The following is a 55,508-nucleotide window of genomic DNA, read 5'->3' as shown; positions in this document are numbered from 1 at the left end:
GGGCGAGACACCCAGCCCAAGCCTCAGATCCCCGGCGACCTCGCCGAGACGACCGGCGACACGCAGAGAGCTCCCGGGCACCAGCGCACCGACGAGCTCGAGATCACGCGTCGCCGAGGCGCGCTTGCCCAGGGGAGCCGGCAGGTCGACCGCAAGTCCGTTCAGACGCGAAGCCAGGCGATAGTCAAGCGGTAGCGCCGCCGCACGGACGTCGCGATTGCGGATGGTCACGTCGAGATCCCAATCGATCTCGCCGCTCAGGAGCCCCCAGGCCGGGCTCGGAAAGCGCCGACCGAGCTCAGTGACCGGGGTGCTTGCCTGCGCCTTGATCAGCGTGGCCGAGGCGTCCGCGACACCTGGGTTCAGGGTGGCGATCGAAAGGCTCAGCGGACGGTCCCAGAGCGTCGCCTCGACCGCCTGCGCCGCAATGCTCTTCTCGGTGAAGGTCACCTCGCCGCCGAGGCGTGAAAGCGTGACCGGGGTACCGCGAATCGCCAAGGTTGCCGGCTTCGGCCAGGACAAACGACCCGCGACGCCCAGCTGCCTGCGTTTGGTGAAGGGCAGATCGATCTCGAGCCGCAGCCGCGTGTCCCCGGTCACCTCCAGGCTCCCGGCAAGCCGTCCCAGGTCCTTCGCCAAGGGGGTCTCGGTCAGGGTGCGCAGACCGTCGGAGAAGGGCCCCTCGGTTTCGCCGACGATCGTCATGCCCTGCGCTCCCCAGAGCTCCGGGATCTCCCCGAACGCCCGCACGAGTCGACTGTCGAGGATACGGCCGCGGTCGAGCTCGATGCTCAGCGACTGATCGAGGAAGCGAAGCCGACCGTCCGCCTCCCGGATCTCGGGCCATTCTGGGAGATAATCGAGGACCGTATCCTCGAGCTCGAGCAGCAGCTCGAACCGCCCCTCATGCCCGCGGAAAGGATAGGCTGCGAGCGGACCTCGGAAGATCAGATCGGCCTGCGGGACCCGGCCGGAGACGATGGCGCGCTCCAGCCAGCGCACCAGATCCCGGTGCATGATGCCGACCGGGAGATAGGGTCGAACGCGCGAGCCGTCGCCGTCGTGGAAGCTGGCGCGCAGATCCATCAGGGGGCTCGAACCGTCCGCCGGAAGATCCAGCGCGAGCCTAGCCCGGCCGGCCAGATCCGCATTCTCGAACGTCAGGTTACGCGCCGAGATCCGAACCGCGCCGGTCGCGTCGATCCGCCAGTCGAGCCGCGTCGACAGCCGGTCGAGCGCGAGCAGCTCGCTGAAGAGCGGACGCAGATCCAGCACGAGCCCGACCGAGCCCACGCGGGCCTCACCCCCCTCGCGGTCGGCACGCAGCCGCACGGCGAGTCCGTCGACGCCCGGAAGGGCTCCCGTGCGATCCCAGCCGAGCCCGTCCCCGTCGACGCCGACCGCCCAACGCGTCGGCTGTCCCGCAACCCAATCGACCTGCACGATCGGATCCTCGACACGTCCGCGCGGCTTGGCCGCGATCAGTCCGGCGAGCAACTCGGGCAAGGGCCAAGGGGAGGCGGAGAGCACCGAGGTCACGGCGGCTAGGTCGAGTGGATCGCTCGTCACCCGCAGGCGCTCCGGCCGCCCCTCGGAGGTCAAGCGCAGATCCAGGTCGAGACCGGGAAGATCGGCTTCGGCGATGCGCCAGGCGAGGTCCCCAATCTGCAGATGCCAGCCCTCCGCGCGCGGCCTGACCCGGGCGATCGCGCCAAAGTGCGCGACCTTCAGAGGCTCGGCCGACCCTAGGTTCGACGGGCTGCTCGCTCCTTGGGCAGGTCCCAACCGTAGGCCGTTCAGATCGACCCGGACCACGGAATCCTCCAGACGCCCGGCGCCGATCCGCGACCAACTCTCGAGCAAGACGCGACCGCTGCGCACGGAGACCGCCGAAAACCCGTTGCCGCGGAGGATCTCGTCGAGATCGCCGGCATCCAGACCGGCGTAAACGCGGCCGCTCCAAGAGGCCGGATCGGTCGCCGGGCCGTCCAGATCGGCGATCAGGCTCAGACGGTTCGGTCCGGGAACCCGGCGCGTCGATGCCGTTGCATGACCGATCGGGTGAAGGGCCGCGGTTGCGGCCAAGGTGTGGTGGTCACCATCGTTGAGAAGGCGCAGGTGCAGGTCCGTCAGACGCAACCCGGCGCGTGAGGGGGCCGGTCGATCGTCGCGCATCAGGATCTCGCCCACCACCAGCTCGACACGGGCCTGCGTGAGCAGAAACTCGAGCGCCCTCGGGTCGCGCCCGCTCAGCGCCTCCAAGCCATCGAGCTGGAGACGACCCTGCGCGTCGATACGCACCGCAAGTCGCGATCCGACCAAGGTCAGCGCCGTGATCTTCGGCACACCCGCCCGCACAGACGCCAGCGGATCGATCGCGATCTCGAACGCATCGAGCGCAAGGACGTCCTTGGTGCGTTCGGGATTCGGGCCGGGGTTCGGGCCGAGATCGGGATCGGGATCGGGATCGGGATCGGACATTCGCAGGTCACGCACGACGAGACGCGGGCCGCGCCAGTCGAGATGCAGCGAGGCCGAGCCCAGGCGAACCCGGTAACCAAGCCGCTCGCCGAGCATGTCGGCGACCCAGCGGTTGTCGGCATCGGTCAGCGGGAGCGCAAAGCGAGCAGCCGTAACAGCGAGTGCGACCAACACCAACCCCGTCGTTGCGAGCACGACGGCGACCGAGACGAGACGTCGCATGAAGCGGATTGTGCGGGTGTGCGGGACAGACATGCCGTACGGTCGAGGGCGGACCTCAGATCAGAACCACGTCGTATTGTTCTTGAGTGTAGAGCGCCTCGGCTTGGAGGCGGATCGGACGGCCGATGAAGGCCTCGAGCTCGGCGAGATGGGCCGATTCTTCATCGAGCAGGCGGTCGATGACCTCCTGCGAGGCCAGCACCAGCAGGGTTTCGACCTCGAACTGGCGCGCCTCGCGCAGGATCTCGCGAAAGATCTCGTAGCAGGTCGTCTGAGCGGTCTTCACCGAGCCGCGCCCGCCGCAATAGGGACAAGGCTCGGAGAGCACATGCTCAAGCGACTCGCGCGTGCGCTTGCGCGTCATCTCCACCAGGCCCAGCGAGGAAACCTCGGTGATGTGGGTCTTGGCGTGATCGCGGGCGAGACACTTCTCCAAGGCACGCAGCACCTGGCGCTTATGCTCGTCCTCGGACATATCGATGAAGTCGATGATGATGATGCCGCCGAGGTTACGCAGCCTCAGTTGCCGACAGATCGCCTGGGCCGCCTCCAGGTTGGTCTTGAAGATGGTCTCTTCGAGATTGCGGTGGCCGACGAAGGCGCCGGTATTGATGTCGATTGTGGTCATGGCCTCGGTCTGGTCGATCACCAGATGACCGCCCGACTTGAGCTGAACCTTGCGCTGGAGCGCCTTGCGGATCTCCTCCTCTACCCCGTAGAGATCGAACAGCGGGCGCTCGCCCTGGTAGTAGTCGATGCGCTCCTTGATCTCGGGGATGTATTTGGTCGCGAAGGCCATGGCCTTGTCGACCATCGCCCGCGAGTCGATACGCACCCGCTCCACCTCGGGCGTCACCAGATCGCGCAGTGCGCGCATGGCCAGCGGCAGATCGTCGTGCACCAGGCCGATCTCGGTCGCCGCGGCGCAGCGCTCGCGGATCCCGCGCCAAAGCTTGGCCAGAAAGGCCATGTCGCGAAACAGCGACTCCTCGGACACGGCGTCCGCCGCGGTACGCGCGATGAATCCACCCTCGCCCTCGTGCGCATCGACGTAGCGCTGCAGGATGTCGCGCAGACGGCGCCGCTCGTCCTCGTCCTCGATCTTCTGCGAGACCCCGGTGCTCGCCAGCGTAGGCATACAGACCAGGTAACGGGAGGCCACCGAGATGTTGGTCGTCAACCGCGCGCCTTTGGAGCCGAGCGGATCCTTCACGACCTGCACCACGAGCCGATCACCCTCGTGCACCAGCTCGTGGATCTGATCGCTGCGCGGCTCGCCTTGCGGCCCCATGATGTCGGAGGCGTGGAGGAAGGCAGCCCGATCCAAGCCAATGTCCACAAAAGCCGCCTGCATCCCGGGCAGGACCCGACAGACGCGACCCTTGTAGATATTGCCGACCAGACCGCAACGCTCCGCGCGCTCGATGATGATCTCCTGCACCACACCGTTCTCGACCACGGCGACCCGGGTTTCCGGCGGCGTGACATTGATCAGGATCTCTTCACTCACGGGAACATCGCTCGTTGGCCTGTGTTGATATCGTTCTGAGCCTACCTGCGTTCGTCCCGGAAAGACAGGCGGCGATTGCTTTACAGACGCGTCGCGAGGCGGCGCTCAACATCCGCCCGACGCCGGCCCGATCACCTCGATCCCCGCCGAAGCGAGCAGTCGCCCCGTCTCGAACAGCGGCAGTCCCATCACGCCCGAATAACTGCCTTGCAGATTCGTGATAAAGAGCGCGCCGATGCCCTGAATGGCATAAGCACCGGCCTTATCGCACGGCTCCCCGGTTTCCCAATAGCTCAGGATCTCGGACTCCTGCAAAGCGCGAAAGGTCACCAAGCTGTCGCTTAGATCGGTCAGCTCGCGCTGGTTGGCGATCAGGGCCACCGCGGTCAGGACCCGATGCGAGCGCCCGGACAGGGCGTTAAGCATACGCGCGGCGGACGCCCGGTCCGCGGGCTTCCCGAGTGTCACGTCTCCGAGGACGACGGCCGTATCCGCCGCCAGCACCGGCCGCCGTTCGTCCTCGGGTACTGCGGCTCGACCGGCCCAAGCCTTCTCCAAAGCGACACGCCGAACATAGGTCTCGGGCGACTCGCCCGACCGCCGCGTCTCGTCCGTCTCGGCCGCGACGAGGGCCACACGCACACCGATCTGCTCCAAGAGCGCGAGCCGCCGCGGCGAGCGCGAGGCAAGATAGAGGTGGTGATCGGTTCCAATGGCGGCCCGGGGTTGGGGCATGGTTCTTGAGTCCAAAGTTTGCGGTGGGCATCCTGCTGTCAGCTATCAGCTATCAGCTATCAGCGGTCAGCTGTCAGCTGTCAGCTGTCAGCTATCAGCTATCAGCTATCAGCTATCAGCTATCAACTATCAGCTATCAGCTATCAGCTATCAGCTATCAGCTTTTAGGCGGTTTCCGGGGATGGTGATCCCCGTAGGTTGGGCAAAGCGCAGCGTGCCCAACACACCGCCGGCATCTCGGACCTGTGTGCGGCTTGGTATCTGTCTTCGGAATTCACCTTAGCACTTCGGCGATTTCTGCAAACTTCCATACCCGTAGGTTGTGCTGACGATAGGAAGCACAACTTGCGCCTACGGTTGGTTGTGCCTCGCACGGCTCGGCACAACCTACGCCCTTGGCAGGAAGGTTTCCGAAATTCGCCTAAGATGATGTGTGCTCACCGCTCATGGCTGGGGGCTGGAGGAGGTGACAGCTGACACCTCACAGCGTCACTCTCCGCCGCCGCGATGGTACGGATGCCCCTGCACCAGCGTCCAGGCGCGATACAGCTGCTCGGCGACGATGACCCGCACCAGCGGGTGCGGAAAGGTCAGCCGGGACAGGGACCATCGCTGATCGGCCCGCGCCAAGCAGGGCTCGGCCAAGCCGTCCGGGCCGCCGACCAGCAAGGCCAGATCGCGACCGCCGCCCAGCCAGGTCCGCAACTGCTCGGCCAGGGCCTCGGTGCTCCAGGACTCGCCCGCCCCGTCGAGCGCCACGACCCGCGCGCCTTTCGGAATCGCCTTCAACATGCGGGTGCCTTCCTCCGCGCGGGCTCGCTCCGCTCCGCGGCCCTTGCCGCGCTGGCCCGGCTCGATCTCGACCACGGAGAGCCCACACTCGGAGGGCAAACGCTTGGCATATTCGGCATAACCGGACTCCACCCAGGCGGGCATTCGCCGTCCGACCGCGATCAGACGGACGCGCATCGGCTCGCGAGCGTTCGGAATGACCCGCTATACTCGAACGCCATCTTCATCGATTCTCGAATCATTGCCATCATGCCAGACTCACGCACCCGACTCACCGACCTCGCGAACCGACGCATCCTCATCCTGGACGGCGCCATGGGGACCATGATCCAACGCTGTCGACTCGAAGAGGCCGACTATCGCGGCGAGCAGTTCAAGGATTGGCCCTCGGACCTCAAGGGCAACAACGATCTGCTGTCGCTGACCAAGCCCGAGGTGATTCGCGCGATCCACGAGGAGTATCTGGAGGCCGGCGCCGACATCTTGGAGACCAACACCTTCAACGGCAATCGTCTCTCCCAGGCCGACTATGGTCTGCAGGACTATACCGCAGAGATCGTCACCGCCGCGGCGCGACTGGCGCGCGAGGTGGCCGACGCCTGGACCCTCAAGACCCCGGACAAGCCGCGGTTCGTTGCCGGTGTCTTAGGCCCGACCAGCAAGACCGCCAGCATCTCGCCGGACGTCAACGACCCAGGCGCCCGCAACACCCACTTCGACGAGCTCGTCGAGGTCTATGCCGAGACGACCCGAGCGCTCATCGCCGCGGATGTCGACATCATCCTGATCGAGACCATCTTCGACACGCTCAACGCCAAGGCCGCCGCGTTCGCGGTCGATCAGGTCTTCGAGGAAGATGGCGTTATCCTGCCGGTGATGATCTCTGGCACGATTACGGACGCCTCCGGGCGGACCCTCTCCGGCCAGACCGTCGAGGCCTTTTACAACAGCCTTCGCCACGTCAAGCCCTTCGCCATCGGGCTCAACTGCGCCTTGGGCCCGGACCTCCTCAGACCGCACGTCGAGGATATGGCACGCGTCGCCGAGTCCTTCACCACCTTTCATCCGAACGCCGGGTTGCCCAACGAGATGGGCGGTTACGACATGACGCCCGATCAGATGGCCGAGCAGATCCAAGAGTGGGCGCAGTCGGGGTTCCTCAACATCATCGGCGGCTGCTGCGGGAGCACGCCCGATCATATCCGCGCCATCGCGCATGCCGTGTACGGGAAGACACCGCGCCGCCCGGTCGAAGGAAATCACCGGATGCGTTTGTCCGGGCTCGAGGCATTCAACGCTTGAACGGCGCCCAGAAAAACCACGTCCGCAATAACCTCGTCGACGCGCAGAGCTTGCTCGCCGGGCTCGAAGACCCGGACCTGCGTCTGTTTGACTGTCGCTTCTCGCTGGCCGACCCGGAAGCGGGACGTCGAGCCTATGCGGAGGGCCATCTTCCGGGGGCCGCTTACGCCGATCTCGACGCGCACCTGTCCTCCCCGATCGGTCCGAAGACCGGACGCCATCCCTTGCCCGATCCAGCGCGCCTCGCCGCCTGGCTCGGCGACTGCGGCGTCTCGACGTGGACTCGCGTGGTCGTCTACGACGATGCGGGCGGCGGATTCGCGGTCAGGCTGTGGTGGCTGCTGCGTTGGATCGGGCACGACAGCGTCGCCCTGCTCGACGGAGGGCTCCAAGCCTGGATCGCCGCGGGCGGCGCGCTGACGCACGAGGTCCCTCGTCATGAGGAAGTTGAGCTGACCGCAAGACCCGACGACACCCGATGGATCACCACCGACGCGCTCGCCGCCGATCTGACCGCGGACCGGCTGGTCCTCATCGACGCACGCGCCCCCGAGCGCTTTCGTGGTGACCACGAGCCCATCGATCCGATAGCGGGCCACATCCCCAGCGCGCTCAATCTGCCGCTGACGGACAACCTGGGGGCGGACGGCCGGTTCCTCACCGCGGAGCGTCTGCGCGAACGCTTCACCCGAGCGATCGGCCAGGCTCCCGCGTCATCCGTCGTCCACAGCTGCGGCTCGGGTGTGAATGCCTGCCACAACCTCTTGGCGATGGAGCTCGCCGGACTCCATGGCTCGCGACTCTATGCAGGATCTTGGAGTGAATGGATCCGGTCACCCGAGCGACCGGTGGCGACAGGGCTGGACTGAGACGGTGCGAGCCGAAACCCTGGCGCCGGCATCGCCGGTACCGGGGTTGCGCGGGTCTCAGTGCCCGCCGTTTTGCTCGGCCGCGATGCAGACAGGGCAACCGGCATCAAGAGAATGGGGTCGGAGCTCGCCCGGGTCGGCATCGAGGTCTCCGACGTCCGCCTCACGGCGGCGTGCACCTGGGCTGACGCCCGGCGGCACGGGCTTGGCGGTAGATCTCGACGGCCTCCTCCATGCCCTCGGCCAGCTCCTCCATACGATTGTCGTGGGATGGATGGGTGGAGAGGAAGGCCGGCGGCTGGCCCCCGCCGGCGGCGGCCATGTTCCGCCAGAGCGTGACGCTGGCTCGGGGATCGAAGCCGGCCCCGGCCATCAGATCGCGGCCGATGCGATCGGCCTCGCGCTCGTGGGTTCGGCTGTAGGGCAACAGCAGGCCATACTCGGCGCCGATGCCCAGCGCCTGGCGCAGCACCTCGTGCTGGAGACTCCCCGGCTCCTCGGCGAACAGATCCACCAGCATCAGCCCGCCCTGGACCGCGAGCTCCTGGGTCAAGCGCTCGTTGGAGTGGGCCGCCAGCACATGCGCGATCTCATGGGCGATGACGGCGGCGAGCTGGTCGGGCGTGCGGGCGACACTCAGCATGCCGATATGCACGCCGATCTTCCCTCCGGGCAGCGCGAAGGCATTGGGCGTGGGGTCGTCGAAGACGGCGATCGACCAACGCCCGTGTGGCTGCGGCAGGGCGTCCACCAACGCCTCGGCGACGCAGCCGACGTAGGCACGCACACGAGGGTCGTCGTTCAGCGGCAGGGTCCGCAGTAGATCCTCGAAGCTGCGTTCACCGAGCGCGGTCATCTGCGCCTCAGGCACCAACGTGACCTGCTTGCGTCCCGTGGGGGACTCCTCGCACCCGCCACCGAGCAAGGCGGCCGAGAGCAGGACCGGGAAGAGGAGCGAGCGCAACGGATGGGGGCGAGGTGTGTGCATGGCGTGACGTCGGTGATGCGGGGCTTCGGGGGTATGATCGCAGATCGCGCGCATCGGATCATTCCCGTCGGATGTCGGCACGGCAGGTCGGCAAAGCTCGTTGGCGCCCCGTCGACCATGCTCTTACACAACGGCGTGGGCGGACTCGATCCGTTGGCTTGCATACGATGGCGATGGTGTAAGAGGATGACCGCCGCATGGTTGACCCATCGGCGGTCGTCCGAGACACCGGGAAGCACGGGCACCTCACCCCAGCGGCGCGCGACGCCAGCGCGAAGCGCGACCCTCAGCAGACGGACGGGTTCAAACTGTAGGTGCCGCTCAGGGTGGCCGTGGCCAAAATATGCCCCTGCAGCGCCCGGCGCACGCTGTTGCCGTCGAGGTCGCCGGTGACCTCCAAGGCCGGCACATCAAGGGCGTACAGGGTGATCACGTAGTGGTGAAGCCGCTCGTCGTTCCATGGCGGACAGGGACCATCGTAACCGAAGTAGGCGCCGACCATCTCCGCATCGGCAGCGAACCACCCCGTGTAGTCGTTCAGGCCATGGCGCAGCCCGTCTGGCGCGGCCGGTCCGGACTTACCCCGCGGGGTCACGCCCCGGGCGTGACGGCCCTCCGCGATCTCGGTGGTGCCGGCCGGGATATCCAGCAGGGTCCAATGGAAGAAATCGACCCGAGGCAATGACATCGGAACCGAACGGTCCTCTTGATTGACGTCGTCGCCCCGACTCGGGACGTCGGGATCATGACAGATCAGCACAAAGGAACCCGTCTGCGCCGGGGCATCGGTCCAGGCCAGATGGGGATTGAGGTTGTCGGACAGGGCGATGTGCGTCTCCGGCGCGATCCGGGCAAACGCATAGCGGGCGGGAATCGCCTCGCCCTCGTTGAAGCTGGTACTGAACAAGTTCATCGTGGTCCTCTCGGTCGTAGTGATGGCAGCAGCAGATGACTCCAATGGTCAGCCCGAGGGCCGCGTGTCGCAAGGCCACCTTGGGCCCACGCCTCAGCGGCTTGTGCGCGATGGTAGTCGCGGCTACCGGAAGTGGTTGACCGAAGGGGTTGTCTGCGGACCTGACAGCGGCGGTTCGGCACCCTGAATCGCCAAGCAAGCGCGCGGCGGCGTGCTGCACAGCCTGCAGGCAACAGGATGCCGGTCCCCGCAAGACTGCCAACGCCCGCAGCAGGTAGATGAGCGCTCCGTTGACGCAACGGGTCGTCTTGACGGCCAGGAACAGCGCAAACAGTGGCGCGAAAGGAACGTCCGACCACGCTCGAAGGCAGGCTGAACTTCCGTGCCAGGCAAAGCAACCGCGTCACCGTCGTCGCGATCCCGATGCCCTTTTGATCCATGGTGGTCTTCACGGCGATGTTCGGAGGCATAAAGCGATCGGCCGTCATCTCCATCATGAAACGATGGAAGACCATCGCGATCTCGGACGCCTCCTGCTCCATCCGCGCCGAGGCCTCGGCGCGGAGGCGATAGACCCCGACGTCGCAGTCCGTCGTGACCGTGGCGGCGCGCGGTACGCGCAGTTGGATGATCTTCACCAACCCGTAGACGGCGGACGGCAACCACTGCCGCGAACAAGGCGATGCCGATGCCGCGGGCCACGAACGGCGCCAGCTCCCCGCCGAAGATCAGGGCAGCAAACGAGGTCGAGGCGACCAAGGTCGCGAGACCGGTCAGGATGCCGCCGAAGATGACCGGCAATGCCCCCGGAGCCAGCGCTCGCCGGACAGGTCTTTCGGATCGCGCTTCTCGGCCATTCGGAATCTCGGCGAGCGTTGGACATCAACGCCTCGGGGAAATTAGAGTCCGACGCCTTGACGGTCAAGTCCCGATCCCGGCCGTGAATGCTCGGATCCCTCAACATCCTGCTCGAAGGCACACGCCTTCTCGTCGGGCGTGTCGAGCCTTGGATCGAGCCTGTCTCGCCCGCGCGGCTGGTCGAGGAGGTGGTCGTGTGCTCGGGACCCGCAGCGGAGCGCCGTGGCGGTATGCTGCGCTCGCGCAAGACGCGTGCGACGGAGCGGTGGTTTGCGCTGGACCGCAGGCGCTTGCACCTGCTGTGGAGCGGAATCTGTTTAAGCGCATCGGGATCCTGATTCGAGGCCAGGTCCGGCGCCGAGGTGGTGCTCGCGGCGACGGTCGAGGAGTGTGTCTCCGGCGGTGCCGAGGCCATCGCACGGTGCGCCCAGAGAAACATCGATGTCCTACTGATGGACGACTCGCTACCGGACATGGATGTCTTTAGGGTCACCCGACACATCCGTGCGCAACGGCTTGGCGACGCCAGCCATCTGCCGATCGTCGGACTCGTCGGCGGATCCTCCGCCGAGGGACGTAAGCCCTGCGCAGGGCAAGATGCGGTGCTGCAGAAGCCGATGGAGCACAGGGCGTTGTTCGCCGCGCTGCAGCCGTGGCTCGGGATGGTGACCGACGTCGCGGAGCCTCCGCCCGCCGTGGGTTGAACCGAAGCCATGACGGGTTCCTGCAGCCCGACGCGGTCGCGGTAGCGACGACCTCGCAGAACGTCTCGTCGCGGGACTTAGTGGGAACCGGGGCGGCGAGGTCCAGAGCAGGTGACCCCCACCGACAGCCGACGCGAAGACGGAGGTCTTGCGGTGCTCAACCGCGGTTACGATAAGGACGTCTGGAAGACGGCCGAGGGCCGCGCCTACTTCCAGTCCACGCCGAACATCGCCAGCCTCGAGGTCAGTTTCTTCGACCCCTTCTCCGGTGGCTATCACGTCTTCGAGTTGGACCCCGAGAACCGCTGGGCGATGACCTCGGGGCCAACGCGGGAGTATTTGTAGATCCTCGCCCGGCAACCGCAATTACCGGCCGTGATCCTGGAGGATCTGATCGCCACGGCACGGGCGGTCGGTTTCGAGACTGGCGCGCTCATCGTTCCCCCCGCCCAGCGTCGCACCGGCCACCACTGCCAGGGATGATGATCGGTAAATGCCTCCCTGCGCGGGGAGGGGCGAATCGGAATCCCCGGCTCGCGTTGTCCCGGTCTCCGGCGTCGTGTGCCGGGGAACGGGACAACGCGCTCAGCACTTCGCCGAGGTCACGTCGATTTTCAGTCGTCCGAGGACGTGTCACGAAGGCTTCACGCCCAAGTGAGAGGATGAGGCGGAACCGACGTCTTGACGACCGTCGGTCAACACCGCGTCCAGGTTCCGGCACGTTCCCAACCTAGGCGAGGCTATCAACCCTGTCGAGGAGCCCGAGCTATGCGTCCCTATCATGTCGCAGCCTTTGCGCTTGCAGTGATTGCAAATCTGACCTGGACGACGCCCACCGTGGCGCAGGAGGTTCGAATCAACGGAGCCGGGGCCAGTTTCCCCTTTCCGCTCTATTCCGCTTGGTTTCGGCACTACAACCGAATCACCTCCGGGGTCCGAATTAACTATCAGTCGGTCGGCAGCGGGGCCGGGGTGCGGAACCTCATCAATCGCACGGTCGATTTCTCTGCCAGCGATGCCGCGATGACCGACGCCGAGATCGCGGAGGTACGGGGCGGCGTTGTCATACTGCCGATGACCGCCGGGGAGATCGTTCTCGCCTACAACCTTCCCGGCGTGAGCACGCTTCGGTTGCCGCGGGATGTCTACCCGCTCCTCTTCTCCGGCGAGGTGACGCGCTGGAATGACCCGCGGATCGTCGCCGCGAATCCCGACGTGACGCTCCCCGATCGACAGATTACGGTCGTCCGCCGCTCGGACAGCTCGGGCACGACCTTTGTCTTCACCCAGCACCTGAGCGCCATCAGCGAGTCGTTCCGCACCAAGGTCGGTACCGGGACCTCGGTACCTTGGCCGACGCAGCCGAATATCGTGGGAGCACCGCGCAACGACGGCGTCACCGCCCAGGTCAATCAAACGCCCGGCGCGATCGGCTATATCGAGTACTTCTTCGCGACCCAGACCAACTCGCCCATGGCGATGCTCGAGAACGCTTCCGGCAAGTTCGTAGGACCGGGCGCTGGGGCCGGGCAGGCCGCCCTCGCGAGTGCCGACCTCTCCAGCGATGACCTGCGGATTTGGGTGACCGATCCATCCGACCCGGCGGCCTATCCCATCGCCACCTTCACCTGGATGCTGTTCTTCCGGAGCCACGGCAACGACCGGGTCGCTGAAGCCCTGCGCAACTTCGTCACCTGGGCCATGGCGGACGGACAAGGCATGGCCGAGGAGCTAGGCTATATCCCGCTGCCCGAGGTTTTGATCAAGCGCGTCCTTGCGCAGGTCCCCGACATCCAGTAGTCGCAGCCGGCGACGCCACCTCGCGGGGGTATCGTCGTCGGCGATACCCCCGAGGGTCGCAGTCATCACCTCGGCCCTAGAGGGGAAATTACACGCAGCCTCCGGCGCCCGTACCTGAACTGATCAGGAGCCGACGACGCGAGGCGCCGCTGGCCATCGCGAGCGTACATAGTCATCGAGCAGCCTCGAGAGGTCATAGCTCGCGCGCACACCGAGGCCGGCGCCGTGTTCGGTAAGGAAGGTCTGGGCGGCCTGCGGGGTACCCGGGCGCTCGACCGGGCTGATCTGCACCAGAATGCAGTCGTGCACGGTGCACTCGCGCACCAGCGGCAAGATAGTCGGGTTGCCCGCAGAGCCGCCATCCCGATAGGCTTCGGTATCGATCTCGATAGCCTGGAACATCTGCGGCAGGCAGGCCGACGCGAGCAGCACCTCGCAGGTGACCACGGCGTTTTATTGGATCAGTCGACACGTGGCGGGGCCGCCATGCGCAGCCTCCGCTGCTGTCCATCCCGCTCGATCACCGCGGTGACAACCTCGCCCTCCTCGACCGAAGAAAGACGATCCGAAACCTGACCGGCGTATTCCACCTCGATCTCATCCCACTGCAGGAGGCGGTCTCCGACGCGAAAGCCCATCTTTTCGGCCGGCGATCCGGCTCCGACCCATGTCACCCGTGTTTGAACGCGATCATCGATGGGCTTGGTACTCAACGACAATGACCAGCGCTGCCGCGGCCTCTCATGCGGGAACCCATGATCGTCGAGAACCAGATCGGCAAAGGTATCCGCGTAGTCGTGTGTGATGCCGGGAACAAAATGCCATTCGTTGCGATGATTGAAACCAACGGCCTTCTGCATCATGGTCAGGTCCAGACGCCACTCATCCCCTTCCAGCACCAGGAACCAGGGCGCGCAACGGCGCTCGCCGACCGGGTAGCGAAGCACCGCATGAACGTTCCCCGGCGTTCGACGCAATTCAGGTGCGCTGCACGCTTGATAGACCCGGGTGATGTTGTCCATCTGGGCCGGCGTCACTGTCCAGTCCGCCAACATGCGCCGCGTCGCCTCGGAGTAGATCGGCAGGTCGGTCCTCGCGTCGCGATTGGCCATGGCGTCCAGATAGGCTTGCACGGTCGCCAGCGGAGCACCGCCGGCGCTCACCTGCCCCGACTGCTGCCGGAACGGGGCGGCGTCGTAACCCTCCCCGATACGCGCCGCAGTCTGCGCTCCGGCTCCGGATGACGCCGCGTCCAGTTTGCGGGGATCGAAACTCTCGCCCGCTTGGGCTTCGAGTGCCCGGGAATACAGGAGCTCGGTGGTCGCGAGAATACCCTCCGCCACCCGATCGGACTGGAAGAAGGGCACCATTTGCCGCTGTTGGACGTAGGCTGCAAAGGTATCGGTAAACACCGGCTCCAGCGCCTCGGACACTTCGAGCCGCACCTTGTCGCTATCGGGCATGATGAGGAGCAAGAGCCCGCGCCCGGTCTCGCTCAGCGTACCGACACCGCTCCGCGCGAACGCCTTGACCGCCGATTGCGCAATGTCCTGCTCGCCTGATTCCGTCAACACCCGAAGATCGATATCGAAGTCGATGAGCAGAATCTGGTGGTAGCGACCGATGAACGCCTTCTGGGCCTCGTTCAGCAGCCCGGCCTCGTCCCATACCATCTCGGCCGACCGAGCTGTCTCTCCGGAAACCATGTTCAAGAGTTTGAGCCCGGCCGTCAGTGCTCCGGACAGGACCAAGACCAGCAATGTGATGGCGACGATGCGCTGCATATCAGCCTCGCTGTCTTACCTGGTTCGAAGTCGATCAGTGCTCGATCCTGACCTGAACAGCCTGCTCGTCACCTGCGTCGGCGGTAAAGTAAGCCTTACGCTGAAACTGTCCGATCCCGGCCACCAGGGATCCAGGCAAGCGACGAATGGCGCCGTTGAAATCCTGTACGGCCTCGTTGAAGCGCAGCCGCGCCACATTGATGCGGTTCTCGGTGCCCTCGAGCTCTGCCTGTAGAGCCAAGAACTGATCGGCCGAGCGCAAATCCGGATAGGCCTCCACCGTTGCCATGACGCCGCGCAGTCCATTCAGCAAGGCCGACTGACTCGCCCCGAGCATGGCCACACCCTGCTCGCTGTCGGGTGTAGCCGCGCGCAAGGCATCCGCGGCCGCCGTTTGCTGCGCGACCAGTGCATCGAGTGCCTCGCCGACCGCATCGCGCCGGTCCGTCACCTCGGTCAGCGTGGTGCGCTCGTGCTCCATATAACTCCGTACGGCATTGACCAGGTTCGGCACCAGATCGGCGCGGCGCTTATAAGTACTTTCCACATCGGCCCATGCATTGTAGACAGCCTCCTCGCGTCCGACGATGCCGTTGTAGAGCCAAACGAAATAGAGGAGACCCAAGATGACCGGCAATGCAAAAAGGACAACACTGATAGAGCTGGATGCAGCACGATTCATGGCGCCGACTCCCTCGATGGTATTGATGGTTTGACGAACGTCCTGAATCGCGCCAAGCGGATCACCACCCCGGCCGTCGACAACCAATAGCAGGCCCAAAAAGGTCACCGCAGCGAGCAGAGCGGCGACCGCCGCCAACCGCAGCCGAGGATGGGGAGTGCGCTTGGCGGGGCCGGCAAGCTGATCCGCTCGACCTTCAGCGCCATGTCCGGACGGCGGCGCGCGGGCCGCCGAGATGCTTGAGACCTGGTCCTTCGAGCTCATTGATGCGATCCCTGATGATGTGCTGACCTTCTGCAACCGACATCGACGAATGCGCGATCCGGACGCGTGCCGTCGCACTGAGCGCCAAGACCAAGACGACGGCGAATAGTCCCTGACTCGACCGACTTGCGTTTTCAGGGGGTCGACAGAAATCTCTCCGTTACATCTCCCGTGATGTCCGCCCGGGGTCGAGAAACTCCAGTGGCCTTCCAGCCGAAAAACCCAAGGCTTTCAGGTCCACCCGAATGACGTTGAGGCTATGTGTATCGTTGAAGTAGTCGATACGATTGGTCAAGTCGAGGATTGAGACCCACCAAGTCGGGGAGGTCTCGGTTTCTGCAAGTAATCGATCAATCGCCCCGAATGGAACAGAGACAGCGCGGATCACACTGAACAAACAGGATAACGCTTCGGCATTATCTTTGGGTTCGGGCAGTGTTTCAAGAAATACCGCAGCGCGCACAAAACGATCGGAAGGTTCAACTCCACCGGGCACACTCGGGGCTGATCCTGAAGGCCTGTGCCGCTCAAGATGAACCCGAACACCGCGATTTCTTGGGGGTGACATCGCACAGATCGCGCCCCTGCAAATGACCCCAGCCATCTGGCAGTCTCCGCGCCACCGTTCCATGCCAAGTAGCGGCCGATACACCTTTGTAGAACCGTCAGAGGTTGTTTAGCCCACGCGAGCGTGGACCACTCGGTCTGCTGATCGTACGGGCGATACATGGCACCGCGCTCGCGAAAGTCACCACCGCGGCAAGGATCTGCCATGGAGCCAGGTCACCGAACCACCTTACTTACGGTTGCATACTTTCGAATCCATTGAGGATGACCATGGAAGCGGTACACGCATGACGGTCAACCGCATCGACGCCCGGAATGCATCTGTGGTCCAGGGGCTTCTGATCGCCGACCCGCAGTTGAGCATCGATGCGCTGCGTCCCAGCTACGAACAGATCATCCAGATCAACAGGCGCGACCGGCGTCATTCGCACGGAGATCTTGCGCTGATCCAGGACTGTCTGGAACGCATCCCCCGCTCGCGGTCGACGCCTGCGTCAAAGTCACGTTCGAGGCGTTTCGCCTGACTCGGGTCCATCAGGTCATTCCCGTGCTGGACGACGCCGAACGTCCGCTAGGTCTGATCCACGAGGTCGATATCAAGGAGTACATCTACTCCAACTACGGACGCGAGCTCATCGTCAACCCCGCATTCAGCCGTTCTCTACGGGATTTTGCCCGACCCTGTCCGGTGGTCGACATCTTTCTCTTCCGCCGAGCGGCTGCTGGAGGCATTTTCAGCCACGATCAAACGCGGCCGTGATCGAAATCCGGCCCGGCGATGACTTCGGCAGCGTCGACAATCAGAGCCGGATCATCGCCGCGATGAAACATCAGGCCAAGGGGAGCAGCTCCGGCCTGGTCTTGCGTCACGACCCCGATCCGCGCGGACCCGCCCTCACGCTCGTGGATGCATCGCCCTAGCCTCCAAGGCGGCTGGACCCGTAGATCGATTCCGGCAGTCCCCCCGTTTTCCGGAGTCCGATAGGGCTCGGCGCTCAATAAATTCGCACCTACGCGCCGGGATTTACTTCGGAAAAATCACCTTGGATCTCGATCTGCCGCCGATCGTCATCACCCCTGAACAGCGGACGGAGAAAGGTCCGCAGACCTACGCCGCCCGCGGCCTCTTCCAGGTATAGACGGCAGTCACTGCATAGTTCCAAACCGCACCGACCAGGATCCCGGCGAGCGCCGAGAGGAACCAGCCGGAGTGCCCGCCCTGGAAGAGATAGTTGGCGATGCCGACGTTGGCTAGGGCGCCGACGCTGCAGGCGGCGACGAAGGAGAGCCAACCCCAGATCAGCTGTGGGCCGCGCAGACGCATGTCGCGGTAGGTCAGGATGTTGTTCAAAAAGAAGTTGCTGGTCATGGCGACCAGCGTCGCGGCGGCCTGGCTGATCAGGAAGGCGCCCGTCCCGAGCAGGGTCAGCATGGGCCAAAGCACGGCCATATGCACGAAGACACCGAGCCCGCCGATCGCCGAGAAGGCGATAAAGCGCACCGGGATGACCGGACCGATCAGCTTCTGGGTCAGCATCAGCAGATATTCCCAAAGGACCGCGTTGTCGAGCTTGCTGCTGCCGGCCTCACGCGCGCGGAAGGTATAGGGCAGCTCGCGAAAGCGCAGGGGATGCTCGGCTTCGGCGAAGATGTCGAGCAGGATCTTGAAGCCGACCCCGCTGAGTCGCCGCACGCACCTCTGGACGACCGAGGCACGCACCAGAAAGAACCCGCTCATCGGATCCTGGAGTTCCGCATGGATTAGGTACTGGCCGATCCGGGTCGCAAACCGGCTCATGGATTGCCGACGGGCATTCCAGTCTCCCATGCCCCCGCCGGAGACGTAGCGGCTGCCGACCACGATGTCCAGGTTTTCCGCCTTGATCACCTCGAGCATCTTGGGCAGAAGGGTCTCGTCGTGCTGGAGGTCGCCGTCCATCACCGCCATGAATGGCGCTGCGGTCGACATCATGCCTTCGATGCAGGCCGACGAGAGTCCGCGTCGGCCGATGCGCTGCACCAACCGGACACGCGGATCCTGTCGCGCAATCGCGCGGACCCGGTCCGAAGTCCCGTCGGGCGAGTCGTCGTCGACGAAGACCAGCTCCCAGTCGATCCCCTGCAACACCGCCTCGACCCGCCGGACGACCTCGTCCACCATGTCCGCTTCTTGATAGGTCGGGACGATGACGGCCAACTCGGGCGGACGGCAGTTGTGCTGGGGCATCGGCTGATCGGAGATCCTGTTGGCCATGAGCGGAGGGTCGATTCGTCGAGGTAAGGAACCTGCGGAGCGTGCCTTTCAAGTAGACTGCCGGCCGCGGACGCCGGAACAGTGACGAGACGGCAGGACCGGGATCCGAAGACGTTTTATTCTAACGCGATCGTGTCCCCGCCACCTCGACCGATCACGGCCCGGACCAGATCCGTCGAATCAGACCACGCAGCGAGTCACGAGACCATGGAAACGACCCGAGGCATCGATACACCCCGTCAGGCGTGGGGCATCTTGCTCGCCCTGATCGCGGCCATGACCGCCTGGCGGCTGGGCGTCGCCGCGATCCTGCCGGTCACGCAGGACGAAGCCTATTACTTCGACTGGGCACGCAGCCTTGCTTGGGGCTATTTCGATCATCCGCCGGGTGTGGCACTGCTCGGCATCGGCACCTGGCTCGCCCCGGGGTCGGCGCTCGCCGCGCGCGCGGGGACACTGATCGCCGGCGCTCTGACGCTGCTCGTCCTTGCACGCTTCTTCCGCAACTGCGGTCTCACGGCGCCGCGCGATCTGGCCATGGCGCTGGTCCTGGTCTTCGCGACCATTCCAGGATTCGCCGGCGGCATCATCACCACGCCCGACACGGTGCTGGGCCTGGCCTGGGCGCTGGCCCTGCACGAAAGCGAGCGTGCGCTTGCCGGCCAGCGTCGACGTTGGCTCACCGCCGGTGCAGCGGTCGGTCTCGGTCTGCTGGGGAAATACACCATGGTCCTGATCGGACCGGTGCTGCTCTTGGCCATCCTCTTCAGCGACCCGCGCGCGCTGCGTACGCGCTGGCCCTACCTCGGCGGACTCTTCGCGCTGCTGGTCTTCGCGCCGAACATCCTCTGGAATCAGCAGAACGAGTGGCTGACGATGCGCTTTCAGTTCGGCCACGGCTTCTCGACCGAGGTCGGCGACCTGCCGGTCGGCACGCCCGGCGCCATCGCGCACGTCGGGCCCCAATCGGTCGGCGAGCGATTGAGCAGCCTCTCGGGTTATCTCGGCACCCAGCTTGCGTTCTGGGGACTGATCGCGGTTCCCCTGCTCCTTGCGCCTTTTATCAACCGGGCGCGAAACAACGAGCCAAGCCAGGAGATGGCCGGGACACTCGCTCGTCACGCCAAGGCCCTGTTGTGGGCTGCAACCCTCTTCCCCTTGGGATTCTTCGCCCTGGTCGCGACCGGCAGCGAGGTGGAGCCGAATTGGCCGGCCGTCTACTTGATCTCGGCGGCGCCTTTGGCGGCCTTGCTGCTGCGCAATCTGCGCCCCTGGGTCATCGCCGCCGCTCTGGGCAACCTGCTGCTCCTGAGTCTCTATGCGTTCCACGCGGCGACGGCTGCGCTACCGCTCGGAGATAGTCAGAATCGCGTCCTGCGCGAGACCCATGGATATCGAGAGTTGGCCAAGATCGCCGGCACGCTCGATGAGCCCGTCTATGCCGACCGGTATCAATCGACGGCGATGCTGCGTTTTTACACGCCGGACTCGGGCACCACGACCCAGTGGCCCGGCCTCACCCGACCCTCCGAGTATCTGCGCGGACAAATCGCACCAAGGCTAGACCCCGAATCCGTCGACGTACCTTTCTGGCTCGTCTCCGGATTCGGCGCGCCGCCGGCCATCGCGGGTTTTCGCAGCGACACCCACCGCAGACTCTTCAATTGCGCCGGGCAGCCGCTGAGCGAAGCCGCGGAAGCGCCCTGCCCGCGCCCTCTGCACACTTGGAATCTGTATCGGTACATTCCAGAGGGGTAAGGCCGGATATCCCTACTCGGGCGGGCGCCTGGCCCGAAAGGATCCGCCTTGAAGCTCTTCGGGACTGGCCATCATTCCGGCCACCGAGCGTACACCAAGGACTTGCGATGACGCGCCCGCGCGAGGGACGGTACGATCTCTCTTCTGCAACGCCAGTCAGCAAGCTGGCTCAGCCCCCAACGCGTCTGCAACCAAGCGCGCGGCACTGTCCGGATCCTTCAGCACATCCGTCTCCCAGAGCCGAAGGACTCGCCAACCGAGCTCGGAGAGGAGGGTATTGTTCCGAATGTCTCTGTCCCGATTGTAGGTAATCTTCGCCAGCCAATAGGGCGCATTGTGGCCGGATCGCAGACGCTCCCTGCGTTCCTCCCAATCCCGTCCGTGCCAGAAATCGCCGTCCACGAAAACGGCAACGCGCCGGCGCCGAAAGACCAAGTCCGGGCATCCGGGGAGGTCGTTCCGGTGCACCCGATACCGTAAGCCTCGCCCCCAAAGCGCACGGCGCAGGGCGATCTCGGCCTTTGTACCGACCTTACGGTTACGCTGTTTGGTGCGCGAGGCGACCGCAGAGGCAGTCCTTCGACCCGCAAAGCTTGGCGCTTTCGTCAGGCTCGGCTCTCTTGAACTCCCGCTAAGAGCTATAACTGAGTGTGTCAAGACGTCGACCCATCCGTCGGAAAGCAATCAAGCCAGGACGTACTTGTATGCCTCTTGTTCAGTCATCACGTAACCACTCGATTCTGGGCTCCAGCCACTGGTTTGCAAGGCTACGAAATGTCTGTGACTGCCATTCGGCATTAGACTCGCCTGCATACAAAAGACGATACCGGTCTAATAAGACTGCATCGGAGTGGTTACTGCGCTGAAAATGCCCTCTACTATCCAGTGCGAAAGGAATCGCGAAAATCTTGCCTGGTGTCTGAGGAAATTCGATGAGCCGGCTCCAAGTCTTTGTATTCGGGGTGTCGAGCTTATGAGTCCAGTTCGAACCCGTCGCACACTGGGCCAGATAGATCGGAATGGCCGGACGACTATCAGCGAACTGCCGAAAGCAGACAAGATCCAAGCCGCATTCGTTGGCCCTTGCGCTTGCCCACTTTTCGATATCTCCAACACCCGCCCCAATCGCTTCTGCTAGCTTATTCAGCACATCACTCAGTTTAGACGTATTGTCGGTCGACCACCCCGTCCGATAAACTATCCACCCTGGAAATATCGATGAGAAGGCATCTTCAACTAGTCGCTCAAAAAGCTCTCCTTGAAGCGTATAGTCGGCACCAAAATGTTTACTCCACTCACGGAAATGTGGAGCAAGGGAAACTGTGAGCATGAATGCATAAGCTACCGCCTCTTTAGCAGTTATCTTGGGCGTCAGACGATCACCTTCCATCCGAATAGGAGATGATTTTTCTAGCCAAGTTATCCTTTGGCGGAGCTCACGCCACATCGAGGCGATGAACTCGTCAGCGAAATCCTGATCACGGTATACTTGTTGCTCAAGAAGGACATCCCGAATATCGGACCAGCTGACCTCCTCATCACAGAAGAGGACCCAACTCTCGATCCAGTCGCAAGCCACAGCGAGATCACAGTTATGGACTCTAACAGACGCCGCCATTCCGCTCATTGGTATGCGGATCATTTTTTGCAGTCATCCTTTATCAGCTCTTTATGGATTTCTGGAAATCTGCGAAGGAGTTCTATAGCTCCTGAGCCTAGTCGAGCAACAGCTTTCTTCAGATCCGCGGATCCGCGGTAGAGATGCGCTCGGCCCAATGCTAGCTCAATGCTATCCGTAGCAGACTTCACCAGTTCGATGATCTCGGACTCTTCAGCGCCAGCCTTCTGAATTGCCAGATCGAAGCTGGGGTGATCCGTGCTTTTTAGGTAGTCGACCGCAACTTCACTTTCCAAGATCTTCCCAAACTTGCCAACATTTCGAGAATCGGTGAACAGAGGATCCTGCTTGTCCGTGCCAAACAACCACCGGACAAAGTTCGCGAGATTACCAATCCTAATTTTCACATCCGGCACCGGATGCTGCGCCTCCTCGGGGCTCGCCCGAACATTGACCCCAAGAAAATCTTGGACTCCTGGTTCACGAAGTGACAGATATAGAACACTAAAACGCTCCTCAACATGCTGGAGAGAGATGTCCTCCTCCTCAAGCTGCTCTAGCTGCCTCAGCACACGAAAAGCGATATAGTTTCGGCGGACGGGCTCGGTCTTACTCCCGATAGCACGCATAACCTCCTCATACGACATACCTCGTTGATCGATGAGTTTCGCTATGTACTCCGCCTTTTCAGCAGGCTTCCACTCTTTTATACCTGTTACGTGCCGGAAACCGAGAAATGCATCTACGTCACCTCGTTCGTCAGCAAGGATATAAGGTATTCGCGAGAATAGTTCATCGGGACGAGTAGCGCCATCGATCAGCAATTTCCATTTACGTGACAGCGGCTCGCCATCAAATGCTCTCTTTAGATACCTAATTGCTGCAAGGCGCCGATTACCCTCAACAACAACCAGACTCTCCTTTCCGTATAGCTCCTCACGAACACAAATCATCGCTTCCTGGGGCCAGTAGCCACTCTCGAGAAAGGAAACGGCGAGCTCATCAAGCGTCCAATCTCGCATGAGTTCAAGAACTCCGTCTTGGCTCTGTTCAGGGTTCGTGTTGGAGCGACCGAGACGAGGGTTCAACGGATCTAGGAAAAGCTCGCCTAGCTCTGCAAATTGAATTTGATTATGAATGGCCATTGCTCATGTTCCGGAGGAGGATGTCTAATCTAAACCCTCACTCAAAATCTTGTACATTGAATATTACGGTTAGGTTCGCTCAGGATCACAGCTCAGGCAGTCGGCTATAAGCAATTGTCATCGCTTAATCACGGCATTCAGTGACACTTCCACGCCGCAGAGCACCATCCCCCTTCCCCGTTCCAGGATGCTGACTATGAGACCCCGATAATCGGAGATATGCGGACGGCACCGCCGCAATGGGGTCCTGCGGGGGAACACGCGCCTGTCTCACCGGGAGTAAAGTTGATGTTAAATTAGCCGCGCTGGGATCCCCTAACAGACGCTCACGAATTGCGAACCCGAGAATCTCTGCAAGGGCGGAGGGAACGGCATTACCGACTTGTCGCTGCACACTGCACAATGAGCCCAAAACCCGATAGTCGTCTGGTATGGTCTGCAAGCGGCAAAGCTCTCGTGCGGAAAGTCGTCGATTCCGCCAATGAAACGGGCCAATGGACGGACCTGGTTGAGCGGTGAGGGTCCAGGATGGTTGATCTTTAGCCAACTTCAGTAGGAAATTCCAATAGCGCCGCCTCCATCCAAACAGAGGAGGACCTTTCCCACGGTCAGTAAAATACAGATAGTTGGCTCCCTCCGGCACAGAGTAAAGAAGGTCCGCCCACTTGCCGCTTAGCTTCAGCTCTGGAGAATCATCGTCCTCCAGATCCCAAAGCGCATCCCAAGCCGTGTGGAACGGCTGCACAGTGTGATCGATTGAGGACTCTTGGCGTCCCCGTTTTATGATCGGCCGGTGCGTGGAGGGAATGCTGCCGAGTGCCGTCCCATCCCTAGCCCCAACGATAAAGATCCGCTCACGCGACTGAGGTACACCGAATTCGGCGGCGTTCAGCACCATAATCGATGCTTGGTACTGCGTTCCAGTTGCACGGTTGATCGACTCCAAGGTCGACTGGATCAGGCGCAACCCTTCGTCCTTTCCCTTGAACGCCAGCCCCGCCACGTTCTCCATCAGGAAGACGCGCGGACGGGTATCGCGAAGGACCCGAAGATAGGCGGCAACCGTATCTGCCCTTGGATCATCGAGACGACGTGCGTCGCCCGAGGCCCAGTAGCCCGCCTTGGAAAAGGGCTGACAGGGGGGGCCGCCGATCAGGACATCGACCTCGCCCGGCTCCAGGTCGGCGGTGCGCAGAAGATCGGCGCTGGAGACCTCGTGGATGGAGCGGTCGATGACCGGCCAGTCGCGGTTGGAACGAAGGGTGGCGACGCAATCCTGGTCGACCTCAACCGCCGCCCGGCAATCGAACCCCGCCACCTCGAACCCGAGGTCCAGGCCACCGGCACCCGTGTACAGGCTGAGAGCGGTGTAACGTTTCTCGGATGACATTTGGCTGGCTACGCTCGGTAGTGTGGGCTCGGCTTTCCGGCAGTCGCACTGCGGCCGCATGATGCAGCCTCAAGCCGAGATGCTACCCGCACCGTCCAAGTGCTTCAACGCGGTGTGCGGCGTGGCCTTCGCGACGAGTCCAAGAACGGCATCAGGAACCTTCAGTGCGGATCGTCGCGATTGCTCGCCTTGTCTGCCGAGATCCGATCCATCAGCGCGAACAAGAGCCCGGAGACGACGAAGGTCATGTGGATGCCGACCTTCCAGGCCAGCTCCTCGTTGGTCAGGCGATCCACGTACATGAATGCCTTGAGCAGCTCGATGCCCGAGATAGCGACGATGGAGCCGATCAGCTTCATCTTCAGCTCGGCGAAGCCGACGTGTCCCATCCAGTTGGGACGATCCTCATGGTTCCCGGTATCGATTCGGGAGACAAAATTCTCGTAGCCGGCCAGCACGATGATGAGCACCAGGTTGGCGATCATCACGACGTCGATCAGGGAGAGCAGCCCGATGATCACCTCGCCGGCCTCGGCGGTGAAGACGAGCGGGACGAAATTGATGAACTCCTTGATAAACTTGACCAGTAGGAGCGCGATGGCCAAGACCAGGCCCAGATAGAAGGGCGCGAGCAGCCACCGGCTGCTGAAGATCACCAATTCCAGAAAGTGTTCGATCTGTTTCATGTCGAGGTTCCGGGTTGCCATCAAGCCGTTGAGTCCGAGTCCGGCGTTTGCGAGCCAGGGGCGAGCGACGGAGCGGGCGGGATGCTACGCGGGCGCGGCCGCCACTTCAACGGCGTTCGGTCAGTCGGTCCCCATGCCTCGGCTAGGGCGTGCGCTCGGGGGCCGGCGGCCCCTCCTCGAAGCCGATCCGCACGTTCGTGCAAGCAGCAAGCGTGCGATAGACCGGGCTGCGGGCGGCGATCTCGAGCAGACGGGTGCGTTCCTCGGGCGTGAGCGCGCCGAGGATGTTCAGACCCACCTCGACGCGTTCGAGCTGACCCTCGTCCTCGCCCTCATCCGCGCACGCGCGGCAGTCCGTGCCGTGCACCCGCTCCTGGCTCAGACGGACTTCGACGTCGTCCAACGCCAGTCCCTGATGCCTGGCGTAGATCCGCACGGTCATGGAGATGCAGGCGCCGAGTGACATCAGCAGCAGCTCGTAGGGCGTCGGACCCAGATCCGAACCTCCGACCGACCTGGGCTCGTCGGCGAGCCATTGATGGCGATACGTGTAGAGTCCGCGCTGGAAACGGGTATCGAGCTCGGTGACCAGGACCTCTTTCTCGGCCACTCGAGGTGCGGTCCCGATGCTCTGCTCGAAGCCGTGCTTGCCGAGACCGAGGTAGCGGCTCGCCCAAGCGACCAGGGTCTCGGCGACATACTCGGCATCTTCGCGATTGGTCAGGAGGTGGTCGGCCTTGTCGAGCGAGATGAAGCTCTTAGGATGACGCGCCGCTCCATAGATCTTGGCGGCCTCTCCGATCGAGACGATGGTGTCGAGCGGCGAGTGGAAGACCAGGAGGGCTCGGTTGAGGTGACGGATGTGATCCGCCGAGGCGTATTGATCCAGGTCGTCGAGCAACTGCTTGCGGATGCGGAAGCGCCGCTGCCCGATCTGCACCTCGGCCTCGCCCGTTTCCTCCAACTGGCCGCGCGCCCCGCTGAGGAGATGCTGGACATGCGAGGCGGTCGCCGGGGAGGCGATGGTTACCACCGCCTCGACGGACGGGAGCGCGTGCACGGCGGCCAGCACCGCCGCACCGCCGAGACTGTGCCCGATCAGCAGCGCCGGAGCCTCGTAGTCTTCCTCCAGCTTGCGCGCCGCGGCGAGCAGATCGGCGACGTTGGATGAAAAATTGGTGTTGGCGAAGTCTCCGTCGCTGTTGCCGAGTCCGGTGAAGTCGAAGCGCAGCACGGCGATCCCACGCGCAGCCAAGGCCCGACTGATGCGGGTCGCCGCGGCGATATCCTTGCTGCAGGTAAAGCAGTGCGCGAAGAGGGCGTAACGGGCCGTCGGCACGCGATCCGGAGGGGTCTCGAGCAGGCCGACCAGGGCGTGCCCCTCGGGATTCGGAAACTCAAGTTTGATTCTTGCCATGCCAATTCCTCGCGTTGGAGAGCCTTCGGTCCGAGAAAAGCCGCCAGCTTTTTTTATTCATCGAATGGATAGCGTCGGGGCCGGCTTGGCGATTGCGTACCCGCAGGACCATGGGTTCCTTGCCGAACAAGGCGCACTGGAGCACTCAAGATCGGGGGGAAGGATGAAGGCTAACAGCTAAAGACCAACGGCCGGTGGCTGGCGGCTGGCGGCTCCTTCCACACGCCTCACCCCGCGGATCAACCGACTCACCCGCCCTCCCCCGCCCGACACAGCGCCTGGAGGCGATCGAGCTCGACCTCGTCGAAGCCGGCCTCGCGTCGGGCCGGGAGGTTGAGTGGACAGCGGATCCCGGCGCGCATGTACTCGCCCAGCAGATCGAAAAAGAGGGGACCCGGGTCGAGCCCACGCTCCGCGCACAGCCGTCTGAACCAACGCGAGCCGACGGCCACATGGCCGACCTCATCGCGCAGGATGACGCCCAGGCAGGCCGCCGTTTCCGGGTCTCCCGCCGCCTCGAAACGCGCGATCATTCCGGGCGTCACGTCCAGTCCGCGCGCCTCCAGGACGCGCGGCACCAAGGCCATGCGCACCAGCGGATCGTGTGCGGTCGCGCGCGCCATCTCCCAGAGGCCGTCATGGGCGGGGAAATCGCCGTAGTCGTAGCCGAGATCCCCCAGGCGGTTGCGCATGAGGCCGAAGTGCTCGGCCTCCTCGGCCGCGACCCGGATCCAATCGGCATAGAAGTCCGTCGGCATCGCGCGAAAGCGCTGTACGGCGTCCCAGGCGAGGTTGATGGCATTGAATTCGATGTGGGCGACCGCGTGGATCATGGCCGCTCGGCCCTCGCGGCTCATGAGCTTGCGCGCCTTGAGCGCACGCGGCGGAACCAGATCGGGCCGCGCCGGACGCCCAGGCAGATCGCAGGCCGGGGCCGCGCCAGCGGCATCCGCTCGCAGGCCCCCGGTCCGCCATTGCTCGGCCGCCGCCTGTGTCGCGGCCTGCTTGCAGGCCGGATCCGGCTCGCCGAGACAGGCGGCTGCAGCATCGAAGAGGTTGCCCTGCACTTGCGTCATCCGCGCCACCCCAAAATCAGATCCATCACGTTGGTTCCCGTCGGTCCGGTGCGGATCAGGTCGCCGCTCGCCTCGAGCAGCGTGCCCGAATCGGCGCCTTCCAGCCCCCGTGCGGCATCGAGTCCGGCGTCTTGAATCCGCTCCAGCGTGGCACCGTCGACTAAGGCCCCGGCGTCGGCGGTGGGGCCGTCTGTTCCATCGGTCCCCGCGCTCAGCAACACGGCATCGGCCTGACCGGCAAGCTCGATCGCCGCGGCCAAAGCAAGATGTTGATTGCGCCCGCCCCGCCCCGGCGCATCCGGCAGACGCAGCGTCGTCTCACCGCCCGCGATCGAGAGACCCGGCGGACCGGCCAGCAAAGCAAGCGCCAGACGTCGACCGGCGAGCGCGGCATCGCCCTCGACCGGCTGCGGGTCGACCCGGACCACGAGACCCGCTCGGCGCCCCGCTGCGGCCGCGGCGAGCTTGGCGGTCTCCAGGGTCGCGACCAATTCGATCTGCGGACCGCGGATCGGGAGCGGACCCCGCTCCGCCAGCCCGCACTCGACCCAATCCGAAAGCCAAGTCGGCAGATCGAGCCCGGCAAGCCCCTCGGCCAAAGCGACCTCGGGGACCAGCAACCCGGAGCCGATCACGCTCGGGTCATCCCCCGGCACGTCCGAGATCGCAAGCACGCGCGTCGGCCGGTCGCAGAGCAGACTCAGTAGCCCTCCGCCCTTGATCCGAGAGACCGACTTGCGCACCCGATTCACCGCGTCGATGGGCAGACCGCTGCCGAGCAGCCACTGGTTCATGCGTTGCAGATCGACGAGATCCAGTCCGGCGATCGGTACCTCGACCAGACTTGAGGCACCGCCGGATAGGAGGAAGAGCACATCGGCCTGCGGCTGCAACGCACCGAGCGCGCAGATCAAGCGCCGGCCGGCCGCCAGACTCCCCGCATCCGGCACCGGATGGCCGCCGAGCAGGGCTTCGATGTCGCACCAGGCGAGGGCCGATGGATCGAGATGACCCGGCTTGGTGATCAGCAGGCCGCCGACAACGCGCGGACCCAATGCATCGCAGGCACCCAGCGCCATGGACTGCGCGGCCTTGCCGATCGCACAGATCCACACCGAGCCGTGCAAGGGTCGCGCGGCGAGCGCCTGCCCGACGACCACACGCCCCTCCACCGCGCGCAAGGCCGCAACAAAGACCTCGAGCAACAGAGGCCGCGCGAAGGCGGCGTCAGCCATCGAGACCGACCCCGACACCGGACTGGAAAACGATAAACGACGTCTGCAAATTGACAATTCGCAATGCGATCGAACGAAAAGAAATGGCTAAGTGTCGAGAAGAAAAGACTCCGGCAGCACGGCAAAGGATGTCGGCAGCCGCAACCCGAGAACACAAAAGGACCCTCCACTGAACCCGATTCGAACGAGTCCAATCCATGAAGCTGTGCCCGAAATGTAGTCGTTCCCCGTTGCCCTTCGTCATGGTCTCGCTGATCTCCAGCGTACTGGCCTTCATCACCTGGCTGGTGCTGGGCCTCTCACAGGTCGAGCCCACCGTCAGGTTGGCCGCCGGCGCTGCGGTCTTCCTCGCCGTCGGCGCGACCCTGTTGCACTACGTGATCAGTTGCCTCAAGCGCCACTGCCGGCACGACCACGAACGTCAAACGGTCCACGGCCACACCCTCAGCCGACCCGCGTAACGCGATCCCGCAGATAGACGGGTGCCGCCCGCTCGGGCGGCACCGCATGCCCCGCGGCAAACGCAGCTGCGCCGAGTACGGCCAGATCCCGAGCCTCGCAGATCGCCTCCCCGGCATCGGCGTTCTGGACCACACGGGTTCGCACGGCAAGCTCGGCGCCATAGACGGACCAGCCCGGCCCGACACCGCACCATCCCTCGCCGTCCGGCGCCTCGACCGCCTCAGGAGGGCAGACCTGCTCGTCGCAACGGGCCACGGCCAAGCCACGTCCGTCGATCTCGAAGCACCCCCAGTAGACCTCGCCCATGCGCGCATCCAGTGCCACCAGGAGGCGCCGTTCGCCGCTGCGCCGAAACGCTCCCTGCGCGATGGCGGCCAAGGTCGAGACCGGCACGAGCGGCAGCCCCGCGCCGAAGGCGGCCCCTTGCGCGACGGCGACCGCGATCCGCACACCCGTGAAGGATCCGGGACCGCGCGCGAAGGCGATCGCGTCGAGCTCGGTCAGACGCGTTCCGGCGTCGTCCAGCACCTGCTGCATCATGCCCAGAATCAGCTCGCCGTGCCGACGCGGGGCGGTCTCGAGCACTTGCTCGATCCGCTCGCCCGACAGCAGGGCCGCCGAGCAGGCGTCGCCCGAGGTATCGATCGCGAGGAGAGTCATCATGGGTCAGGAAGGGAGTAGCTGCATCCAAGGAACCTTGACTGCGATTCTATACGGAGTCGGCGCCGAGCTGCGGATATCCGCTCGAATCGCGGTGACCCCTAACTCGTGCCCGAAACAAGTTGAACACCGACTCTAATCGTTGTCGTTGTCGTTGTCGTCGATTCGATTACGACAACGACAACGACAACGACAACGACAACGAGAATAACGACAACCGTGGCAAAGGTACTGTCTCGTCGAGTTGTTTGGCTTATTTTTGAACTGTTCCTAAAAGGGAGACGGGCGAACACCCCGTTCGCAAGCGAAGGTATCCGACAAGCGTGCCGAATCGAGCATGCGGACGAAATCCTCGGGCGGAAACAGGACCCAACCGCGAAAATCAAGGCTCAAAGGCCCGGCGCACTCGCACGGCGGGGCATCGTCGGCGAGATCCACCAGCCATAATCCGCGCTGACCGCTCAGACCGAATGGATTTTCCAAGCGGGTTTCGACCGCCCAGCCGTGCAACCCGCTCATGCGATCCTGGATCGCGTTCACGAAGACTTGTGCGATCATTCCGAGCAGAAGGACCTCCGTGTATCTCAGCTCGATCGACCTAGCGCGCTGATACCCGACATCGGGACCGGCACCCCGTAAAGCGTGGGTCGCTCGAGGATACCGGGCGCTCACGACTAGCCCCGCCGCCAGGGCATGAAGATCACGCCAGGATCCCACGGGAAGCGGGATCTGCAAGCGCGCGGCATATCGGATCTGGTGCTGAAAGAAATTGAACAGGTTACGGACCGCCCACGTGGTCAAATCGGCATCGGGAGCGCGCTGGCGATCCGCGACCCGCGCGATCGCCGCCGCAAGATTGCGGAACATCAGTCGATAGAGACGCCCCTCGAACACCGAGCCAGACTCGCCGGTGCGCGCACCCATCTCCTCGCCGACGTGCGGCCCCGTGTGCGCACCTGCGTGCTCGCAGGCCGCCAATAAAGGAGCCTTCCAGGCGTGGAGGAGTCGCAGACGTGCAGCGGCGTCCAAATCGCTCGCCAGCAACGCTTCCAGCCTCTCGATCAGCTTGGCAGGTGAGATCCGATCCCCGACCGACGGGGGGGACGCAAGCAAGCTGCTCGCAGACTCGAGATGACCCGACGATCCCGGCTCGCCGACAGCGATGGACAGGGTCATCCCAGTCGGCAAGCCGGGTGCGGGTCGAGCCGAAGTCTTAAAGGTCATCATGCCAAATCCGCGGGTCGACGACGAACCGCCGCGGATCTCTCGATCGACACGTCCGCGGATACCCCGTCCCCTGGGGCAGGTCCGTACACTGAGAAGGATCCATTGGCTGAATCCTAGACCCGGCGGATCGCCTCGAACTGCCGACCGCTCCGCAGATTCCGAAAAAGGACCGATCAGCTGTCGAATCCTTTCAGGATCGCCCGGGTCTCGTCGGCGGAGATGCGCGGGCCGAGACTGGTCACCAGCTTTGCCGAGGCCGCCGAGGCGAGATTGCCTGCTCGCGCAAAATCCCATCCTTGGCCGAGGCCGTACAGGAAGGCACCGGCGAACATGTCTCCCGCACCGACCGTATCCACGGCCTTGACCTTGACCGCTGCGATCTCGATCAGATCCTCGCCGTCCCAAACCAAGGCGCCGTCCGGCCCGCGCGTGATGGCGAAGGTCCGGCTGATGGTCTTGAGATAGTCCACGGCGACGCCGAGGTCGTCGCTGCCGGCCATGCCCATCGCCTCGAACTCGTTGGCGAACAGCAGGTCCACCCCGCAGCCGATCATCTCGAGGAGTCCGGACTTGAAGAACTTCACCATGTTTGGATCGGACAGGGAGATCGCGGTCTTCACCCCGGCCGCATCGGCGATCCCCTTCGCGACGATGGACGCCTCCCGGGCGGCCTCCGAGGTCACCAGATAGCCCTCCGTGTAGAACCACTCGGAGTCGCGCAGCGCGTCCTCGACCAGCTCGCCGGCGGACAGGGCGCCGCTGACCCCCAGAAAGGTGCACATGGTGCGATCGCTGTCCGGCGTCACCAGGACGACGCAACGCCCGGTGTGGCCTTCATCTTTGCGGGTATGGTTGTTGGTGTCGACACCGCCTCGGACCAGATCGTCCATGTAGAAATGACCCAGCTCGTCGTCGGCCACCTTGCACGAGTAAAAAGCCTTGCCGCCGAGCTGACTGAGCGCAATGACCGAGTTCGCGGCCGATCCGCCCGAACCGCGCCGGGGTTGGTGATGCTTGAGATGCGACATGATCGCCGCTTGCTGCACCTCGTCGACCAGGGTCATGACGCCCTTGTCGATCCCAAGGATGCCGAGATCCGTCGCATCCACCTCGTACTCCATATCCACCAGCGCGTTGCCGATGCCGTAAACCTGATATTTCGCCATGAATCCCTCGCCGCCTCGTCGAAAAGGGGGCAGTGTATAACCGATCCGGATGAATCGCTTACTACCGATCAGTGAAGCTCGGCACCGGGTCCAGCGCGATATGACTCTCACGGAGACGCGGAGGGCACGGAGAATCCGAGATCTGTCCTTCGTGCGCTCCGTGGCTCCGTGGCTCCGTGAGAGAGCTCAGAAACCTGCCTCGCCGGCAGCTGCGGACATCGGTGTCGATGCGGTTCAGTTGTTCGGGTATCCGTCCGCGCGATGGGTCCAGAATCCTCTGGCACGCTCGCGCCATGTCCAGGGACCCTCGATGGTGCCGTCCGGCCCGAGCCGCAGCTCGATGGCGCCGACAAGACCGGTGTCGAGTGCCGGGATGCCGCGCGCCGACACCCGCTCGCGCACCTCGGCGACGGGAAAGCCGAAATGGTTGGCATAGCCGGAGGCGAAGAGGACGAGCCCGGGCGCGACGGCGTCCAAAAACTCGGGATGCGTCGAAGTGGCGCTGCCGTGGTGACCGGCGACCAGGACATCGCTCGCAAGCGCATCCCCCCATTCGCGGGCAAGTCGGCGCTCGACCCTCGCCTGGATATCACCGGTCAGAAGGATCGAGCGGCCCGCGGTCTCGACACGCAGCACGCAGGAGGCGTCGTTGCCGTGGAATCCCGCGTCGTCCGGATGGAAAAACCGAAACGTCACACCGGACCAGTCCCAGCCCTCCCCCGCCCGGCAAGGCTCGGCACCCGGCAGATCTAGATCCGCCGGTTCTCCGCTGTCGATGCGATCGATGGGGATGCGTCCGGCCAAACCGGCCAGACCACCGGCATGATCGCGGTCGGCATGGCTGACGACCAGACGCTCGATCCGACGCACCCCTTGGGCTGCCAGAAAGGGCGCAACCACCGCGCTGCCCGTATCGAAGCCGCTCGGAAACCCCGGTCCTGTATCATAGACGAGCGTGCCCTCCCGGGTGCGCACCACGGCGGACAGGCCGAGCCCGACGTCCAGCAGAGTGAACCATGCCTCGCCGTCGCCCGGCTGCGGCGTGCGCAGGGCGAGCATCGGAAGGACGAGCAGCAGACCCAGCCAGCGTCCCGGCAGCCCGCGCGGCGCGAGCAGCAACAGTGCCCCGGCACCCGCGGCCAGCCAGACCCAACCCGGACGCTCGGGCAGCGCCATCACGGCCCAAGACAAGTCGGCGATCCAGGCGAGCCCGTCCAAACACCACCCGAGCAGCTGCGCTGTCCACTGCAGAGGCAGCCAAGAGATCAGGCCAAACCCGGGGATCAAGCTGAGCAGACTCGTCACCAAAACCAGCGGCAGCAGGATCAGACTGAAGAGCGGCACGGCCACCAGATTCACCGGCGGCGCAATCAGCGAGGCCCGTCCGAAGAGCAGGAACAGGAGCGGCAAGAGACCGATCCCGACGGCCCACTGGGCGCGACCCCAGCGGGTCCAGAGATCGCGGCTCGGCAGCCGGTGCCCGAGGCTGAACAAGAGCACCGCCACGGCGCCGAAGGACAGCCAAAACCCAGGCGACAAGACTGCCCCCGGATCCACCAGCAGCACCCCGACCAGAGCCAGTGCGAGCGCATGGTAAGGCCGCAGCGTCCGCTGCCAAACGAGCGCCGCGAAGACCACGGCGATCATGACGAGCGCGCGTTGGGTCGAGACCGCGAAACCCGCGAGTCCCGCATAGCCGAGCGCGGCGATCATCCCACCGACCGCCGCCGCGCGCGGTGCGGCAAACGCGGCCGTGAGACCCGCACTGCGCGACCAAAGCCAGCGCACCAGAACGAAGACCGCACCGGCGATCAAGCCGACATGCAGCCCCGAGATCGCCACCAAGTGGTTGGTCCCGGTGCGCGTCATCACCTCCCAATCCTCTTGATCGAAACCGGAGCGATCGCCGATCACCAGGGCCTGTACGAGCGGCAGGGCCGGTGCGCCGTCCAAGACCCGGGCAAGATGCTCGGCCAGGCCCTGCCGCCGACGGTCGAGCCAATAGCGGCCGGCACCCGCATCGAGCCGCTGCGGCGGCTCGCCCCGACGCAGGTTGCCCGTCGCCTGCACACCCTGCTCGAACAACCAGCGCTCGAAGTTGAAGGTGCCCGGATTGGCGAAACCGTGCCGAGGCTTGAGCCTCACGGGCAGGCGCCATTGCTCACCGGCGCGCAAGGGCGGCGCGTCGTCGTACCAGGAGAGTCGGACCAGACCGGTGAAGGGGATGCGCTCGCCCTCGTGCCGGGCGCGCTCCACCTCGAACAGGAATCGCCGAGCGAGACCGGAATCGGTAGGGATCGAGGCGACGCGCCCTTCCACGACCAGGGGCGCGCGGGCCAGCGCATCGGGCAAGGGCGAGCAGAGCAGTAGGCAGGCATTCCAGTGCGCCCAGAACGCACCGAGCAGCAGCCAGAAGGGCCATCGAAGCGGGCGCCAGCGCCACGCGGCGAGGCCAAGAGCAACCACGACGACTCCGAGCGGGGCAAGCGGCGGCAGACCGGGCAGCAGGTAAACCACGGCGACGCCGGAGGCGAATGCAAGACCGGCAGCGGTCGTGCTCCGGGTCATTGTCGGAGCGCCGCAGGGGATTCGCCACCGCCGCTCGACGGCATGCGCCGGTCCCGACACCACCGATCACAGCATCTATCCATGACTGCTATATACTCCGCGGCCTGATCCTCTGGCGTAAGATCCACCGGACTTGCGGCGTGAAACGATGGCTCAAAAGAAACCTACCCGCGGCCGGCACCTTCCGGGCCAATCGCCATTTCGGCGTCTTCGGCAAACTGCTGCACGACCCCAACTTTTGGCACCTGAATCGTCACTCGGTCTCGGGCGCCACCGCAATCGGTCTGTTCGTGATGTTTTTGCCGCCGGTCGGCCAGTCCCTGATCGCCGCCTGGGCAGCCATCGTCCTGCGTGTCAACCTGCCGATCGCGGTGGTGGTGTCCTGGATCTCCAATCCGGTCACCATTCCGCCGATGTTCTATTTCGCCTATCGCCTGGGGTGCTGGATGCTCGGCATCGAGCCCGGCCATTTCGCGCTGGAATACTGGCTGGACTGGCGCCACTGGATCGCGGTGCTCTGGCCGCTGATGCTCGGCAGCCTGGTTTGTGCGTTCCTCTGCTCCGGACTGGGTTATCTGACCGTCCAGACGCTCTGGCGCTGGCACCTGATGCGGCGGATCCGCGAGCGGCGTGAACGCTATCGGGCGTCGGCGTCGCGCGACAACCGCCCGTCGTCCAATCGCCAGACCTGATCCATGCGACCGGCCAGCTCCTGATCGTGTGTGACGATGACCAGGCTGGTACCGATCGCGAGATTGAGCTCCAGCATCAGGTCGAAGACGCGGCCGGCGGTGATCCGATCCAGGTTTCCGGTGGGCTCGTCCGCCAGAAGACAGGCCGGATGAGTCACCAGGGCGCGCGCCACCGCCGCGCGCTGACGCTCGCCCCCCGACATCTCGCCGGGTTTGTGCCGGGCACGGCTCCCGAGACCCACCCGATCCAGCAAGGCCGCCGCGCGATCGCGTGCCTCGGCCGGCCGGCTGCCGCCGATCAAGAGCGGCATGGCGACATTCTCGAGCGCGGTGAACTCGGCGAGCAGATGATGGAACTGGTAGACAAAGCCGAGATGGCGGTTGCGCAGCAGACCGCGCTTGGCCTCGGAGAGTCGGTTGACCTCCTGACCGAGCCAGCGCAGGCTCCCGCTGCTCGGGCGCTCCAGTCCGCCGACACAATGCAGCAGGGTGCTCTTACCCGAGCCCGAGGCCCCGACGATCGCGATCCGCTCGCCGGCGCCGACGCGAAAATCCACATCGCGCAGCACCTCGACCTCCAACGGACCCTGGCGGAAGGTCTTCGACAGACCCTTGACCTCCAGCACGGGCGCGAGATCACTCATAACGCAGGGCCTCGGCCGGTTGAGTGGCCGCCGCACGCCACGCCGGATAGATGGTCGCGAGCACGGACATGAGGAAGGCCGCGCCGCCGACGAACAGCACGTCTTCGAGATGCACGTCCGAGGGCAGCGCGCTGATGTAGTAGATGGTTGGATCCAAGAAGTGTACGCCGAAGAGCCCCTCGATCCCGGCGACGACGGTCTCGACATTGAGCGCCAGGATCACGCCGGCCACCATCCCGATCAGGGTCCCGACCAAACCGATCGCCGTGCCCTGCACCATGAAGATCCCCATGATGCGAGCGGGCGAGGCACCCAGGGTGCGCAGCACCGCGATATCCGCCTGCTTGTCGGTGACGACCATCACCAGGGTCGAAACGATGTTGAAGGCGGCCACAGCCACGATTAGGAAAAGGATGATGCTCATCATCCGCTTCTCCATCGCCAATGCGCTGAAGAAGTTGCTGTGGACCTGCGTCCAGTCCAGGACACGGTAGACCCCCCCGAGCTCGTAGGCGATGTCGCGCGAGAGTCGCGGCGCGAGCCACATGTCGGTCAGCTTCAGGCGCACACCCGAGACCGCCTCGCCCAAGCTCAGCAGCTTGGCCGCGTCGCCCATCTGCATGAAGGCGGCATTGCGGTCGTAGTCCGCCATGCCGACCGAGAAGACGCCGCTCACGGTGAAACGTTTGAGCCGCGGCATGATCCCGACCGGCGTCGCGCTCACCTGCGGCGTGACGACGGTGACCTTGTCGCCGGGCACCACGCCCAGGAAATTCGCCAGATCCTGACCGAGGATGATCCGAAACTCCCCGTCGACCAGGTCGTCAACCGATCCCGCGACCATATCCCGTCGCAGCTCCGCGACCTGGTCTTCCTCCGTCGGAATGATGCCGCGGATCAGGGCGCCGCTCACCTGCGAGCCGTTGACCAGCATCCCCTGCACCTCGACGAAGGGTGCCGCACCGACGACGTCCGGGTGCGCTCGAACCCGCTCCAGCACATCGCGCCAGTCCTTGATGCCTCCGCCGTAGGGATCGGCGAGGGTGGCATGCGAGGCCATGCTCAGGATGCGAGCCTGGATCTCCTTGTGGAAACCGTTCATCACCGAGAGCACCACGATCAGCGCCACGATGCCGAGCGTAATGCCCACCATCGAGGTGCCCGAGATGAAGGAGATGAAATGATTACGGCGTTTCGCTCGCGTGTAGCGAAGGCCGATGTAGATGGCGATGGGATGGAACATGGCGCGGGATTTAACCACAAAGGTCGCGGACGCGCCCGAAAACCGTAGCACGGGATGCCGGGCGGACACGCCCGTAGGGAACATCGCTGTGATGGCATGAAAGGCACGGCCTGCCTTACCGAGAACCTGGCTTGTGCATCAGCCGGCCGAGCCGCGACTGGTCGCACGGATCGGGGGTACGAGTTTCTCATTTGCCGAGGAGACCGGACTGATCCGCGGAATCGATGCCTGGGTGCTGCGTACCGCCTGCACCGAGCGCAAGCGTTGGCAGGCCGAGGGACTCGACGAGGGAACACTTAGCGCTGGGCAAGACCCTGGGCATACGCGTCGTCGCTCATGGCATCGAGACGCAGAACCAGGCCGATTTCCTGCGGGAGTCCTGTTGTACGATTGCACAGGGGCTTCTCTACACCCAACCGCTCGGTCTGCACGAACTGATGCGGTTCGTCAAGACCTGGGCCTGAGGAACGACTCGAAAACAACCGGAGCAATTCCGCCGGGGTGCGCAGGCGCACTCCGGCCCGGACGGACGCCGCCAAAGAGGCGCGGCGTGAAACAGAACGACTATGACCGGGAGGAGAGCACCATCATGACTCGACTCGACTCGATGCACGTGCGGACGGCGTCCTCGGCCTTGCTGAGCAAAGGCGATCAGGCCACCAGAATCCTTGGACTCCACAATGTCGAGCGCCAGGGCGCCGACCGAACGAGCAACCGTAACCCGAGAATCGCAACCCCGGCCGCGGATCTCGACTATGAGATCGAAGACGGCCACCTGCAGATCCGGATCGATGGCTCGCTGGATCTGCGCTGCGCCTTTGCCTTGCTGCTGATCGGCCAAACGGTGGACGGGAGCATCAACGCCTGTACACTCGACCTGACCGGCGTCGACCGGATCTTCGACTCCGGGATCGCGGTGCTGGTCTTGGTCACCCGCGAGCTGAAGGAGAAAGGCGTGGAGCAGATCCGAATCCACGGCCTCGACCTCGACAGCGCGACCCTGCAGCCGCTTTTGATGTAAGCGTCCCGGGATAGCGCCAGATCAAACCCTACTCACCCCGTCGGCTCATGGCCGATCGGCTTCGCTCGGTCGGGTGAACGAGCGCGAGCAAGGTCCATGGCGCCCTGCGACGGCGCTTGTCCGTCCTACGGGGCAAAGTCATCGACATGGCCGGCTTTGTGAGCACGGCCTCGCCGACCCCTCCGGCCGGGGACACGGATGGGTCAGGATCTTCTAGAATGATGACAAGACTCGACCAAGCGAGCGATGCACAGCTGACGCGGCTCTCGGCGGAGCTCAGACGCGCAGACAACGGGTCGGACGATCTGACCCGCCTCGTGCATGAGCTGCAGGTCCATCAGATCGAGCTCGAGCAGCAAAACCCCGAGCTGCTCGCGGTGCGTGCTGTCCTGGAGGAGTCGCGCGAGTGCTATGCGGACCTCTATGATTTCGCTCCGGTCGGCGACCTCTCGATCGACGTCGCGGGCAGGATCCGAGACATCAACCTGACCGGCGCCAAACTGCTCGGGCAGTCCCGAAATCGATTGATCGGTCGGTCATTCAGCACCTACATCGCCCCGGACGATCGCATGCTGCTGAAGGCCCATATTGCCGACGCATTGCACTCGCAGGCGTGCAGGAGCTGCGAGCTGCGGTTGAGAACGGGCAAGGCGGCGATCTGCGCGGAGCCCCCAACCCTGATGCTCGAAAGCCGGCGCGAGGCCGGGCGCACGCCTGCGCAGATCCGCGCCATTCTCTCGGACATGACCGAGCGCAAGCAGGCGGAGTACGAGCGCAGGCAACGCGACATCGCAACAGCCGCGGCGGAGTCGAGACATCGACTGGTGAGCGGACTTGAGCGACTGTCGGCCGCAGCGACAGCCGCGTTCGACCCGCAGGCCGTCTTGAATGACCTCTTGCGGGTGGATCGCGCCTGGCTGCTGTCTCCGTTCGATCCCGACGCGGCCGAGGTACGCGTACTGGCAGAGGCCGCCGTTCCGGGCTGCCCGGGCGAACCTTTTTTTGATCACACCATCCCGATGGATGACCCGCTGCGCCGCCTGATCCGCTCGGCCCTGAACGCATCCGCTCGGTTGCAGGATCCGGATCCGAGCGCGGTTCCGATGCTGGGCGGCCGCTTCGCGCCGCGCTCGCGCCTGATGGTCGCGGTGTGCCCCGAGGGTGATCGGCCCTCGCTGCTGGGACTGCATCAGTGTCGGGTCGAACGCACCTGGAGCGAGGACGATCTGACCCTGGTGCGGGCCCTCGCGGGACGACTCGCGGACATCTTCGACAACCTCGCGGTGCGGCGCGCGCTGACCGAGAGCGAGGAGTGTTTTCGCGCCACCTTCGAGCAAGCGGCGGTCGGCATCTGTCACCGCGACCCACAGGGCTTCTTTCTCCCGGTCAACCGCAAGCTCTGCAACATCCTCGGCTACACGCAAGAGGAGCTGCTCGCCCAGACCTGTCGCAGTCTCGTCCACCCGGATGATTACGATGGATTGATCCGGTACATCGCGAGGATCGTCGCGGGCACGTCCTACGACCGGGACAGAGACCGAGGCGAAGCGCAAAGCCTTGAGCTGCGACATATCGGCAAATCGGGCCAGACCATCTGGTGCAACCTCACGATGGCCCCCGTACGCGATTCGAGCTCATTCAGAAACCGGTCAATCACCAGGAGCTCCTGCAGCGCGTGCGCAAGGCGCTCGCCGCGGACGAGCGCTTCCGGGCCGAGATCGGCGACCCGCGAATCATCGCCGAGCGGCTCGAGCAGCTCACCCCCAAGGAGCGTGAGGTACTTGAGGCGATCGTCAGCGGAAACACCAATAAGGCGATTGCCGGCACGCTCGAGCTCAATGTCCGCACAGTCGAGACACATCGCGCCAACCTGATGCACAAGCTCGGGGTCCACTCGACCGCGGACCTGGTCCGCTTGGCGCTTGCGTGCCGACTGCGCCTGTAAATCTTTAATAACGCGTCAGAAATCAGTTGAGCACCGAATCCAATCGTTGTCGTTGTCGTAATCGTAATCGTGATCGTATCGACGGTCGATTACGACAACGAGAATGTTCTCGAACGGTCTCGGAATTTCTGCACCGCTCCGCACGAACAAAAAGAGAAGAGGAGGACTCAAGAGGATGGAACGCCGATGGCATCATCGAACCGAGAGCGACATCCCCGCAACCCTCGCCATGAGCGGCAAGCACGGCCCAGCTCCCTGCCGAATCAGAAACTTCAGTGCGGGCGGGCTCTTCATCGAGACCGCCGAGACCCTCGCGCGCAATCAGTTCATTCAGGTGCACATCCATCCGCACGGCGTCTCGCCGCAGATCATCGACGGAATGGTTGTTCATGTCGAGGAGGGAGGGGTCGGGATCGAGGCCGGGACCCGATTCTGGTCGCAAGCACTCAATTGGGGGTGACAGCGAGCGTGCGGCATACAATAGACACATCGACAACCCAACAAAGATGCCTGCCATGCGCCGATTCCCTGCCGAGTGGGAACCCCAGAGCGGGGTCATGCTCACCTGGCCTCACGAAGACACCGACTGGGCCGATCAGTTGGATCGGGTCGAACACCTCTATGCCGACCTCGCCGCCCTGGTCGGGCGTTACGAGCCGGTGCTGAACGTTTGCCGGGACGCCGCGCACGCCGCGGCAGTCCGCACACGCGTCGCAGCCGCGGGCGCCGCTCCCGAGAGCCAGCGTTTCGGTCTCGCCCCGAGCAACGACACCTGGGCGCGCGATCACGGACCGATCGGGGTTCGCACGGACGCGGAAGAACCGCTCCTGCTCGATTTCCGTTTTAACGGATGGGGCGGAAAGTTCGCCGCCGATCGCGACGACCGCATCACCGTGACCCTAAGCGAAGGTGGCCTCTTCGGGGATGCCCCGCCGGAGGCCGTCGACCTGGTTCTCGAAGGCGGTGCGATCGAAACCGATGGCCGTGGCACCCTGCTCGCGGTGACCCGGACGCTGGTCGACCCGCGACGCAATCCGGGCCTGACGCGCGACGCGATCGAGCAGCTGCTCGCCGAGCGTCTCGGCATACGCCGCTTCCTGTGGCTCGAGCACGGCGCCATCAGCGGCGACGACACCGACGGACACATCGACACCCTGGCGCGCTTCTGCGACCCCGACACACTTTGCTACGCCCGCTGTACCGACTCGACCGATGCCGATTTCGCCGAGCTTCACGCGATGGAGCAGGAGCTTCGGGCCTTGCGGGACCCACAGGGCAATCCCTACCGTCTGGTGCCCTTACCGACCCCCGCCCCCGTTCTGGACGGCGACGGCGAGCGCCTTCCGGCAGGCTACGCGAACTTTCTCCTCATCAACGGCGCCGTGCTCGTGCCGACCTACGACAACCCGGCGGATGCCGAGGCGCTCGACACCCTAGGCCATCTCTTCCCGGACCGCACCGTCCTGCCCATCGACTGCCGGCCCCTGATCCGCCAGGGCGGCAGCCTGCACTGCATCAGCATGCAGCTGATGGAGGGCGTGCTGGCTTAAACCGCGCCCGGTGCGGTATACGTTGTGTTGGAGTGGCCTGGCCGCACCAGTTCCGACAACTTTCGGAGCTTGCGCGGTTTAAGCCGATTTCCGCAAACTTCCATACCCGTAGGTCGTCTTTCTCATCCAAACCGCGTCACAGTATAGGGTCTTGGAAACCGCTAGGGTTCGAACACCCGAAAACGCCCGGATGAACCAAGGACGCGGCTTTAAATCATTCGAGCTCGCTAACGTTCTTATTAACTGCGCTGCATCAAATCAGGGCGACGGCAAAGCGCCTAGAATTCCAGGCGGATAAGTTGAGGTGTGTCGTATGTCGTTGCTGGATCAGATTCCCGTCGTCGTCGAAACCGGCTCGGCCGTGCCCGAGGGTGATCCGCATCCGCAATGGTACGGCAACGCCGAGCCCGTCCTGCATGAAGTCCGCCATGCCCTGTCGCGTTTGATCGCGACCGGGGAGACCACCAAGATCGATCTGAAAGCGATGCCCTTCGGTCCGGGTGAGCTTGAGCGCCTGCTGTCGTTTCTCGGCACGGGCGAGGTCCAGGCCACCATCGAGGCACTTGGCCCGACCCGAATCCAGGAGACGGCCGTCTCCGGGGTCTGGCTGGTGGATTATCTGAATTCCGAGGCGCATCGCCTCGCCCTGCATCTCGAGATCGCGACAGTTCCCGAGATCCTGTGTCCGCAGCCGCAGGATCTGGACGACGCGATCGCCGCGCTCGACGCCCGATTAAATCCGGACCAGAGCGCCCCGCCTCTCGCGTCCTGACATCTGAAGGAGGGACTATGGCTGCCCGTAAACCCACTGATAAAACACTCGGCGAGAGCCTTCGGGAACGTGGCGTCTCGCGCCGCGGCTTCCTGAAGTTCTGTGCCGCGACCGCCTCGATGATGGCGCTGCCGCCGAGCATGGCGCCGGCGATTGCCGCGGCGCTGGAGAAGGCCAAACGACCATCGGTCATCTGGCTGTCGTTCCAGGAATGCACCGGCTGTACCGAGTCGCTGACCCGCAGCCATGCCCCGACGCTCGAGGATCTGATCCTCGACGTCATCTCGCTGGATTATCACCACACCCTGCAGGCCGCGGCCGGCGATGCCGCCGAGCATGCGCGCGAGCAGGCGATGGCGGCGAATCCGGGTGAGTATCTGGTCATCGTCGACGGCTCCATCCCGGGGCCGGACTCCAATCCGGGTTACTCCACCGTCGCCGGGCACAGCAACTACGCCATGCTGATGGAGACGGTGGAAAACGCCGCCGCCGTCATCGCGGTCGGCTCCTGTGCGACCTTCGGCGGTCTGCCCGCGGCCAACCCCAATCCAACCGGCGCCATGTCGGTGATGGATCTGGTGAAGAACAAGCCGGTCATCAATGTCTCGGGCTGTCCGCCGATCCCGATGGTGATCACGGGCGTCATCGCCCATTACCTGACCTTCGGACGTCTTCCCGAGCTCGACGCCTACAACCGCCCGATGGCCTTCTACGGTCAGTCGATCCATGACCGCTGTTATCGCCGGCCCTTCTACGACAGGGGGCAATTTGCCAAGACCTTCGACGACGAGGGTGCGCGACTGGGCTGGTGTCTGTATGAGCTCGGCTGTAAGGGTCCGACCACCTACAACGCCTGCGCGACCATGCGCTGGAACGACGGTACCAGTTGGCCGGTCGAGGCCGGACATCCCTGTCTGGGCTGCTCCGAGCCGAAATTCTGGGATGCCGGCGGCTTCTACAACGCCGTCTCGGTGCCGACCTCGGCGTCCGGAATGAACGTGCTGGCGGCCGGTGCGACCGGTGCCGTCGTCGGCGGCGCGGTCGCGGCGCTGGCCAAGAAACAGACCAAGACAGCCGTCGCCCATCGTCAGCCCGTCACGGTCGAAGAATTGGAGGCGAAGCTATGAGCGGCTCGATGGAGTTTCTGTTGTGGACCAAGGGTCCGATGTTCAACATCGCGATCGCCATCTTCGCGATCGGTCTGCTGGTGCGCATCGCCGAGATCTTCATGCTCGGGCGCAAGAAGAACTTCGCCGAGGCGCGCGCCGGCGAGTGGGGACCGGGCTTTCGGACCATGTTCACCCGCACCGTCGCGGATCCGGGCACCTTCCAGCGCGCACCCTTCAACGTGGTCGTCGGCTGGGTCTGGCACATCGGCTTCCTGATCGCGCTGCTGCTCTTCCTGCCGCATATCGCGCTGATCGAGAGCCTGACCGGTCTGTCCTGGCCGGCGCTGCCTAATCCGGTCATCAGTCTGGTCACCTCCGTCACCCTGGTCGCGCTGATCGCTACCCTGGTGCATCGCATGACGCATCCGGTGAAGAAACGCATCAGCACGGTCGAGGACTACGTGGTCTGGGCCGTGGTCTTCGCGGTCGTACTGACGGGCTGGCTGGCCTTTTACCGTCTGATCAACCCCTACCCGCTGGTTCTGGGCATGCACATCCTTTCGGCCGAGATCATGCTGATCCTGCTGCCCTTCACCAAGCTGACGCACATCTTCACGACCTTCATCGCACGCTGGTACAACGGGGCCGCATTCGGCCGTAAGGGGGTTCAGTCATGAGCGAGCTGACACTCGACAAAGGCCTAACGCAGCCGCAAGCCGCCCCGAAGACGAGCGAGCTGTCACTCGAACGGGGGCTCGCGGCCTTCCGTGCCGAGGTCGACGGTCCGGTCGCGGCCTTCTTCTCGAGCTGCGTGCACTGCGGCATCTGCGCCCAGTCCTGTCCTTTCTATCTGGAAACGGGCGATCCCAAGTACACGCCGATCCTCAAGCTGGAGCCGCTGCGTCGCGTCTGGGAAAACGACTTCACACTCTGGGGCAGGATCAAGGGACTGTTCGGCCTGCAACAGAAGGTCACCGACGCGATGCTGGCCGAATGGGAGGAGCTGCTCTACGACTCCTGCTCCATGTGCGGTCGCTGCTCCATGGTCTGTCCGGTCGGCAACGATCTGGCGCTGATGATCCGCAAATCGCGCGAAGGCATGGTCCAGGCCGGGCATGCGCCCGAAGGACTGATCGCCGCCTCGGTGCGCGCCATTCAGACCGGCAGCCCCATGGGTCTGCAATGGAAGACGCTGGCGGTACAGATCAACCATGTCCAGACCAGCAGCGGCCTGGAGGTCCCGGTCGACAAGGACGGCGCCGAGTATCTGGTGCTGCTCTCCTCGATGGAGATCATCAACTTCCCCGAGTATCTCGAAGCCATCACCAAGATCTTCGACCATGCCGGGGTCACCTGGACCCTGTCGACCGACTGCTTCGAGGCGACCAACGCCGGCATCCAGATCGGCAACAAGGACATCGCCGCCCAACTGGTCGAGCGTGTCGTGGCCGCCGCCGAGAAGCTCAAAGTCCCCAAGGTGATCAGCCCCGAGTGCGGTCATGCCTTTACGGCCATCCGCTGGGAAGGCCCGAACCTGATCGGTCGGCCCTACCCCTTCAAGGTCTTCCACATCATCGAGGTCCTTGATGAGCTGCGCGCCGCGGGGCGGATCAAGACCGAGGGGATGGAGACCGATCGGCTCTCGATGCACGATCCCTGCAACCTCGCCCGCAAGAGCGGCGTCATCCAGCAGCAGCGCAACCTGATGAATCTGGTCGCGGAGAACTTCGTCGAGCTGAAAGAGCACGGCAAGTTCCAATGGTGCTGCGGGGCGGGCGGCGGGGTGAGCTCCAACGAGCGCGCAGAGCCGCTGAAGATGGCCGCCTTCAAGCGCAAGAAGGCGCAGATCGAGGAGGTCAACCCGGAACGCATGGTCACCATGTGCGCCACCTGCCGGACCCAGCTCGAAGAGGGTCTGGAGGAATTCAACATGGAGATCCCGGTGGTCGGTCTCACCGAGATGATCGCCGAGCACCTGGTGGAGAAGAACTGACATGAGCGAACGCATCGTCGTCGATCCCGTCACCCGCATCGAAGGCCATCTGCGCATCGAGGCCCAGATGGACGGGGACAACATCGCCCAAGCCTACAGCTCCGGGACCTCGGTCCGCGGACTGGAAACCATCTTGAAGGGCCGCGACCCGCGCGATGCCTGGGCCTTCGCCCAACGCATCTGCGGCGTCTGCACCCTGGTCCACGGCATTGCCTCCGTGCGCAGCGTGGAGGACGCGCTCAAGATCGAGCTGCCGCCCAACGCCCAGTTGATCCGCAACCTCATGATCAGCTCGCAGTTCGTGCACGATCATGTGATGCACTTCTATCACCTGCACGCGCTCGACTGGGTCGACGTGGTCAGCGCGCTGAGCGCGGATCCCAAGGCGACATCGGATCTGGCGCAGTCCATCAGTAGCTGGCCCAAGTCCTCGCCGGGCTATTTCGCCGATACCCAGAAGCGTATCAAGACCTTCGTGGAATCCGGCCAGCTCGGCATCTTCGCCAACGGCTATTGGGGCCATCCGGCCTACAAGCTGCCGCCCGAGGCCAACCTCATGGCGGTTGCGCATTATCTCGAGGCGCTGGCTTGGCAGCGCGATGTCGCGCGTCTGCACGCCATCTTCGGCGGCAAGAATCCGCATCCGAACTTCGTCGTCGGCGGCGTGCCCTCGCCGATCGATCTGAACTCGGACTCCGCCATCAATTCCAAGCGTCTCGCCGAGGTGCAGCAGATCCTGCACTCCATGCAGACCTTCGTGGATCAGGTCTATGTCCCGGACACCCTGGCGATCGCGAGCTTCTACAAGGATTGGGGCGAGCGCGGCGAGGGCCTGGGCAACTTCATGAGCTACGGCGACCTGCCGGCCACCGGGACCCTGGATCCGGCGCAGTTCCTGTTCCCGCGCGGTGTCATCCTCAACCGGGATCTGAGCACCATCCACGAGATCGACCTGCACGACCAGGGGCAGATTCAGGAGTACGTGGCCCACTCCTGGTACGAGTATTCAGGCGGCAACGACAAGGGGCTCCACCCCTACGACGGCGAGACGAACCTGGAATACGACGCGCGCGGCGGCGTGAAACCGCCCTACACGCAGCTCGACGTGAACGATGGCTATTCCTGGATGAAGGCGCCGCGCTGGAAGGGTCACGCCATGGAGGTCGGCCCGCTCGCCCGCGTGCTCCTGCTCTATGCCAGCGGCCACGCCCAAACCCAAGAGCTGGTTGAGATGACCCTCACCACGCTCGACCTGCCCGTGCGTGCGCTCTACTCCACACTCGGGCGCACCGCGGCCCGGACCCTGGAGACCAAGATCCTAGCCGACACCGCACAGGGCTGGTACAACGAGCTGATCGCCAACATTAAGGCCGGCGACAGCCGCACCTTCAACGAGACCCTTTGGGATCCGTCGAGCTGGCCCGCCGAGGCACGCGGCGCAGGCTATATGGAGGCACCGCGCGGCGCGCTCGGTCACTGGATCGTGATCAAAGACGGCAAGATCGCCAACTACCAGGCGGTCGTGCCATCCACTTGGAACGCCGGCCCCCGCGACCCGAGCAGCCAGCCCGGCGCCTACGAGGCCGCGCTGCAGGACAACCACCAACTGGTGGACGTCAAGCAGCCGATCGAGATCCTGCGCACCATCCATTCCTTCGACCCCTGCATCGCCTGCGCGGTGCATCTGACCGATCCGGACACGGGTGAGCAGATGGAGATCAAGATCGCCTGAGGCGATTGTCGGGGAACTCAGGAAAAGGCCGCCGGTGCGGCCTTTTTTTGTGGGTCGAGACTGATCGGTGCTGAAGTTCCCCGGCACTTGTCCTTGCGCCCGCCCGCACCTCCCTGCATCCTTCCCCGGTCAGTTTTCAGGGGAATACCATGGCCCGCCGCAAATCGCACGGAAGCACGTCCGACTCGTCCGCCAACCTCCGCTTCGAGGCCAAGCTCTGGCTCGCCGCGGACAAACTCCGCAACAACATGGACGCGGCGGAATACAAGCACGTCGTCCTCGGCCTGATCTTTCTCAAATACATCTCCGACAGCTTCGACGAGCACCACGCCAGGCTCATCAAGGGTGAAGGCGATGACTAAGGCGCGAACCCCGAGGACAAGGACGAATACCTCGCCGCCAACGTCTTCTGGGTACCCAAAGAGGCCCGCTGGACTCACCTTCAGGGCAACGCCAACGTCGCCTGGGTCCAGCACTTCATCCACCACCTTTCAGCGCCTTCTCCGAGCGGCGGGGGCATGGCCGGCTTTGTCCTGGCGAACGGCAGCATGTCATCCAACCAGTCCGGCGAAGGCGAGATCCGCAAGGCCATCGTCGATGGCCGACCTGGTGGACTGCATGGTCGCCCTCCCCGGCCAGCTCTTCTATTCGACGCAGATCCCCGTCTGCCTCTGGTTTCTCGCGAAGAACAAGCGAAACGGAAAACGGCGCGATCGCCGCGGACAGACCCTCTTCATCGATGCCCGCAAGCTCGGCACCCTCGTCGACCGTGTCCATCGCGAGCTGACCGACGCCGATCTGGAGAAGATCGTCTCGACCTACCACGCCTGGCGCGGTGATCACACGTCTCCCTTTCCCCTCGCGGGAGAGGGCCGGGGAGAAGGGGCATCCCCCTACGCCGACATCCCAGGCTTCTGCAAATCCGCCACCACAGCCGAGATCGCGGCGCACGGGTCTGTGCTCACCCCCGGCCGTTGCGTCGGCGCCGAGGCGGTCGAGGACGACGGAGAGCCCTTCGAGGAAAAAATGACACGCCTGGTCGCGGAACTGAAAGGCCAGTTTGCAGAATCGGCTAAGCTTGAAACCGAGATACGCACACAACTCACCCTCCGGCAGAAGCATGGCGAACCCGACGCTTGACCTCTTCCCACGCCACCTCGGTGAGCTGCGCCGGCTTATCGCCGCATACCTGCCCAACGCCGAGGTCTGGGCCTACGGCAGCCGCGTCAACGGCACAGGCCACGACACCAGCGATCTCGATCTGGCGGTCCGCAATCCCCAAGACCTCAAAGCGCGGCAGCCCGCCGCCTTCTGGGAGCTGAAGGACGCCTTGAGCGAGAGCAACCTGCCCTTACTCATCGACCTTTTCGACTGGGCGACCCTACCGCCCGCCTTTCACACCGAGATCGAGCGGCAGCATGTGATCCTCTATGCATGCGATGGGTACGGACAGCCCTCAACGCCACCGAGACCGGAGCGCAGCGCTGGAACCATTGGCAAGAGGATGGGTTATGGCGGATGACCTCGCCCCCGACCCGCAATCCGCCCGGCTGCTCGATGACGTGCGCGCACTCCTGCGCGCCGCCCGCACCCGCGCCTTTGCTGCGGCCAACGCCGCGATGGTCGATGCCTACTGGCAGATCGGGCGCCGCATCGTGGAGGAAGAACAAGGCGGCGAAGTCCGCGCCGAGTACGGCAGCCAGCTCATCCGCAACCTCGCGCGTGCCCTCGGCGATGAGTTCGGGCGCGGGGTGTCGGTCGCCAATCTGAAGAATTTCAGACAGTTCTACCTCACATTCCCGGACGCAGGAAAAAGCTACGCACTGCGTAGCAAATTGACCTGGACCCACTGGCGTCTCGTCATGCGCGTCGAAAGCGTGGCCGCCCGGCTTGGTCCTCGCGCCGCCTGGAGCGCGAAATTGCGACCCGCACCTTCGACCGCCTGCTGGCCCCTCCGCCCGCGCCAGCAGCCCTAGTCCCGACCGATGCCCAACCGTCCCTCAGGATAACGGAGTTCGTCAAAGACCTACGTGCTCGAATTCCTCGGCCTATCCGAGCCCTTCGACGCCCACGAGCGGAAACTGGAGACCCTCCTCGTCTCGCGCCTGCGAGATTTCCTCATGGAGCTCGGCAAAGGATTTTCCTTCGTCGGCCGCCAGTTCCGGATCAGCACCGAGACCACGCATTTCTACGACGATCTCGTCTTCTACGACCTGGAGCTCTTGCGCGAGTCCATCGACCTCGAATGCAAGCTGGCCCTGGGGCACGACGGTCAGAGCGCCTTGCCGGAGGATTTCTGGCCGACTTACAGCGCCTTCGCCGATACCGACGGCGGTGTGGTGATTCTCGGAGTGCGAGAACGGAAAGGTCGGTTTCTCATCGAAGGCATCGACAAGGTGGACAAGATCCGCAAGGACCTGTTCGATGCCCTCAACAATCGCCAAAAGGTCAGCGCCAATCTCCTGACCGATGCCGACATGCGAGATGTCTCGCTGGATGGGCGCACCTTGCTCATCATCGAGATCCCCCGAGCCAACCGCAAGCAACGACCGCTGCGAGTGGTGACCCACGCCCGCATTCGGGAAATGACTGCCCTTCACCCCTTCGACATCACGCGGATGCTTCAGGGATTGGTGCAGGATGGATTCCTGGAGGCGCATAACCCGGGTCGGGGTTCCGTCTACTGCCTCCCCAGGGCTGCTCTTCCGAAACCGGAAGAAGTGTTCGGAGACGGCTCCGCACAACTGACATTCAGCTCCGCACATTTGAGCACCCGCTCCGCACATTTGCGTCCGGACTCCGAAGCTTTGCCGACCAGCCGGGAGACGTATAACGAGCACCGGGATCTCGATGGAAGACTCTTGGCCGATCAACTCGACGCGCCCGTCATCGACTCTCTGGATAAGCTCGACGCCGGGTTTCACTCTGCCTTGGAGCTGTTGGCGACGCAACCCAGGACCAAAGGCAAGCTGCCCGCGGACAGCATGAAGCGCGTGGCGCTGGCGTTGTGCCACGGGCATTAATTTCGTCACCTTAAGCTGTCTGGCGCAGCTCGTCATGCGCGACACCGGTGCGTCGCGGCAACAATACCTCAAGCCACTGACGAAAGAAGGAAAACTTAGACTCGCGTTCCCGACAACCCCGACGCATGCCAAACAGGCGTATCGCTCGGTGGAGTAGTCGCCCAACGCCGTGCAATAAATCCATCATCGAATCCTGGGACCGTCGTGGCGAGTCCGAGACCCAGGTGCTCAAGCGGACAACGCGCGAGCGCCGGGAGGCGACGCGGACCCTCTGCGCGATGCTGAACCACCGGGGCAGTCGGGTGATCTTCGGCGTGGAGCCGGACGGACGGATCATCGGCCAGATGTTTCGGACCGGACGGTCGGGGAAGTGGCGCAGGAGCTGGGCGAGATCAAGCCGCCGGTGTTTCCGAGTATCGAGCGGGTGGATGTGGCGGAAGGTCGGCAGCTTCTGATCGAGGCGTGGGGCCGCGGAACGATCAAGATGGAAGGTTGACGGTGCGCGCGGGTCTGCCAAGACCGGAGATCATCGAGGCCGCAGGCTGTGTCATGGTGAGATTTAGCCCCACGGTCTACGTGCCGCCGCAGCGGGTGGCCCAGAACGTGACGGAGCGACAGCAACGGGTGCTGGCGGTGCTCAGCACCTCGGCGGATGGACTGGCGTTGCGGGATATCCGCAAAGGGTTGGGTGATGAGATTCCCGAGTGGGAGCTCAAGAACGAGCTTGCCGCGCTAAAACATCTCGGACTCGTGCAGACAAGAGGCTACGCGAGGGGGGCGCGGTGGATCTTGTCGTAACCAGCTCCAATTCACTCCAAATGAACTCCAATTCAACTCCAATTGCCCATGCGTAGGTTTATAGCGCATCCTTCCGTTTTATATTAGATTTTTGGCGTCTTGGCGTGAACCTAATGACCATCAACGAATCCATCGTCGAAGACGCCGCCGCCCTGAACTGGTTCCGGGAGCTGGGCTATGCCGTCGGGCACGGGCCGCAGCGCGCTCCCGGCGAACCAACGGCGGAGCGGGCCTCGTTTGCCGATGCGGTCCTGGTCGGCCGCCTGCGCGAGGGACGTCGCCGGAGCAGATCGATGCCGCCGTGCGCCAGCACGTGTCGAAGGCCATCACGATCTTGAAGCGTCCCTTAGCCACCGATCAAGGCCGGTCCCGCGGCGGCGATCACCACAGTCGCCAACCCCAAGCCCAGATTGACGGCCATCAACCCGCGGATCCACCCGAAAGCGGAGGCGGCTTTCGGCCAGTCGGCCGCGGCGACGTTGTGCTGCATCCGGCGGAACGGGATGAAATAGATCAGACTGAAGATCAGCGTCATGATCAGGGCAATGCCCATCATGGCGTGAACGTAGAGCCCGGCCTTGCCGCCCATGACGCCGAGAAAGACCCAGAGTCCGCTCAGCCAAAGGACTGCGATTGCACCCCAGACCCAGGGGAAAAAACGCTGAAAAACGCCGAGTGCGACGCGCAGGCGGGGCTGCGGATCCAGCGCCGCTTTCAGCGTCGGACGCAGTGCGAAATGGGCGAAAAACATCCCGCCGACCCAGATAAGACCGGCGACTTGATGCAAAGCGATCGGGATGGCGATGTGGAGGTTCATGGTCGGTCGCTATAGTGGTTAGTGGGGCCTTGCTCGTAACTCCGGCCATCGTGGTACGTGGCGCAGAGCGCCACGGGGCATGCGTGACACCGCAGAGCGGGTATCACGAGTGACTGATGTTTCGGGTGGCCGGTCTTACGAGCGAGGCTGTGAGTGTTTAGCCCGTAGGTTGGGCAAAGCGCAGCGTGCCCAACCCGCGCCGACATCACAGGAATTCGTTGGGCATGCTGCGCTTTGCCCAATCGGCCTGTTCATGTTGATTTTGAATCGTGACTTACGGCCAATCCCCCGCGGCATCGGGATCCATCAGCACATCCGTCCTGCCCAGGGCCGCGACCCGTGCGACCGGCAGGTCCGCCCCGCGACGCCAGGCCGCAAGCGCCTCGCGCTTGCCGTCACCCGTCACCAGGATCAAGCGCTCCGGGGCAGCAGCGAGGGCCAACGGGGTCAGGGTCACCCGATCGGGCGGCGGTTTCGGCGCCTCGTGAACCGGCGCCGCGCGTACGTCCGTCGGGGTCACATGACCGGGGAAGAGGCTCGCGGTGTGACCGTCCTCGCCCATGCCCAGCAGAATCAAGTCGAAGGGCATGTGGGCAGCGATCAGCGCGTCGTAGCGGCGCGCCGCCGACTCTGCACCGGACTCCGCGGGGATCCAATGCAGATTGTCGGGCGGAATCGCAACGTGCTCCGTCAGGGCCAGCTCGATCGCGCGGCTGTTGCGCTCGGGGTCTTCAGGCGAGAGACAGCGCTCGTCGCCGAGAAAGAGATGCCAATTCGCCCAGTCCTCACACTGCTGGGCCAATCGATCGTAAGCCTCCAACGGGGTGCGCCCGCCGGCCAAGACACACCGAAACCGCCCGCGTGCCTCGATTGCACCGCGCGCCGCAGCGCTCATTCGGCGTGCCGCTTCCTCGGCCACCGCCTCCGCCGATTCGAGACCAGTAAAATGGATCATCTGCTCGCCCATGGCACTTTGCCCCCTCCGACCAGTAAACTGGCGGCGTTCTATACCTGACCGACACCGCCAGTCACGACCTTATGAAAATCCTCTTGATCGACGACTCCAGAGTCACGCGGTACGCCTTGCGCATCGAGTTGAAGAAACGCGGTATCGATGTCGATACAGCCGACTCTGCGGAGGCTGCCTTGGAGATGCTCAAAAGCCGGGTTCCGGACGCGATCTTCATGGATCATATCATGCCGGGTTTGAACGGCCTGGAGGCCCTGGAGATCATCCGCGCGGACCCGCACACGGCCCACGTGCCGATTGTGCTCTGCACCTCGCAGGAGGACACCGACTTCGCCGCGACGGTGCAGAAGAAAGGCGTGCTCACGGTCCTGCCCAAATCGCTCGCTGCCGAGCGGCTCCCAGAGGTCATCGCATGTGTGCGCGCGGCGGTCGAGGGCGACGCGCCTGCCCCGCTCGCTCAGGTCCCGCCGGCCACCAGGTCCGTCGCCGCCACGGCGTCACTGCCCGGACCGCCGAGCGAGGCCGAGCTGATCGCGTTGATCGAGGAGCGCTTGGAGGCGGGCATCAACAGGCGCCTGACGGTCCTCGTGGAATCGCTAAGACGCGACCTCACCGAGATTCTGATCGCCGAGGCACGCCACCTCGTCGAGGAGCGACTCGCCGAGGAGCGCGCCGCGATTGCTGCCGCACCGCCCTCTGCGAGCCAGCAGGATCTTCGCGATCTCGAGGCGCGCCTAGTCCGCGAGATCCTTCCGGTCTTGATCGAGGATCGCGTCGCCGCGGCGCTCGCACGTCAACGCCCCGCGATCGTCGAGGAGGTGAGGCAATCGCTCCCCGCCGTGACGCCATCGCCGACCGGAGAGAACGACGGGGCGCGATTCGGCGGGCATGCCCCCTTGCACCCGCAAGCCGGGTCGCGCCGCAGCGCCTCCGACATGGAGGTCATGGATCCAGCGAACCGCCTACGCGACATGGCTACGACTGCGCTGCAATCGCTGCGTGCGGCGATCAAGCGCCACGATCGCTGACCTTGTCCCCGTCGAATCGAGCCATCGGCCGCCGAAGGATCAGCTGTGCGGAGGTTCGTCGCTGTCGCACGGCTCCTCGTTCGACGGACTGTGCTCCGAACGATGCCGATCCCGTCGCGCGGCGATGAATTGGGAGTAGACCAGCCAGGCGGCAAGCGCAATGAAACCGTAAAACTCGATTGCCTTCAGTGAATTGCCGTCCGCTCGATGTCCTCCGCTGCGCGTTCCGCAGGGATCGCGCCGCTGCAACCGTCGTTCACCGAGGCTCCATCGCACCCCGTCACCTCGCGTTCATCCGAGTCTTTTACTATGCTGGCACGACCGACGACGGACACACGGAGAACCACATGACGACAAGCAGCCTCTCCACGACCGAGATCCACGCCAATCCGCTGTCCCCGGAGCTTCTGACCAAGATCGATGCCTACTGGCGCGCCTGCAACTACCTCGCCGCGGGCATGATCTATCTGCGGGACAACCCGCTGCTGCGCGAGCCGCTCGCCGAGGGCCATCTGAAGAAACGCCTGCTCGGTCATTGGGGCGCGAGCCCCGGCCTCTCCTTCATGTATGTCCACCTCAACCGCATCATCCGGGAGCATGCACAGGAGGCGATCTTTCTCGCCGGTCCGGGCCACGGCGCGCCGGGCGTGCTGGCCCCCGTGTATCTGGAGGGCGCCTACTCCGAGATCTACCCCAACAAGAGCGAGGATGAAGAAGGCATGCGCGCCTTCTTCAAGCAGTTCTCCTTCCCGGGCGGCATCGGCTCGCACTGCACGCCCGAGACGCCGGGCTCCATTCACGAGGGCGGCGAGCTGGGTTACTCGATCTCGCATGCCTTCGGCGCCGCCTTCGACAATCCAGACCTTTTGGTCGCCGTGGCGGTCGGCGACGGCGAGGCCGAAACCGGCCCGCTCGCGACCTCCTGGCATTCGAGCAAGTTTCTCAACCCCATCCGCGACGGCGCGGTGCTGCCGATCCTCCATCTGAACGGCTACAAGATCAACAACCCGACCCTGCTCGCACGCATTCCGCGCGAGG

At 64.2% G+C, this 55,508-nt stretch carries 59 protein-coding genes and 4 pseudogenes (2 of these 63 cut by a window edge); 35 read left to right on the top strand and 28 right to left on the bottom strand.

All coding sequences use genetic code 11. From position 1 onward, the window contains the following. From AADX97_RS14810 to rlmH, 4 genes are all read right to left on the bottom strand, one after another. Positions 1-2,736, bottom strand: partial view of a YhdP family protein gene (locus AADX97_RS14810; protein ID WP_374234111.1) — the 5' portion only. Its footprint begins 1,356 nt before the window's first position; the window shows 2,736 of its 4,092 coding nt (coding positions 1-2,736); its start codon is at positions 2,734-2,736; the stop codon falls past the left edge of the window. Positions 2,737-2,758: 22 nt separating this feature from the next. Next, positions 2,759-4,213 (bottom strand): ribonuclease G, encoded by a 1,455-nt coding sequence (gene rng / locus AADX97_RS14805; protein WP_374234110.1) that lies wholly within the window; start codon positions 4,211-4,213, stop codon positions 2,759-2,761. 105 nt (positions 4,214-4,318) lie between these two features. Continuing rightward, positions 4,319-4,948, bottom strand: coding sequence for a nucleoside triphosphate pyrophosphatase (locus tag AADX97_RS14800; RefSeq protein ID WP_374234109.1), 630 nt, complete (start codon positions 4,946-4,948; stop codon positions 4,319-4,321). Between the two features lie 489 nt (positions 4,949-5,437). Continuing rightward, the gene (rlmH, locus tag AADX97_RS14795) at positions 5,438-5,917 is read right to left on the bottom strand and encodes a 23S rRNA (pseudouridine(1915)-N(3))-methyltransferase RlmH (RefSeq protein WP_374234108.1); all 480 of its coding nucleotides are present in this window, start codon (positions 5,915-5,917) and stop codon (positions 5,438-5,440) included. A gap of 72 nt (positions 5,918-5,989) precedes the next feature. On the opposite strand from rlmH, the gene AADX97_RS14790 reads away from it, so the two are divergent. Both AADX97_RS14790 and AADX97_RS14785 read left to right on the top strand, forming a co-directional pair. Further along, on the top strand, positions 5,990-7,042 hold the full coding sequence (locus AADX97_RS14790; protein ID WP_374234107.1) for a homocysteine S-methyltransferase family protein: 1,053 nt from the start codon (positions 5,990-5,992) through the stop codon (positions 7,040-7,042). After that, positions 7,039-7,911, top strand: a complete 873-nt coding sequence (locus AADX97_RS14785; RefSeq protein ID WP_374234106.1) for a sulfurtransferase — start codon at positions 7,039-7,041, stop codon at positions 7,909-7,911. Before AADX97_RS14790 ends, AADX97_RS14785 begins: the two co-directional genes overlap by 4 nt. A gap of 163 nt (positions 7,912-8,074) precedes the next feature. Here AADX97_RS14785 and AADX97_RS14780 read toward each other — a convergent pair whose 3' ends face one another. The 3 genes from AADX97_RS14780 to AADX97_RS14770 all read right to left on the bottom strand — a co-directional run bounded on the left by AADX97_RS14780 (position 8,075) and on the right by AADX97_RS14770 (position 10,450). Next, positions 8,075-8,899 carry a M48 family metallopeptidase gene (locus tag AADX97_RS14780; protein ID WP_374234105.1) on the bottom strand — a complete coding sequence of 275 codons (825 nt, stop codon included), beginning with the start codon at positions 8,897-8,899 and terminating at the stop codon, positions 8,075-8,077. Positions 8,900-9,185: 286 nt separating this feature from the next. Beyond that, complete coding sequence (locus tag AADX97_RS14775; protein WP_374234104.1) at positions 9,186-9,812, bottom strand: YbhB/YbcL family Raf kinase inhibitor-like protein; 627 nt, start codon at positions 9,810-9,812, stop codon at positions 9,186-9,188. After that, a complete protein-coding gene (locus tag AADX97_RS14770) occupies positions 9,809-10,450 on the bottom strand; it encodes a hypothetical protein (RefSeq protein ID WP_374238616.1) in 642 nt (213 codons plus the stop codon). Before AADX97_RS14770 ends, AADX97_RS14775 begins: the two co-directional genes overlap by 4 nt. A gap of 306 nt (positions 10,451-10,756) precedes the next feature. Here AADX97_RS14770 and AADX97_RS14765 point away from each other — a divergent pair, with 306 nt between their 5' ends. The 4 genes and pseudogenes from AADX97_RS14765 (at position 10,757) to pstS (ending at position 13,174) form a co-directional block, all read left to right on the top strand. After that, the gene (locus AADX97_RS14765; RefSeq protein ID WP_374234102.1) at positions 10,757-11,008 is read left to right on the top strand and encodes a hypothetical protein; all 252 of its coding nucleotides are present in this window, start codon (positions 10,757-10,759) and stop codon (positions 11,006-11,008) included. A gap of 27 nt (positions 11,009-11,035) precedes the next feature. Beyond that, positions 11,036-11,374, top strand: a complete 339-nt coding sequence (locus AADX97_RS14760) for a response regulator (RefSeq protein ID WP_374234101.1) — start codon at positions 11,036-11,038, stop codon at positions 11,372-11,374. Positions 11,375-11,482: 108 nt separating this feature from the next. Further along, positions 11,483-11,719: pseudogene (locus AADX97_RS14755) on the top strand (lipocalin family protein); the annotation flags it as partial. A gap of 423 nt (positions 11,720-12,142) precedes the next feature. Next, the gene (pstS, locus tag AADX97_RS14750) at positions 12,143-13,174 is read left to right on the top strand and encodes a phosphate ABC transporter substrate-binding protein PstS (RefSeq protein ID WP_374234100.1); all 1,032 of its coding nucleotides are present in this window, start codon (positions 12,143-12,145) and stop codon (positions 13,172-13,174) included. A 123-nt stretch (positions 13,175-13,297) separates the two neighbouring features. Here the strand turns inward: pstS and AADX97_RS14745 are convergent, their stop codons facing one another. The 4 genes from AADX97_RS14745 to AADX97_RS14730 form a co-directional block, all read right to left on the bottom strand. Continuing rightward, positions 13,298-13,621: a hypothetical protein gene (locus AADX97_RS14745; protein WP_374234099.1), complete on the bottom strand. Its 324-nt coding sequence runs from the start codon at positions 13,619-13,621 to the stop codon at positions 13,298-13,300. Between the two features lie 14 nt (positions 13,622-13,635). Beyond that, complete coding sequence (locus AADX97_RS14740; RefSeq protein WP_374234098.1) at positions 13,636-14,958, bottom strand: TPM domain-containing protein; 1,323 nt, start codon at positions 14,956-14,958, stop codon at positions 13,636-13,638. A 34-nt stretch (positions 14,959-14,992) separates the two neighbouring features. Beyond that, positions 14,993-15,904, bottom strand: coding sequence for a LemA family protein (locus AADX97_RS14735; protein ID WP_374234097.1), 912 nt, complete (start codon positions 15,902-15,904; stop codon positions 14,993-14,995). Positions 15,905-16,064: 160 nt separating this feature from the next. Beyond that, positions 16,065-16,400, bottom strand: a complete 336-nt coding sequence (locus AADX97_RS14730; RefSeq protein WP_374234096.1) for a linear amide C-N hydrolase — start codon at positions 16,398-16,400, stop codon at positions 16,065-16,067. 358 nt (positions 16,401-16,758) lie between these two features. Between AADX97_RS14730 and AADX97_RS14725 the strand changes: the two genes are divergently transcribed. The 3 genes from AADX97_RS14725 to AADX97_RS14715 are packed head-to-tail and all read left to right on the top strand — an operon-like array spanning position 16,759 to position 17,392. Then, complete coding sequence (locus AADX97_RS14725; RefSeq protein WP_374234093.1) at positions 16,759-16,995, top strand: hypothetical protein; 237 nt, start codon at positions 16,759-16,761, stop codon at positions 16,993-16,995. 23 nt (positions 16,996-17,018) lie between these two features. Beyond that, positions 17,019-17,231 carry a hypothetical protein gene (locus AADX97_RS14720; protein WP_374234092.1) on the top strand — a complete coding sequence of 71 codons (213 nt, stop codon included), beginning with the start codon at positions 17,019-17,021 and terminating at the stop codon, positions 17,229-17,231. Then, positions 17,228-17,392 (top strand): hypothetical protein, encoded by a 165-nt coding sequence (locus AADX97_RS14715; RefSeq protein ID WP_374234091.1) that lies wholly within the window; start codon positions 17,228-17,230, stop codon positions 17,390-17,392. The genes AADX97_RS14720 and AADX97_RS14715 overlap by 4 nt, the downstream gene beginning before the upstream one ends. Positions 17,393-17,579: 187 nt before the next feature. On the opposite strand, the gene AADX97_RS14710 is transcribed toward AADX97_RS14715, so the two are convergent. Then, positions 17,580-18,725, bottom strand: a complete 1,146-nt coding sequence (locus AADX97_RS14710) for a glycosyltransferase family 2 protein (protein ID WP_374234090.1) — start codon at positions 18,723-18,725, stop codon at positions 17,580-17,582. A gap of 207 nt (positions 18,726-18,932) precedes the next feature. Here AADX97_RS14710 and AADX97_RS14705 point away from each other — a divergent pair, with 207 nt between their 5' ends. Then, on the top strand, positions 18,933-20,483 hold the full coding sequence (locus tag AADX97_RS14705) for a glycosyltransferase family 39 protein (protein WP_374234089.1): 1,551 nt from the start codon (positions 18,933-18,935) through the stop codon (positions 20,481-20,483). A 156-nt stretch (positions 20,484-20,639) separates the two neighbouring features. On the opposite strand, the gene AADX97_RS14700 is transcribed toward AADX97_RS14705, so the two are convergent. The 8 genes from AADX97_RS14700 to AADX97_RS14665 form a co-directional block, all read right to left on the bottom strand. Then, the gene (locus AADX97_RS14700) at positions 20,640-21,140 is read right to left on the bottom strand and encodes a very short patch repair endonuclease (protein ID WP_374234088.1); all 501 of its coding nucleotides are present in this window, start codon (positions 21,138-21,140) and stop codon (positions 20,640-20,642) included. 58 nt (positions 21,141-21,198) lie between these two features. Continuing rightward, positions 21,199-22,125, bottom strand: a complete 927-nt coding sequence (locus tag AADX97_RS14695; RefSeq protein WP_374234087.1) for a hypothetical protein — start codon at positions 22,123-22,125, stop codon at positions 21,199-21,201. Beyond that, positions 22,122-23,246 (bottom strand): hypothetical protein, encoded by a 1,125-nt coding sequence (locus AADX97_RS14690; RefSeq protein WP_374234086.1) that lies wholly within the window; start codon positions 23,244-23,246, stop codon positions 22,122-22,124. The genes AADX97_RS14695 and AADX97_RS14690 overlap by 4 nt, the downstream gene beginning before the upstream one ends. A 124-nt stretch (positions 23,247-23,370) precedes the next feature. Continuing rightward, a complete protein-coding gene (locus tag AADX97_RS14685) occupies positions 23,371-24,636 on the bottom strand; it encodes a DNA cytosine methyltransferase (RefSeq protein ID WP_374234084.1) in 1,266 nt (421 codons plus the stop codon). Between the two features lie 161 nt (positions 24,637-24,797). Then, on the bottom strand, positions 24,798-25,322 hold the full coding sequence (locus tag AADX97_RS14680; protein ID WP_374234083.1) for a TIGR00645 family protein: 525 nt from the start codon (positions 25,320-25,322) through the stop codon (positions 24,798-24,800). Between the two features lie 142 nt (positions 25,323-25,464). Next, positions 25,465-26,739, bottom strand: coding sequence for an alpha/beta fold hydrolase (locus AADX97_RS14675; RefSeq protein ID WP_374234081.1), 1,275 nt, complete (start codon positions 26,737-26,739; stop codon positions 25,465-25,467). 248 nt (positions 26,740-26,987) lie between these two features. Then, on the bottom strand, positions 26,988-27,815 hold the full coding sequence (locus tag AADX97_RS14670) for a ferritin-like domain-containing protein (protein ID WP_374234080.1): 828 nt from the start codon (positions 27,813-27,815) through the stop codon (positions 26,988-26,990). Beyond that, complete coding sequence (locus AADX97_RS14665) at positions 27,812-29,050, bottom strand: glycerate kinase (RefSeq protein ID WP_374234078.1); 1,239 nt, start codon at positions 29,048-29,050, stop codon at positions 27,812-27,814. The genes AADX97_RS14670 and AADX97_RS14665 overlap by 4 nt, the downstream gene beginning before the upstream one ends. Positions 29,051-29,247: 197 nt before the next feature. Here AADX97_RS14665 and AADX97_RS14660 point away from each other — a divergent pair, with 197 nt between their 5' ends. Next, positions 29,248-29,511 carry a hypothetical protein gene (locus AADX97_RS14660; protein ID WP_374234077.1) on the top strand — a complete coding sequence of 88 codons (264 nt, stop codon included), beginning with the start codon at positions 29,248-29,250 and terminating at the stop codon, positions 29,509-29,511. Here AADX97_RS14660 and tsaB read toward each other — a convergent pair. The 4 genes from tsaB to AADX97_RS14640 all read right to left on the bottom strand — a co-directional run bounded on the left by tsaB (position 29,495) and on the right by AADX97_RS14640 (position 35,133). Continuing rightward, positions 29,495-30,172, bottom strand: a complete 678-nt coding sequence (gene tsaB, locus AADX97_RS14655; RefSeq protein ID WP_374234126.1) for a tRNA (adenosine(37)-N6)-threonylcarbamoyltransferase complex dimerization subunit type 1 TsaB — start codon at positions 30,170-30,172, stop codon at positions 29,495-29,497. The two genes, AADX97_RS14660 and tsaB, sit on opposite strands and share 17 nt — an antisense overlap. Positions 30,173-30,442: 270 nt before the next feature. Then, a complete protein-coding gene (locus tag AADX97_RS14650; RefSeq protein WP_374239301.1) occupies positions 30,443-31,396 on the bottom strand; it encodes a hypothetical protein in 954 nt (317 codons plus the stop codon). Between the two features lie 176 nt (positions 31,397-31,572). Further along, positions 31,573-32,565: an adenosine kinase gene (locus AADX97_RS14645; protein WP_374234075.1), complete on the bottom strand. Its 993-nt coding sequence runs from the start codon at positions 32,563-32,565 to the stop codon at positions 31,573-31,575. A 234-nt stretch (positions 32,566-32,799) separates the two neighbouring features. Next, positions 32,800-35,133 (bottom strand): DNA internalization-related competence protein ComEC/Rec2, encoded by a 2,334-nt coding sequence (locus tag AADX97_RS14640; RefSeq protein WP_374234074.1) that lies wholly within the window; start codon positions 35,131-35,133, stop codon positions 32,800-32,802. A 140-nt stretch (positions 35,134-35,273) separates the two neighbouring features. Between AADX97_RS14640 and AADX97_RS14635 the strand changes: the two genes are divergently transcribed. Continuing rightward, on the top strand, positions 35,274-35,825 hold the full coding sequence (locus AADX97_RS14635; RefSeq protein ID WP_374234073.1) for a DUF2062 domain-containing protein: 552 nt from the start codon (positions 35,274-35,276) through the stop codon (positions 35,823-35,825). Here AADX97_RS14635 and lolD read toward each other — a convergent pair. After that, entirely contained in the window at positions 35,771-36,469 is a 699-nt protein-coding gene (gene lolD, locus AADX97_RS14630) for a lipoprotein-releasing ABC transporter ATP-binding protein LolD (protein ID WP_374234071.1), read from the bottom strand. The genes AADX97_RS14635 and lolD overlap by 55 nt on opposite strands. Further along, the gene (locus AADX97_RS14625; RefSeq protein ID WP_374234070.1) at positions 36,462-37,712 is read right to left on the bottom strand and encodes a lipoprotein-releasing ABC transporter permease subunit; all 1,251 of its coding nucleotides are present in this window, start codon (positions 37,710-37,712) and stop codon (positions 36,462-36,464) included. The genes lolD and AADX97_RS14625 overlap by 8 nt, the downstream gene beginning before the upstream one ends. 224 nt (positions 37,713-37,936) lie before the next feature. Here AADX97_RS14625 and AADX97_RS14620 point away from each other — a divergent pair, with 224 nt between their 5' ends. The 21 genes and pseudogenes from AADX97_RS14620 (at position 37,937) to AADX97_RS14520 (ending at position 51,993) form a co-directional block, all read left to right on the top strand. Further along, entirely contained in the window at positions 37,937-38,176 is a 240-nt protein-coding gene (locus AADX97_RS14620; protein WP_374234069.1) for an EAL domain-containing protein, read from the top strand. An 86-nt stretch (positions 38,177-38,262) separates the two neighbouring features. Beyond that, positions 38,263-38,733, top strand: a complete 471-nt coding sequence (locus AADX97_RS14615) for a hypothetical protein (protein WP_374234068.1) — start codon at positions 38,263-38,265, stop codon at positions 38,731-38,733. A gap of 146 nt (positions 38,734-38,879) precedes the next feature. Continuing rightward, a pseudogene (locus AADX97_RS14610) lies at positions 38,880-40,310 on the top strand (PAS domain S-box protein); the annotation flags it as partial. Positions 40,311-40,330: 20 nt separating this feature from the next. Further along, positions 40,331-40,678 (top strand): response regulator transcription factor, encoded by a 348-nt coding sequence (locus AADX97_RS14605; protein WP_374234067.1) that lies wholly within the window; start codon positions 40,331-40,333, stop codon positions 40,676-40,678. 175 nt (positions 40,679-40,853) lie between these two features. Next, a complete protein-coding gene (locus AADX97_RS14600; RefSeq protein WP_374234066.1) occupies positions 40,854-41,138 on the top strand; it encodes a PilZ domain-containing protein in 285 nt (94 codons plus the stop codon). A 55-nt stretch (positions 41,139-41,193) separates the two neighbouring features. Beyond that, positions 41,194-42,228 (top strand): agmatine/peptidylarginine deiminase, encoded by a 1,035-nt coding sequence (locus AADX97_RS14595; RefSeq protein WP_374234064.1) that lies wholly within the window; start codon positions 41,194-41,196, stop codon positions 42,226-42,228. Positions 42,229-42,541: 313 nt separating this feature from the next. Next, entirely contained in the window at positions 42,542-43,000 is a 459-nt protein-coding gene (locus AADX97_RS14590) for a hydrogenase expression/formation protein (protein ID WP_374234063.1), read from the top strand. Positions 43,001-43,017: 17 nt separating this feature from the next. Next, on the top strand, positions 43,018-44,127 hold the full coding sequence (locus tag AADX97_RS14585; protein ID WP_374234062.1) for a hydrogenase small subunit: 1,110 nt from the start codon (positions 43,018-43,020) through the stop codon (positions 44,125-44,127). Then, positions 44,124-44,786 carry a hypothetical protein gene (locus AADX97_RS14580; protein ID WP_374234061.1) on the top strand — a complete coding sequence of 221 codons (663 nt, stop codon included), beginning with the start codon at positions 44,124-44,126 and terminating at the stop codon, positions 44,784-44,786. The genes AADX97_RS14585 and AADX97_RS14580 overlap by 4 nt, the downstream gene beginning before the upstream one ends. Then, on the top strand, positions 44,783-46,102 hold the full coding sequence (locus tag AADX97_RS14575; RefSeq protein ID WP_374234060.1) for a (Fe-S)-binding protein: 1,320 nt from the start codon (positions 44,783-44,785) through the stop codon (positions 46,100-46,102). The genes AADX97_RS14580 and AADX97_RS14575 overlap by 4 nt, the downstream gene beginning before the upstream one ends. 1 nt (position 46,103) lies before the next feature. After that, positions 46,104-47,834, top strand: coding sequence for a nickel-dependent hydrogenase large subunit (locus tag AADX97_RS14570; RefSeq protein WP_374234059.1), 1,731 nt, complete (start codon positions 46,104-46,106; stop codon positions 47,832-47,834). A gap of 149 nt (positions 47,835-47,983) precedes the next feature. Then, complete coding sequence (locus AADX97_RS14565; RefSeq protein WP_374234058.1) at positions 47,984-48,196, top strand: type I restriction-modification system subunit M N-terminal domain-containing protein; 213 nt, start codon at positions 47,984-47,986, stop codon at positions 48,194-48,196. Between the two features lie 117 nt (positions 48,197-48,313). Beyond that, a pseudogene (locus AADX97_RS14560) lies at positions 48,314-48,373 on the top strand (hypothetical protein); the annotation flags it as partial. A gap of 58 nt (positions 48,374-48,431) precedes the next feature. Continuing rightward, positions 48,432-48,974, top strand: a complete 543-nt coding sequence (locus tag AADX97_RS14555) for an N-6 DNA methylase (protein ID WP_374234057.1) — start codon at positions 48,432-48,434, stop codon at positions 48,972-48,974. Further along, positions 48,955-49,356: a nucleotidyltransferase family protein gene (locus AADX97_RS14550; protein ID WP_374234056.1), complete on the top strand. Its 402-nt coding sequence runs from the start codon at positions 48,955-48,957 to the stop codon at positions 49,354-49,356. Before AADX97_RS14555 ends, AADX97_RS14550 begins: the two co-directional genes overlap by 20 nt. Next, positions 49,346-49,810 (top strand): DUF1016 N-terminal domain-containing protein, encoded by a 465-nt coding sequence (locus AADX97_RS14545; RefSeq protein ID WP_374234055.1) that lies wholly within the window; start codon positions 49,346-49,348, stop codon positions 49,808-49,810. The genes AADX97_RS14550 and AADX97_RS14545 overlap by 11 nt, the downstream gene beginning before the upstream one ends. Positions 49,811-49,864: 54 nt before the next feature. After that, complete coding sequence (locus tag AADX97_RS14540) at positions 49,865-50,857, top strand: PDDEXK nuclease domain-containing protein (protein ID WP_374234054.1); 993 nt, start codon at positions 49,865-49,867, stop codon at positions 50,855-50,857. A gap of 125 nt (positions 50,858-50,982) precedes the next feature. Continuing rightward, positions 50,983-51,189 (top strand): annotated as a pseudogene (locus AADX97_RS14535) (helix-turn-helix domain-containing protein); the annotation flags it as partial. 38 nt (positions 51,190-51,227) lie between these two features. Next, complete coding sequence (locus AADX97_RS14530; protein WP_374234131.1) at positions 51,228-51,353, top strand: hypothetical protein; 126 nt, start codon at positions 51,228-51,230, stop codon at positions 51,351-51,353. A 53-nt stretch (positions 51,354-51,406) separates the two neighbouring features. After that, positions 51,407-51,655: a hypothetical protein gene (locus tag AADX97_RS14525; protein ID WP_374234053.1), complete on the top strand. Its 249-nt coding sequence runs from the start codon at positions 51,407-51,409 to the stop codon at positions 51,653-51,655. A 113-nt stretch (positions 51,656-51,768) separates the two neighbouring features. Further along, positions 51,769-51,993 carry a hypothetical protein gene (locus AADX97_RS14520; RefSeq protein ID WP_374234052.1) on the top strand — a complete coding sequence of 75 codons (225 nt, stop codon included), beginning with the start codon at positions 51,769-51,771 and terminating at the stop codon, positions 51,991-51,993. A gap of 8 nt (positions 51,994-52,001) precedes the next feature. Here the strand turns inward: AADX97_RS14520 and AADX97_RS14515 are convergent, their stop codons facing one another. Together AADX97_RS14515 and pgl are read right to left on the bottom strand one after the other, a co-directional pair. Then, positions 52,002-52,472, bottom strand: a complete 471-nt coding sequence (locus AADX97_RS14515; protein ID WP_374234051.1) for a CopD family protein — start codon at positions 52,470-52,472, stop codon at positions 52,002-52,004. A 274-nt stretch (positions 52,473-52,746) separates the two neighbouring features. Continuing rightward, positions 52,747-53,439 (bottom strand): 6-phosphogluconolactonase, encoded by a 693-nt coding sequence (pgl, locus tag AADX97_RS14510; protein ID WP_374234050.1) that lies wholly within the window; start codon positions 53,437-53,439, stop codon positions 52,747-52,749. A 71-nt stretch (positions 53,440-53,510) separates the two neighbouring features. Here pgl and AADX97_RS14505 point away from each other — a divergent pair, with 71 nt between their 5' ends. Together AADX97_RS14505 and AADX97_RS14500 are read left to right on the top strand one after the other, a co-directional pair. Then, a complete protein-coding gene (locus AADX97_RS14505; RefSeq protein WP_374234049.1) occupies positions 53,511-54,470 on the top strand; it encodes a response regulator in 960 nt (319 codons plus the stop codon). Between the two features lie 347 nt (positions 54,471-54,817). Beyond that, on the top strand, positions 54,818-55,508 hold the beginning of the coding sequence (locus tag AADX97_RS14500) for a phosphoketolase (RefSeq protein WP_374234047.1). It continues 1,706 nt past the right edge of the window; 691 of the gene's 2,397 nt are visible here — the first part of the coding sequence; its start codon is at positions 54,818-54,820; its stop codon lies off the right edge, out of view.

The organism is Thiocapsa sp. C2-2m (assembly GCF_041903745.1).
GTDB lineage: Bacteria > Pseudomonadota > Gammaproteobacteria > Chromatiales > Chromatiaceae > Thiocapsa > Thiocapsa roseilacustris.
The sequence above is the reverse complement of the archived record's forward strand: the minus strand, read 5'-3'. Positions and strand labels throughout refer to the sequence as shown.

Excerpts from the sequence above, each read along its gene's own strand:
- AADX97_RS14670 (WP_374234080.1), bottom strand. The coding sequence starts at position 27,815 with ATGACGCAAGTGCAGGGCAACCTCTTCGATGCTGCAGCCGCCTGTCTC.
- AADX97_RS14800 (WP_374234109.1), bottom strand. The coding sequence starts at position 4,948 with ATGCCCCAACCCCGGGCCGCCATTGGAACCGATCACCACCTCTATCTT.
- pgl (WP_374234050.1), bottom strand. The coding sequence starts at position 53,439 with ATGGGCGAGCAGATGATCCATTTTACTGGTCTCGAATCGGCGGAGGCG.
- AADX97_RS14650 (WP_374239301.1), bottom strand. The coding sequence starts at position 31,396 with ATGACCTTTAAGACTTCGGCTCGACCCGCACCCGGCTTGCCGACTGGG.
- AADX97_RS14690 (WP_374234086.1), bottom strand. The coding sequence starts at position 23,246 with ATGGCCATTCATAATCAAATTCAATTTGCAGAGCTAGGCGAGCTTTTC.
- AADX97_RS14545 (WP_374234055.1), top strand. The coding sequence starts at position 49,346 with ATGGCGGATGACCTCGCCCCCGACCCGCAATCCGCCCGGCTGCTCGAT.
- AADX97_RS14780 (WP_374234105.1), bottom strand. The coding sequence starts at position 8,899 with ATGCACACACCTCGCCCCCATCCGTTGCGCTCGCTCCTCTTCCCGGTC.
- AADX97_RS14625 (WP_374234070.1), bottom strand. The coding sequence starts at position 37,712 with ATGTTCCATCCCATCGCCATCTACATCGGCCTTCGCTACACGCGAGCG.
- AADX97_RS14765 (WP_374234102.1), top strand. The coding sequence starts at position 10,757 with ATGCTCGGATCCCTCAACATCCTGCTCGAAGGCACACGCCTTCTCGTC.
- AADX97_RS14775 (WP_374234104.1), bottom strand. The coding sequence starts at position 9,812 with ATGAACTTGTTCAGTACCAGCTTCAACGAGGGCGAGGCGATTCCCGCC.
- AADX97_RS14660 (WP_374234077.1), top strand. The coding sequence starts at position 29,248 with ATGAAGCTGTGCCCGAAATGTAGTCGTTCCCCGTTGCCCTTCGTCATG.
- AADX97_RS14570 (WP_374234059.1), top strand. The coding sequence starts at position 46,104 with ATGAGCGAACGCATCGTCGTCGATCCCGTCACCCGCATCGAAGGCCAT.
- AADX97_RS14515 (WP_374234051.1), bottom strand. The coding sequence starts at position 52,472 with ATGAACCTCCACATCGCCATCCCGATCGCTTTGCATCAAGTCGCCGGT.
- AADX97_RS14585 (WP_374234062.1), top strand. The coding sequence starts at position 43,018 with ATGGCTGCCCGTAAACCCACTGATAAAACACTCGGCGAGAGCCTTCGG.
- AADX97_RS14790 (WP_374234107.1), top strand. The coding sequence starts at position 5,990 with ATGCCAGACTCACGCACCCGACTCACCGACCTCGCGAACCGACGCATC.
- AADX97_RS14565 (WP_374234058.1), top strand. The coding sequence starts at position 47,984 with ATGGCCCGCCGCAAATCGCACGGAAGCACGTCCGACTCGTCCGCCAAC.
- AADX97_RS14685 (WP_374234084.1), bottom strand. The coding sequence starts at position 24,636 with ATGTCATCCGAGAAACGTTACACCGCTCTCAGCCTGTACACGGGTGCC.
- AADX97_RS14675 (WP_374234081.1), bottom strand. The coding sequence starts at position 26,739 with ATGGCAAGAATCAAACTTGAGTTTCCGAATCCCGAGGGGCACGCCCTG.
- lolD (WP_374234071.1), bottom strand. The coding sequence starts at position 36,469 with ATGAGTGATCTCGCGCCCGTGCTGGAGGTCAAGGGTCTGTCGAAGACC.
- AADX97_RS14520 (WP_374234052.1), top strand. The coding sequence starts at position 51,769 with ATGACCATCAACGAATCCATCGTCGAAGACGCCGCCGCCCTGAACTGG.
- AADX97_RS14590 (WP_374234063.1), top strand. The coding sequence starts at position 42,542 with ATGTCGTTGCTGGATCAGATTCCCGTCGTCGTCGAAACCGGCTCGGCC.
- AADX97_RS14555 (WP_374234057.1), top strand. The coding sequence starts at position 48,432 with ATGGCCGACCTGGTGGACTGCATGGTCGCCCTCCCCGGCCAGCTCTTC.
- rlmH (WP_374234108.1), bottom strand. The coding sequence starts at position 5,917 with ATGCGCGTCCGTCTGATCGCGGTCGGACGGCGAATGCCCGCCTGGGTG.
- AADX97_RS14525 (WP_374234053.1), top strand. The coding sequence starts at position 51,407 with ATGGTGAGATTTAGCCCCACGGTCTACGTGCCGCCGCAGCGGGTGGCC.
- AADX97_RS14725 (WP_374234093.1), top strand. The coding sequence starts at position 16,759 with ATGACGGTCAACCGCATCGACGCCCGGAATGCATCTGTGGTCCAGGGG.
- AADX97_RS14550 (WP_374234056.1), top strand. The coding sequence starts at position 48,955 with ATGGCGAACCCGACGCTTGACCTCTTCCCACGCCACCTCGGTGAGCTG.
- AADX97_RS14710 (WP_374234090.1), bottom strand. The coding sequence starts at position 18,725 with ATGGCCAACAGGATCTCCGATCAGCCGATGCCCCAGCACAACTGCCGT.
- AADX97_RS14505 (WP_374234049.1), top strand. The coding sequence starts at position 53,511 with ATGAAAATCCTCTTGATCGACGACTCCAGAGTCACGCGGTACGCCTTG.
- AADX97_RS14705 (WP_374234089.1), top strand. The coding sequence starts at position 18,933 with ATGGAAACGACCCGAGGCATCGATACACCCCGTCAGGCGTGGGGCATC.
- tsaB (WP_374234126.1), bottom strand. The coding sequence starts at position 30,172 with ATGACTCTCCTCGCGATCGATACCTCGGGCGACGCCTGCTCGGCGGCC.
- AADX97_RS14680 (WP_374234083.1), bottom strand. The coding sequence starts at position 25,322 with ATGAAACAGATCGAACACTTTCTGGAATTGGTGATCTTCAGCAGCCGG.
- pstS (WP_374234100.1), top strand. The coding sequence starts at position 12,143 with ATGCGTCCCTATCATGTCGCAGCCTTTGCGCTTGCAGTGATTGCAAAT.
- AADX97_RS14620 (WP_374234069.1), top strand. The coding sequence starts at position 37,937 with ATGCCTGGGTGCTGCGTACCGCCTGCACCGAGCGCAAGCGTTGGCAGG.
- AADX97_RS14600 (WP_374234066.1), top strand. The coding sequence starts at position 40,854 with ATGGAACGCCGATGGCATCATCGAACCGAGAGCGACATCCCCGCAACC.
- AADX97_RS14575 (WP_374234060.1), top strand. The coding sequence starts at position 44,783 with ATGAGCGAGCTGACACTCGACAAAGGCCTAACGCAGCCGCAAGCCGCC.
- AADX97_RS14640 (WP_374234074.1), bottom strand. The coding sequence starts at position 35,133 with ATGACCCGGAGCACGACCGCTGCCGGTCTTGCATTCGCCTCCGGCGTC.
- AADX97_RS14595 (WP_374234064.1), top strand. The coding sequence starts at position 41,194 with ATGCGCCGATTCCCTGCCGAGTGGGAACCCCAGAGCGGGGTCATGCTC.
- AADX97_RS14645 (WP_374234075.1), bottom strand. The coding sequence starts at position 32,565 with ATGGCGAAATATCAGGTTTACGGCATCGGCAACGCGCTGGTGGATATG.
- AADX97_RS14740 (WP_374234098.1), bottom strand. The coding sequence starts at position 14,958 with ATGCAGCGCATCGTCGCCATCACATTGCTGGTCTTGGTCCTGTCCGGA.
- AADX97_RS14735 (WP_374234097.1), bottom strand. The coding sequence starts at position 15,904 with ATGAGCTCGAAGGACCAGGTCTCAAGCATCTCGGCGGCCCGCGCGCCG.
- AADX97_RS14580 (WP_374234061.1), top strand. The coding sequence starts at position 44,124 with ATGAGCGGCTCGATGGAGTTTCTGTTGTGGACCAAGGGTCCGATGTTC.
- AADX97_RS14665 (WP_374234078.1), bottom strand. The coding sequence starts at position 29,050 with ATGGCTGACGCCGCCTTCGCGCGGCCTCTGTTGCTCGAGGTCTTTGTT.
- AADX97_RS14695 (WP_374234087.1), bottom strand. The coding sequence starts at position 22,125 with ATGATCCGCATACCAATGAGCGGAATGGCGGCGTCTGTTAGAGTCCAT.